Consider the following 54,539-nt stretch of genomic DNA (forward strand, 5'->3'; position numbering starts at 1 on the left):
GCGTTCGTCCTGAGCCAGGATCAAACTCTCCGTGAATGCTTACCGGATATCCGGTGACACTCGCGTTGAGCGGCACAGCCAGGCGGAATAAGCCCAGCCGTGCACAGCGTCCTCGCTGTGTTGTTGCCTACCCGCCCCGAAGGACCGGCAGGACTTTCAAAGGAACCGCGTCCCGACCAGAAGGCCAGGGACGGGGTATTTTATAGTCTGGCGTTGACTTTTGGCACGCTGTTGAGTTCTCAAGGAACGGACGCTTCCTTTGTACTCACCCTCTCGGGCTTTCCTCCGGGCGCTTCCCTTCGGTATTTCGTGTTCCGACTCTATCAGATCCTTTTTCGTGCCGTTCCCGGCTGGAATTTTGTTTCCGATCCCCGTCGGCGGGGTGTTCACTACTTTAGCGGCTTTCCCGTGCGGCTCCTAATCGAGCCGATCGATGCCATATTTCGGCACAGCGAAATATGACCCCGATCCGGGGTGGTCCTCGTCAGTAGTGGTTGTGCCGCCCACCGGTCCGCGCACAAGGCGCCGTCCGTCTCAAGCGGCTCGGGCTACGTTAGGTCTTCCGCGGCCCGGAGTCAAGCACCGTTCCTACGCGCCCCTCTTGCCCCGGTGGCGCGGCACATGTGCGCGGTAGGGACTGACCGTCGGGTCGCCGTCCGCCCAGAAGCGCCATGGGTGTGTCGCGCCCTCGCCGCCCACGCCCGTGCGGGGGCCGCTGCGCAGTCGGCCGGGGTGGATCGGATGGCCCGTGAGGAGGGACAGCGGTGCGTCGGGGCCCGCGCAGAGGTCGACGCCGTTGAGGCCGCGGTCGACGTCGAGCGCCGTGGCCAGGCGCGCCGGGCCCTGGGCGAGCTCGCGGTCCTTCCCTGCCTTCGGGCGCCGCTCGCGGGCGAGCTCCGCACCTTTGATCACCTCGCCGGCCCGCAGCAGGACACCGCTCGCCGTGCCCTCCGGGCCGCAGACGAGGTTGAGGCTGAACCACATGCCGTAGATGAAATAGACGTACGCATGACCCGGGGGTCCGAACATCGCGGCATTCCGCTCGGTACGGCCGCGGTAGGCGTGCGATCCGGGGTCCGCCTGGCCCGCGTATGCCTCGACCTCCGTGATGCGGAGCTCGATCGGTCCGGCCGGGCTGGTCCGGACGAGGGTGCGGCCGAGCAGGTCGGGGGCGACCTCCAGCACGGGACGGTCGAAGAAGTGCCGGGCGATTGGCATACGGTCAGGCGCGGCGATCATGCTGATCGAGCGTACTGGAAGGGCCCGTGGCACGGGCGGGTCCGGGGAGGAAGAAGAGGGGCATGGGGTTCAAGAAGCTGCTGGCGAGTCTGGGGGCCGGGGGCGCTTCGGTCGAGACGGTGCTGTTCGAGGAGAACGTCCTCCCCGGCGGGGTCGTCCAGGGCGAGGTGCGGATCGAGGGCGGCTCGGTCGCGCAGCGGATCCAGGGGCTGTCGGTGGGACTCCAGGCCCGGGTGGAGGTCGAGGGCGGGGAGGAGGAGTACAAGAAGGACGTCGAATTCACCCGCGTGCAGCTGGGCGGCGCCTTCGAGGTGCAGGCCGGGGCGGTGCACGTGGTGCCGTTCGGGCTGGAGGTGCCCTGGGAGACGCCGGTGACGAACTTCCTGGGGCGGCACCTGACGGGGATGCGGGTCGGTGTCACCACTCATCTGGCGATCGCGCGGGCCGTGGACTCCAGTGACCTGGACCCGGTGCACGTGCATCCGCTCCCCGCTCAGCAGGCGATCCTCGACGCGTTCGGCCGGCTGGGCTTCGCGTTCAAGAGCGCGGATCTGGAGCAGGGCCATATCTCCGGGACGCGGCAGCGGCTGCCGTTCTATCAGGAGATCGAGTTCCGGGTGCCCTCGCAGTACCGCGGCCTGGAGGAGGTCGAGCTGTCGTTCGTCGCGGACGACCGCGCGATGGACGTGGTGCTGGAGATGGACAAGAAGCCGGGGCTGTTCAGCTCGGGCAGTGACACGTACCGCTCGTTCACCGTCGACCTGTCGTCGTACGGGCAGACGGACTGGGCGGCCTACCTCCACCAGTGGCTCGCGGAGGTCGGCGGCCGGCGCAACTGGTTCTGACCGGGCCACTGCCCGCCGTACGGGCTCCGTACGGCGGGCGCGAGGTCAGCCGAGCAGGACAGCCAGGGGGGATTCGCGGTCGGCCCAGTAGTCGACGGCGTCGCCGAGGACCGCCTCCGCCGTGCGGGCGTCCTTGGGTGCTGCCTCGCGGAAGGCGTCCCAGCCCTCCGCGAAGAGGAGGTAGCCGCGGGCCTTGCTCTCGTCACGCCACCAGGAGAGGTCCGTCAGGCAGTCGGCGAGGGCGTCCCAGTTGCGGCCGAACCACTGGGGGAAGTCGAGGGCGGTCGCGCAGCGGTCGAGGAATCCGGCCTTGCCCGTCACTCCGCCCAGCGGCACGGTGGCCGTCCGCCAGTCGGCCTCGGCGGCGAGCGCGATGACGTGGGAAGCGGTCTCGGTGGGGGGCAGCCGGTAGAGGCCCGGGGGGACGGTGCCGATGAAGAGGCCGGTGAGGCCGGGTGCGGGCAGCGGGCCGGTCATGGTTTTACCACCGCTTCGAAGGTCTCGTAGTGGTCGCCGGTGTAGAAGCGCTCGGCGTGGTTCCCGGTGATGATGCGGCGCGCGCCGCGGGTGCGGGAGCCGGGGGTGGGGACGGTGTACTCGTGGTAGTAACCGCGGGCCTGCTTCGGGAGCCGGTTCTCGTAGTTGCCGAAGACGGTGCCGTCCTTGTCGTACGGGAAGGGGCCGCCCTTGTCGATGAGTTCGAGGGTCTTGCGGGCCTCGGCGGGCAGCCGGTCCGGGGTGATCGTCCGCATGCCCTTCGCCCAGGCGGGAGACCCGGCGGAGCCCGGCGTGCTGCGCGCCGGGCTCGCGGTGGAGGTCGTCTTCCCGCTCTTGTGGCCGCCGGACGAGCAGGCGGGCAGCAGGAGCAGGGGCAGGGCGGCGAGGAGGGCGGTCAGCGCGCGCAGGGCGCGCCCGGCCGGTCGTCGGCGGTGGTGGTGAAGAAGCTGTCGGAGCACACTCCGTATGGTCGCAGCCCGCGCGGGCGGTGGCTGGTTAGGCTGGCGGCTCATCGTCCGCGCGTACAAGGAGGCACCGAAGTGCCCGAGCAGAAGCGACCGCCGCTCCCCCATGAATTCCACCCGCCGGTGGCCTCGTTCACGGTGGTGAGCGATGATCTGACGCCTGGTGGGACGCTGGGCGACGCCCAGGTCCTCTCCGGCGGAAACCTCTCGCCGCAGCTGCGCTGGGAGGGGTTCCCGGAGGGCACGAAGAGCTTCGCCGTGACGTGCTTCGACCCCGACGCGCCGACCGGCAGCGGCTTCTGGCACTGGGTGCTGTTCGACATCCCGCTGTCGGTGACGGAGCTGCCCGCCGGGGTGGCGAGCGGTGAGCTGAAGGGCCTGCCCGAGGGCGCCGTCCATGTGCGCAACGACTACGGCACGCGGGACTTCGGCGGCGCCGCTCCGCCGCCCGGCGACGGTCCGCACCGCTATGTGTTCACGGTCTACGCGGTGGACAAGGAGAAGCTGGGCCCGGACGCCGACGCCTCGCCCGCGGTCGTGGGCTTCAACCTGCGCTTCCACACCCTGGGCCGGGCGCAGTTGATCGGTGAGTACGAGGAGCCGGCCGCCGGCTGAGGCCCGTACATGGCGGGGGCCGACCGGAAAATCCGTTGCGCCCCGCCGCCCCGGATCGCACAGTGGTGCATGGCTGACGGCTCCGCATGGCCGTCGGACAGTGGACACCGCAGTGGCGGGGGCGGCGGGGCGCGCGTGCGCGCCGGCCGTCTGCCGGAGTCCGGCATCGCGCCGGGCGGCCGCGTCCGCTGTCGTACGCTCCGGGCCCTGTGACACACGGGGGAAGGGTCCGGAGCGTTCCCCCCTCTTTCCCCGCTCTCCCTCCGCTCTTCAACTCCCTTTCACCGCACCGAAATTACGTTGTCCCCCGATCTGTCCAGGGGCACAGTTGAGCCATCTTTGCCGCTGGGGCGGGGACGGGCCGGGAGGTGTGCGATGCGGGAGACGTTGGTGCTCAATGCGAGCTTCGAGCCGTTGGCGACGGTGTCGCTGCGGCGTGCGGTGGTGCTCGTGCTCCAGGGCAAGGCCGTGGTCGAGCAGGCGAGGCCCGGGCGGCGGGTGCGGGCGTCGGCGGTCGAGGTGCCGGTGCCTCAGGTGATCAGGCTCTGCCGGTACGTAAGGGTGCCGTTCCGAAGACGGGCTCCGTGGTCGCGGCGCGGGGTGCTGGTGCGGGACAGGCACCGGTGCGCGTACTGCGGCCGGCGGGCGACGACGGTGGACCACGTGGTGCCGCGCTCGCGCGGGGGCGAGGACAGCTGGCTGAACACGGTCGCGGCGTGCGCTGAGGACAACCACCGCAAGGCGGACCGTACGCCGGAGCAAGCGGGGATGCGGTTGCTGGCGCCGCCGTTCGAGCCGACTCCGGCGGACGCGCTCGTGCTCGCGCTGGGGGCGCGGGAGGGGCTGCCCGAGTGGCTGGCGGGGCAGGTGGCGGTGTCCGCCTGAGCGGTGGTGGGGGCCGGGGCCTGTGCCCCGGCCCCCACCGCTTTCGTCAGTGCTTCAGCAGCATCTGCACGATGGCCACGACGCCGACCACGACGATGACGCCGCGCAGCGCGGTGGGCGGCAGGCTGCGCCCGATCCTGGCGCCCAGCTGGCCGCCGAGGGTGGAGCCGGCGGCGATGAGCAGCACGGCAGTCCAGTCGAAGTCGGCGACGCAGAGGAAGAAGAGCGCGGCGACGCCGTTGACGACGACGGCGAGGACGTTCTTGAGGGCGTTGACGCGCTGGAGGTCGTCGCGGAGCAGCAGGCCCATCAGGGAGAGGTAGAGGACGCCCTGGGCCGCGCCGAAGTAGCCGCCGTAGGCGCTGGCCAGCAGGAGGCCGAGGAGGAGGGCGATGCCGCCGTCGGTGGGGGCGTCGGTGGTGCCGTTGCGTTCGCGGCGGCGGGCGAGTGCCCTGGCGAGCCGGGGCTGGAGGACGACGAGGATCAGTGCGAGGCCGATGAGGGCGGGCACGATCGCGTCGAAGGCGCTGGAGGGGAGCGCGAGGAGCAGGATCGCGCCGGTGAGGCCGCCGGTCAGGGCCGTGACGCCGAAGCGGAGGACGCGGCGGCGCTGGCCGCGCAGTTCGCGGCGGTAGCCGATGGCGCCACTGATGTTGCCGCTGACGAGGCCGAGGGTGTTGGAGACGTTCGCGGTGATCGGGGGGAGTCCGACGGCGAGGAGCACCGGGAAGGTGAAGAGGGTGCCGGAGCCGACGATGGTGTTGATCGTGCCCGCGCCGATGCCTGCGGCAAGGATCGCGAGTGCTTCCCAGATGGACAAGGCCATCTCCTTCATGGTCAGTGTGTCGCCTCCCCGCCCTGAGGGGGTCGAGGGGCCTTACTGATCATGCAGGAAGGGTCCGGCGCCGGTCGAGGGCCGCACGGAACTCGCGCGGTGAACGGCGTCAGTCGATGGGCGGCTGCTCCCGGCGCGGGGTCTCCTTGGTGGTCTTGGGGCCCTGGCCGCCGCCGGAGCGCGAGGGGCCCATGGGACCGAAGTTCCCGACGGCACCGCTCAGGCCCTTGAGGGCGTCGCCGATCTCGCTGGGCACGATCCAGAGCTTGTTGGCGTCGCCCTCGGCGATCTTCGGGAGCATCTGGAGGTACTGGTAGGAGAGCAGCTTCTCGTCGGGGTCGCCGGCGTGGATGGACTCGAAGACCGTACGGATCGCCTGGGCCTCGCCCTCGGCGCGCAGGGCGGCGGCCTTGGCCTCGCCCTCGGCGCGGAGGATCGCGGACTGCTTCTCGCCCTCGGCGGTCAGGATCTGGGACTGCCGGATGCCCTCGGCGGTGAGGATGGCGGCGCGCTTGTCACGGTCGGCGCGCATCTGCTTCTCCATCGAGTCCTGGATGGAGGTGGGCGGCTCGATGGCCTTGAGCTCCACGCGGTTGACGCGGATGCCCCACTTGCCGGTGGCCTCGTCGAGCACGCCGCGCAGGGCCGCGTTGATCTCCTCGCGGGAGGTGAGGGTCCGCTCCAGGTCCATGCCACCGATGATGTTGCGCAGGGTGGTGACGGTGAGCTGCTCGATGGCCTGGATGAAGCTGGAGACCTCGTACGTCGCGGCGCGCGCGTCGGTCACCTGGTAGTAGATGACGGTGTCGATGTTGACGACGAGGTTGTCCTGGGTGATCACCGGCTGCGGCGGGAACGGCACGACCTGCTCGCGGAGGTCGATGCGGTTGCGGATGGAGTCGATGAAGGGGACGACGATGTTCAGGCCGGCGTTGAGGGTCCGGGTGTAGCGGCCGAAGCGCTCGACGATGGCGGCGCTGGCCTGTGGGATCACCTGGACCGTCTTCATGAGGGCGATGAAGACGAGCACCACCAAGATGATCAGGACGATGATGATCGGTTCCATCGTGGCTCCCCGTGCCTGTCGGTGTTGATCTCTTCGGAGAAGTCTTTCAGAACGCGGCGCCGCCGTGCAGGCGATGAGGGCATATCAAGCCGTGCGCGGCTCGTTTCCGGGCGTGCCCCGTCGTGGTGCGGGGGCGGTCGGCGGCGGTCACAGCACGAGGGCCGTCGCGCCGTCGATCTCGACGACGTCCACCTGCTGGCCCGTCTCGTAGCTGCGCTCGGCGTCGTAGGAGCGCGCGGACCAGATCTCGCCGGCGAGCTTGATGCGGCCGCCGTTGCCGTCGACCCGCTCCAGGACGATCGCCTGCCGGCCCTTCAGGGCGTCGACACCGGTCTCCAGGGCGGGGCGCTGGGAGCGGTGGCGGTTGGCGATCGGGCGGACGACGGCGATGAGGGCGACCGAGACGACGGCGAAGACGATGAACTGGCTGACGGCGCCGCCCCCGAGGCGGTCGGTGACGGCGGCGGCCACGGCTCCGACGGCGAGCATGCCGAACTCGGGCATCGCGGTGACGACGAGCGGAATGCCCAGTCCGACGGCGGCGACCAGCCACCACACCCATGTGTCCACGTGTTCATGGTAGGCGTGGCGGCGGCCGCCGGACAGTGCGCGGGGACGGGCGCGCGGTGCGGCGGGGGGTCAGGAGAGGGGCAGGCCCTGGGCCGTCCAGCGCTGTCCCTGGCGCTCGACGACCAGCGGGAGGCCGAAGCAGTGGGAGAGGTTGCGGGAGGTGAGCTCGAGCTCGACGGGGCCCGCGGCGAGCACCTTGCCCTGACGGATCATCAGGACGTGGGTAAAGCCCGGGGGGATCTCCTCGACGTGGTGGGTGACCATGAGCATCGAGGGCGCGAGGGGGTCGCGGGCGAGGCGGCCGAGGCGGCGCACGAGGTCCTCGCGGCCACCCAGGTCGAGGCCCGCGGCGGGCTCGTCGAGGAGCAGCAGCTCGGGGTCGGTCATCATCGCGCGGGCGATGAGGGTGCGCTTGCGCTCGCCCTCGGAGAGGGTGCCGAACTTCCGGTCCAGGAACTCGGTCATGCCGAGGACGTCGAGGAAGGCGCGGGCGCGCTGCTCGTCGACCTCCTCGTAGTCCTCCTGCCAGGTGGCCGTCATGCCGTACGCGGCGGTGAGGACCGTCTGCAGGACGGTCTGGCTGCGCGGCAGCTTGTCGGCGAGGGCGATGCCGGCCACGCCGATGCGGGGGCGGAGCTCGAAGACGTCGACCGCGCCGAGCTTCTCCCCCAGGACCTTGACGGTGCCCGTGGTGGGGAAGAGATAGCTGGAGGCGACATTGAGGAGGGTGGTCTTGCCGGCGCCGTTGGGGCCGAGGATGACCCAGCGCTCCCCTTCCTTGACCGACCAGGAGACCTGGTCCACCAGAGCCCGGCCCTCGCGGACCACGGATACGTCCACCAGTTCCAGCACTTCGCTCATGAGCGCGTTGTCTCCCATTGCAGTGTCGTCGTCGCTTGCGCCTGTAAGGCGAAGCCCCCAGGGACAGCCCCCAGGGAAGAACTTACGCCACCCGTTGTCGGTGCCGGTCCTTAGGCTGGGGCCATGCTCGACGAACACCGCTCAGGACGGCTCACTGCGTGGGGAAATGCCCTCATTGCCGGATTCACCTCTCCCGACGAAGCCGCGCACAGGATCACGGGTGACGACGCCGTGCACCGCGTCACAGGACTGCCCGGGGAGCCCGGCCCGGTCGGTCTGACCCTGGCCCTCGGCCGGCTCCGCGCGCTCGGGGCGACGGGGCTGCGCCTCGCGCTGCCGGTGCCCGGCCATCCGCTGGGGCTCAGCGGGCCGCCGGAGTTCAACGCGCGGGCCCTGGAGGCCGAGGAGGCCGTGCTCGCCTGCGGCACCGCCCTGGGCCTGGTGCCGGAGGTCCACGAGGCGGGCCCGGCCGGCGATGTGCACGTGGAGGTGGTGTGGCACTGCCTGCCCGTGCGTGAGGCGCCGCCCGCGGACGTGCCCTCGCTCGGCGAGGCCGAGCGGGAGCTGGCGGAGGCGCTGCGCGACGCGACCGAGTTGCTCACCCGGCTGGACGTGGCGGGCTCCGGCCCGGTGGCCCAGGCGGCGCTGGAGGCGTACCGCGCGCGGGCCGAGCGGGGCCGCGAGGTGCTCGCCCCGGGTTATCCGCCGCGTGCGGTGCGGGTGCTGGAGCTGGCGCAGCGGGTGGGTGCGCTGATCGCGATCGCGTACGAGCCGGGCGACGGCGGGGGCCGCGAGCACGGCGGCGCGGTCAGCGCCTCCGAGATGACGGCACGGGCGCAGGCGCTGCGGCCGGTGGAACGGGTCGCCCGCCGGGCCCAGGTGGCGGCGTACAACGCGATGGTCGAACAGCGGGCCTAGGCCCCGGGCACAGCGGAAAGGCCCCGCGGGGATCGCGGGGCCTTGTCCAAGCCCTGAGTCGGCGCGCCTCGGATCAGGAGTTGACGCAGGTGTTGCCGAACGTCGGGTTCAGGATCGCGAGCAGGATGTCGATGGAGTTGCCGCAGACGTTGAGCGGCACCTGCACCGGGATCTGGATGACGTTGCCGGAGACGATGCCGGGCGAACCCTTGGCGACGCCGTCGGCGAAGGAGCCGTCGAAGTCATGGGCGCCCGCGGCGCCGACGGAGGCGCCGAGCGCCATGCCTGCCGCGGCCAGGACGAGGGCGGCCTTCTTGGCACTGTTCATAGAGGGTCTTCCTTCTGCTGATGTCCTTGACGACCCCAGCCGCGGGGTCGCGTAGATATGAACGCCAGCGCACCGCCGACGGCACGGCCATCGGCGGCGTTTGCCCTCATTCGGACGAGTGATCACCCCCGTCTGCCCGGGCCCCGCTTACGCGGAGCCGGGCAGACGGCGCGTCCACTACTTGTTGACGCAGAGGTTCCCGGCCGCCGGGTTCATCACACCCACCACGTTGATGGTGTTGCCGCACAGGTTCGTGGCGACCTCGACCGGCACCTGGAGGACGTTGCCCGAGACGACACCGGGCGAGTTCTTGGCCTCACCCTCGGCCTGGTGGGCGGAGGCCGCACCCGCGCCCACGAGCGCGAGACCGCCGACGGCGATGGTGACAGCAGCGGCCTTCTTCATGTTCTTCACTCTTCTGATGACCTTCCTGGAGCGTTGCCACGGCCAGCCGCCGCGGTACGCCATGGAAAACGGGTCACGGACGGTCAGGTTGCGGGGCCAGGTCGACCACCACACGACCGTATGAATCTCTGATCTGAAGACGACGTTCCGGTTACCGCCGATCAGGCTCCGATGCCATGTCGGACCGCCCACAGGGCCGCCTGGGTGCGGTCGGCGAGGTCCAGCTTCATCAGGATGTTCGACACGTGGGTCTTGACAGTCTTCTCCGACAGGACGAGGGCGCGGGCGATCTCCCGGTTGGACCGGCCGTCGGCGATCAGGGCGAGCACCTCCCGCTCGCGCTCGGTGAGCGCGTTGCCCCTCCCCTGGCCGTTGCCCGCCTCCTCCTGGGACAGCAGGGCGCCCGCCACCTCGGGCTGGAGCAGGACGTGCCCGGCGTGCACGGACCTGATCGCGCCGGCGAGGGCGTCGGGGTCCACGTCCTTGTAGACGTAGCCCGCCGCACCGGCCCGCAGGGCGGGGATCACGGTGCGCTGCTCGGTGAAGCTGGTGACGATCAGCACCCGGGCGGGGTTGTCGAGCTCCCGGAGCCTGCGGAGCGCCTCGATGCCGTCGGTGCCGGGCATCTTCACGTCCATGAGGACGACGTCGGGGCGCAGCTCCTCGGCCCGCTCGACGCCCTCGGCACCGTCGGCGGCCTCCCCGACCACCTCGATGTCGTCCTGGACCTCCAGGAACGTCCGCAGGCCCCGGCGGACCACCTGGTGGTCGTCGACCAGCAGCACCCGGATCCGGAGCGGTTCCTCAGCCACCTGGCACCTCCATCTCGATCGCGGTGCCCTTCCCGGGCGCCGAGGTAACGGTCAGACTGCCGCCGACACCGGCCGCCCGGTCCCGCATGGAGACGAGTCCGAGGTGGCGGCCCGCCCGGCGGACGGTGCCGGGCTCGAAGCCGCAGCCGTCGTCGGTGACGCACAGCCCGGCGCCCTGGCCCACGCGCGTGAGGGTGACGTCCACGTGCTCGGCGCCGGAGTGCCGCAGGGCGTTGTGCAGGGCCTCCTGGGCGACGCGCAGCAGCGCCTCCTCCTGGGCGGCAGGCAGGGCCCGTACGCCGTGGGAGGCGAAGGTGACGCGGGCGGTGTGGGCCCGGTCCAGGACCTGGATCTGGGTGCGCAGGGTGGCGACGAGGCCGTCCTCGTCGAGGCCGGCGGGGCGCAGCTCCACCACGGCGGAGCGCAGCTCGTCGGCGGCCTCGGCGGCGAGCCGGGCCACCTCGTGGAGCTCGTCCTTGGCCCGTGCGGGGTCGCGGTCGACGAGCGCGGTGGCGGCCTGGGCGGTCAGGCGCAGGGAGAAGAGCTTCTGGGCCACGGCGTCGTGCAGCTCGTGGGCGAGGCGGGCGCGCTCCCCGGCGATGGTGAGCTCGCGGCTGCGTTCGTAGAGGCGGGCGTTGGTGAGGGCTATGGCGGCGTGCTGGGCGAGGACGCCGAGGAGCTCCTCGTCCTCACTGGTGAAGGCACAGCCGCCGGCCGGCTTGGGGCATCTCTTGTTGGCGAGGAAGAGGGCGCCGAGGATCTCCTCGCCGTCGGCGACGGGCATGCCGATGAAGTCGCTCATGTCGGGGTGGGCCTCGGGCCAGCCCTCGAAGCGGGGGTCCTCGCGGACGTCGCCGAGGCGCTGCGGGGTGGCGTCGTGGAGCATCGAGGCGAGGATGCCGTGCTGCCGGGGCAGCGGGCCGATGGCCTTCCACTGCTCCTCACTGACGCCGTCGACGACGAACTGCGCGAAGCCGCCGTGGTCGTCCGGTACGCCGAGCGCGGCGTATTCGGCGTCCAGGAGTTCGCGTGCGGAGACGACGATCGTCTTGAGGACGTCGTGCACCTGGAGGTGTCTGCTCATGGCGAGGAGCGCGGTGCTCACGGCGGTGAGGCCGGAGCGTGGGCCGGTGGTCATGTGGTCACGGTACCGAGGTGGGTGGGAGGGCGTATCGGGCCGTCGGAGGCCCGGGCCCCGGACCGGCGGCCTAGGTCGGAGGTCCTGAGCCGCCCCGCCCCGGCCCCCGGGCGGACGAGTTCCGCGATGTGCCCCTCACGGACGGCCGCCGCGGACCAGACTCGGAACATGTCTATACCAACGACACAGTGGACACCGACCCACGGCGATCCCTACCGGCCGGTGCCCTACCGCCCCGAGCGGATGCCCGCCGCCGAGTCCCTGGCCCGCGCCGCCGAGCTGCGCGAGCGGATGGACGGGCGCAGGACCGTACGGCAGTTCTCCCCGGACCCGGTGCCGGAGCAGGTGGTCAGGGACGCGATCGCGTGCGCGGCCACCGCGCCCTCCGGGGCGCACCAGCAGCCGTGGACGTTCGTCCTGGTGAAGGACCCCGAGGTGCGGCGGCGGATCCGCGCGGCCGCCGAGGAGGAGGAACGGATCTCCTACGACGGGCGGCTGGGCGAGGAGTGGCTGGCGGCGCTGCGGCCGCTGGGCACGGACGAGGTCAAGCCGCATCTGACGGACGCGCCCGCCCTGATCGTCGTCTTCCAGCAGCGGTACTGGCTGGGTGAGGGCGGCGACAAGCGCAAGCACTACTACGTGGACGAGTCGGTGGGCATCGCCGTCGGGATGCTGCTGTCGGCGCTGCACCTGTCGGGTCTCGCGGCCCTGGTGCACACGCCCAGCCCGATGCGGTTCCTGTCCGAGGTGCTTAGGCGGCCGGTGAACGAGAAGGCGTTTGCGGTGATCCCGGTCGGGTATCCGGCCACGGACTGCGAAGTGCCGGACCTGGTCCGCAAGAGCCTGGACCAGGTGCTGGTGGAGATCTGAGCAAACGATCACATACGCAAAGCACCAGGATGCTCACACCGGGTGAGGCGGAGCCGCCCCCGGTGTGAGCCCCGGCATAGGACACAGATCACCTACGACCTCGGCTAGTGGACGTGTAAGGCCGCCGTAAGCGGGTAGCCGGGGCTGTTCCGCCCTGTTCCGGCACCCCCGCGCGAGCCCCTCCGCAACGAAGCCGGGTAGTACGTCACACCTTTGCCACAGCATTTTGCGGCCGCTAACAATTGCCCAGTCGCAGGGCGCCGTCGATCGAGACGCGGCGCTCATTTCAACGCGCCGATCCGGGCCACTGCGACTCAAGCGATTGGAAGAGGTTCAGCTCAGCATGCGCTCCCCCATCTCCGGCTATAGCCGTCTGACGAAGGTCCACAAGCTCTCCGCCGCCGGCGTCGCCGCAGCGGGTGTCGCAGCCCTGGCGTTCGCCGCCGTCCCCGGTGGCTCGGCCGACGCCGGCACCCAGTCCATCGCGGTCAAGCCCGTCGCCTGGAGCGCCTCCGCCCTCGGCGTGCAGGACCAGCAGGAGCAGCTCGGCAAGCAGTCGGACACCGCCGCCAAGCTGGCGAAGAGCGAGGCGGAGGCCAAGCGGAAGGCCGAGGCCGACGCCAAGGCGAAGGCCGACAAGGAGCGCGCCGACAAGGAGGCCGCGAGCCGTTCCGAGGAGCGCAAGTCGATCGAGGCCGCCCCGGCCCCGGCTCCCGCGAAGAAGACCTACGCGAACAACCTCGACGGCTGGATCAACGAGGCGCTCGACATCATGCGCGCCAAGGGCATCCCCGGCAGCTACGACGGCATCAAGCGCAACATCATGCGCGAGTCGACGGGCAACCCCCAGGCCATCAACAACTGGGACTCCAACGCCGCCGCGGGCATCCCCTCCAAGGGCCTGCTCCAGGTGATCGACCCGACCTTCAAGGCGTACCACGTCGAGGGCACCTCCTGGGACATCTACGACCCGGTCGCCAACATCACCGCCGCCTGCAACTACGCGGCCAAGGTGTACGGCTCGATGGACAACGTCAACTCCGCCTACTGAGCGGCCTCGACGGACAGCAGATACGCCGAAGGGCGGCACCCGGTCCGGGTGCCGCCCTTCGGCGTATCTGCGCGTCACGTCACTTGCGCATGACCTCGGGCTCGTGGCGGCGCAGCAGCCGGAGGACCGCGAAGCCGCAGAGCACCCCGAGGGCGATCAGGACGACCACGTCGATGCCCCACTGGCTCGCGGTGTGCGCCCACAGCGGGTCGACGTTGCTGCGGTCGTTCTTGTCCATCGGCGCCATGATGTGTGACAGGTCCAGCGTGGCCGCGAGGCCGCCGATGGCCCAGCGGGCCGGCATCAGCCAGGCGAACTGCTCGATGCCCGGCGAGTCGTAGATCTTGAACATGATGCCGGTGAAGACGACCTGGACGATCGCGAACATCACCAGCAGCGGCATGGTCTTCTCGCTGGTCTTCACCAGGGAGGAGATCACGAGGCCGATCATCATGCAGGTGAAGCCGAGCGCGATGATCACGAGGCAGAGCTCGACGGCGGGCAGGGACTTGAGGATCAGGCCCTGCTCGGGCAGCTTGCGGACCGAGAAGCCGATGGCGCAGATGAGGACGGCCTGCACCGCGGTGATCGCGCCGAGCACGACGACCTTGGACATCAGATACGCGGAGCGGGACAGGCCGACGGCGCGTTCCCGTTCGTAGATGACCCGTTCCTTGATCAGCTCTCGGACGGAGTTGGCGGCGCCGGAGAAGCACATGCCGACCGCGAGGATCAGGATGATCGTGCCGGCGTCCTGGTTGAAGTGGCCCTTCTCCGGGGACGCGAGGCCGTAGTCGGAGGGGATCACACAGCTCACCCCGCCGAGCACCGCGGGCAGCACCAGCATCAGGCCCAGGAAGCCGCGGTCCGAGGCGATGACCGAGACATAGCGGCGCATCAGGGTCCACAGCTGCGAGCCCCAGCTCTGCGGCTTGGGCGGGCGGACCATCTGCGGCTGGACGTGTACGGACTGCGGGGCGACGGCGTCGATGTCCGCGGCGTACATCTGGTAGTGCTGCGAGCCGCGCCAGCGGCCCGACCAGTCGTAGTCGCGGTAGTTCTCGAAGGCGGAGAAGACGTCCGCCCATGTGTCGTAGCCGAAGAAGTTGAGCGCCTCCTCGGGCGGCCCGAAGTAGGCGACGGAGCCGCCGGGGGCCATGACCAGCAGCTTGTCGCAGATCGCGAGCTCGGCGACGGAGTGGGTGACCACCAGGACGGTGCGGCCGTCGTCGGCGAGGCCGCGGAGCAGCTGCATCACATCGCGGTCCATGCCCGGGTCGAGGCCGGAGGTCGGCTCGTCCAGGAAGATCAGCGACGGCTTGGTGAGCAGCTCCAGGGCGACGGAGACGCGCTTGCGCTGACCGCCGGAGAGGGAGGTGACCTTCTTCTCCGCGTGGATGTCGAGCTTGAGCTCGGTCAGCACCTCGCCTATCCGGGCCTCGCGCTCGGAGGCCGCGGTGTCGCCGGGGAAGCGGAGCTTGGCGGCGTAGCGCAGCGCCTTACGGACGGTGAGTTCCTTGTGCAGGATGTCGTCCTGCGGGACCAGACCGATGCGCTGGCGCAGCTCGGCGAACTGCTTGTAGAGGTTGCGGTTGTCGTAGAGGACGTCGCCCTCGTTGGCCGGGCGGTAGCCGGTGAGCGCCTTGAGCAGGGTGGACTTGCCGGAGCCGGACGGGCCGATGACGGCGATCAGGGACTTCTCGGGCACGCCGAAGGAGACGTCCTTGAGGATCTGCTTGCCGCCGTCGACCGTGACCGTGAGGTGGCGGGCCGAGAAGGAGACGTCGCCCGTGTCGACGAACTCCTCCAGCCGGTCGCCGACCAGGCGGAAGGTGGAGTGACCGACACCGACGATGTCGTGGGGGCCGATGAGCTGCCGGCTGACCGGCTGACCGTTGACATAGGTGCCGTTGTGGCTGCCGAGGTCGACGATCTCGAAGCGGCCGTCGCCGGTGGCCCGGAACTCGGCGTGGTGCCGGGAGACCTGGAGGTCGGAGACGACCAGCTCGTTCTCCAGGGCACGGCCGATGCGCATCACGCCGCGGCCGACGGCCATCTGGTGGAAGCTGGTCGGGCTGCGGTCGCCGTAGACCGGCGGGGTGCCGCCGCCCTGCGGCGGGGTGCCCCCGTGCGCCGGAGGCTGCTGCGCGGGCTCCGGCGCCTGCTGCGGGACGTACGCCTGCGGCTGCTGCTGGTGCTGCGCCTGCTGGTGCTGCTGCCAGGCGTCCTGCCCCTGCTGCTGATAGGGAGGCTGAGGCTGCTGCCAGCCGGCCCCGGGCTGCTGGTGCTGCGGCGGCTGGTGGTGCGCCGGAGCCTGCGGGGCGGCCATCGCGGTCTGCGCGCTGTAGAGATCCGCGGCGGGAGCTCCGACCCCGGCACCGGCACCGGCGGCGGCGAGATTCAGCCGTGGGCCGTCCGTCGCGTTGCCCAGGTGCACGGTCGAACCGGGGCCGATTTCCATCTGGTGGATCCGCTGCCCCTGCACATATGTGCCGTTGGTGCTGCCGTGGTCCTCGATGACCCAGCCACGCCCACCCCACCGCACGGTGGCGTGCCGCCATGAGACGCGAGCGTCCTGCAACACCATGTCACCCTGCGGATCACGCCCCAAGGTGTACGACCTGGACGGATCGAGCGTCCAGGTCTGTCCATTCAATTCCAGTACGAGTTCCGGCACTCCATGCCCCACTACTTGTCCCCCGATGAGCCCCCTGCACAGGGAGTCTAGGGATGGCGAACATCGGGAGGAACTATTTCAGGCACAGTCCCCGAACCAAAAGTCGGGGACGGGCGCAACCCTGTAACGAGCGCCGTTGACGGACCCGAAACACACCCTGAGAGTGGTTACCGCCACGGATACGTACGGATCATGCGTATACGGGCAGCACGGTGGGATCGGGGGGGTCCGTGATGATCGGCAAAAGGCGTGGGCACAGGCTCGGCCCCATCTCGGCGGCGGAGTTGATTCTTACCTCAATAGCCGCCGTGAGCTGGGCTTTTCTCGCTATGGCGGGAATTGCGGCACTGGGCCTGCATTTACTCGGAGCGGATACCGCGGGCGCGCTGGGCCCGATGACCGCGGCCGCCGTCGTGCTCGCGGTGGGCGGCTCCCTCACCCCTTCGGGTGATCTCGAAGCCTTCGGTCTGAAGGGCGCGGCGGCGCACAGCGCCATCGAAATCGCGCCACTGGGCGTGAGCCTGACGGGCGCGCTCCTGCTGGGCCTGGTCTTCGCGCGGTCGCTGCGCACCGCCGGTGCCATCATGCCGCCGCGTGAACTCGCCCTGCGGGCGGGCACGGTGACGGTGCTCTTCCTGCTGCTGCTCGGCGGGCTGACCTGGGTGGGCTCGGACACGGTCACGATCGACGGGAGCTCTCTCGGCCTCGGCGGCACGAACGGCGGCGGTGGCCTGGTGATCCCGGGGCTCGGGGACATCGGGAACATCGGCGGCGGCCTGCCGGACCGGCTCGCCGGGCTGGCGCGGGCCAAGGCATCGGTGGGCTTCTCCGTGCGGACCGGCCCCTCGCTGCTCGGCGGGGCGGTCTGGGTGCTCGCCGTCCTGCTGATCACCGTGCTGGCCGCCCGGCGCGCACCCCTGCCGCGCGGCTGGGAGGTGCTGCACCGGGGGGTGCGCCCGGCGGTCTCGGCGCTGTGCTCGGTGCTGGTCCTCGCGGTCGGCGCGGGGCTGGCGGCCGCGCTGTACGCGGCGGCGGTCGACGCCCACGCCCAGCGGGTGCTGGGCGCGGCACTGCTCGGGACGCCGAACGGGGTGTGGCTCGGGGTGCCGCTGGGGCTCCTGGTCTCCTGGCGGGGTACGGCCACCGGTGCGCTGGTCCAGGTGCTGCCCTCGCCGCTGGACGACCTGCTCAGCGCCAGGACCGACGAGCCGGTGACCCTGGGGCGGCTCGCGGAGCTCGACAGCCGGGTGTGGCTGCTGGGATTCGGCTGCGCGCTGCTGATCCTCGCGGCGGGGGTGCTCACCGCGGTCCGTACGCCCCGGGGCGAGCTGGGGCTCCTGGCCTTCGCGGGGCGTTGCGCGGTGTCACTGGGGGTGGCGACCGCGCTCGCGCTGCCGCTGCTGGTGCTGGCGACCCGCGTCAAGGCGGACGCCGGCCTGTCGGTCCTGGGCTTCGACGCCGTGGGGGCGGGCCTGGAGCTGACGGGCGACGTCCCGATGGCCCTGGGCCTGGGCGCGCTGTGGGGCACGGTCGCGGGGGCGGCCGGGGGGCTGCTGGCCTGCGCGGTGGGGGCGGCGGGCCGGCGCGCGGTGCGGCCCGGCGGCGGGCGCGCGGGCGCTCGTACATACCCTGACCTGGCCTATCTGCCGGGTCCTTACAACCCCTCGCCGGCCCACCGGCCCGCGCGGGACGAGACGAATCCGTACAAGCGCGACGTGGGACACCCCCACCCCGGGCCGTCCGCCGACAACCCCTACACGGCGCCGACGCAGCCGGCGATGCCCAAGCCACCGCCTCGGCCACGCCCCCGCCGGGGGTACGGCTACGGTGCGCCCGGCCCCGAGGAGGGTCCGCCGCCTCCGGGGCGGCCGCCCGGCGCTCCTCCGGGGCCGCCGGACAAACAGCGTTAACGCGCCGTAGCCCCGTTCTTCGCCGTCCGGTCGGCGGGACAGGTGTACGGATCTTCTTCGGGGCCGGATACGGTGGGAACACCATGAGCGCATCGCAGACCTCGCCTGCCACCGCCGTCACCGGCGACGACGATCCCACCCTCCTTGTCAAGATCTTCGGGAAGGACCGGCCGGGCATCACCGCCGGACTCTTCGACACGCTCGCCGCGTTCGCCGTCGACGTCGTCGACATCGAGCAGGTCGTCACCCGGGGCCGCATCACCCTCTGCGCGCTGGTCACCGCCCCCTCGGGCGGGGGGCCGATGGAGGGCGAACTGCGGGCGACGGTGCACAGTTGGGCGGATTCGCTGCACCTCCAGGCGGAGATCATCTCCGGCCGCGGCGACAACAGGCCGCGTGGCACGGGGCGTTCCCACGTCACGGTGCTCGGCCACCCGCTGACCGCCGAGTCGACGGCCGCGATCGCGGCCCGTATCACCGGCACCGGCGGCAACATCGACCGCATCTTCCGGCTCGCCAAGTACCCCGTCACAGCGGTGGAGTTCGCCGTCTCCGGCGCGGAGACCGAGTCGCTGCGGACCGCGCTGGCCATGGAGGCCGCGGCACGTGGGGTGGACGTGGCGGTCGTGGCGGCCGGGCTCCAGCGGCGGGCGCAGCGCCTGATCGTGATGGACGTGGACTCGACGCTGATCCAGGACGAGGTCATCGAGCTGTTCGCGGCGCACGCCGGGTGCGAGGCGGAGGTCGCGGAGGTGACCGCGCAGGCGATGCGCGGCGAGCTGGACTTCGAGCAGTCGCTGCACGCCCGGGTGGCACTGCTGGCCGGACTCGACGAGTCCGTGGTGGACAAGGTACGGGCCGAGGTCCGCCTCACTCCCGGCGCCCGCACCCTGATCCGTACGCTCAAGCGGCTCGGCTATCAGGTGGGCGTGGTCTCCGGCGGGTTCACCCAGGTCACGGACGACCTGCGGGAGCGGCTCGGCCTGGACTTCGCCTCGGCGAACACCCTCGAGGTCGTCGACGGCCGCCTGACCGGCCGGGTCACCGGCGAGATCGTGGACCGCGCCGGCAAGGCGCGCCTCCTGCGCCGCTTCGCCGCGGAGGCGGGGGTGCCGCTCGCGCAGACGGTGGCGATCGGGGACGGCGCGAACGATCTGGACATGCTGAACGCGGCGGGGCTGGGGGTTGCGTTCAATGCGAAGCCGGTGGTGCGGGAGGCCGCACATACGGCGGTGAATGTGCCGTTCTTGGACACGGTTCTTTATCTGCTGGGTGTGACTCGGGAAGAGGTTGAGGCGGCGAATACGCACGAGTGATGGGGGCGGGTGCGTTGCGCCTGCGGCGGGCTTTGTTCCCCACCCCGCCCCTTCCCGAACCGGGGCTGTGCCCCAGGCCCCCCAGGTGCAGGTGCGTCAGCTGACGCGCAGCGCCTGCGGCGCTGGTCCTCAAACGCCGGACGGGCTGAAATGTGCGGACCGTGGCTCGTGATTGCGCAGCCCGCAGATGACGAGGCCCGCAGGCAACTGACCCACGTTCCGTGCAATCCAGCCCGTCCGGCGCTTGAGGACACCGCGCGGAGCGCGGTTCGGGGGTCTGGGGGCTTGCCCCCAGTTTCGGGAAGGGGCGGGGCTGGGGAACACTCCCCGCCCACTACCTACACATGCGGCGGCCAGAACGCCGTCAGGCGGCAGGCGTTGTGTTCGACCGACTTCCAGGAGCCTGTGAGCGTGAGGACCGCGATCGACGCCGTCGGGAACGCCGTCCGGTTCAGGCGCGCGAGCGCGTCACCCTCCGCGCCCCCCGCGAGCGCGTCGGCCAGGCCGTGCATGCCGGGGTTGTGGCCCACCAGCAGCAGGTCCGCCACATCGTCCGGCGTCTCGTTGATCACGGCGATGAGCTCGCCGACCGACGCCTCGTACAGCCGGTCCTCGTAGACCGTGCGCGGGCGCTTCGGCAGCTCGTGGACCGCGAGCTTCCAGGTCTCGCGGGTGCGGGCGGCGGTGGAGCAGAGGGCCAGGTCGGGGATGATGCCGGCGGAGGCGAGCCGGCGGCCGGCCATCGGGGCGTCCTGGCGGCCGCGGTCCGCGAGCGGGCGGTCGTGGTCGGCGACGTCGGGCCAGTCGGCCTTGGCGTGGCGGAGAAGGACGATCCTGCGGGTCGGTTCGGCGCTCATGTTTTCCAGCTTCGCATGAAAAGAGCGGCGAGGCGCGGGGTGTTGGGAGGCCGTTCCCTCCTCGGTGGCACGTGCCGACTACCCGCCGAGGGTGTGCTGGACGAAGTCGACGACGCGGGCGACCGAGCCCGCCGCGCCGGTCGTCCCGCGGGGCTCCGAGGACGACGCGGGCGAGGCCAGCAGGAGGAAGAGGGCCACGAAGGCCGCCGCGGGGAGCACGAGACCCCACCACGGCAGTTTGGTCTGCACGGTGCCGTGCGTCCGGTGCTTCGTGCCGGCGGACATGGGGTCTCCTCCGCGTAGGTCCGTGGGACACCGCGCCTCGCGGTGTACTACGAACCTACGGAGAACGGCCTCCCGCTCCCATCCGGTGAACCACCCACTTGCCCCTGACCTCTCCCCCCTAGGGGACGGGGGCCAGCCCCACCCTCCCCCTGCGGGAAACCTCGGGGTCAGGGTGAGGCGAGGGTCGCGATCACCGCGATGACGACGGTGATCGCGAGCATCGCGCCGAGGATGGCGAGAAGCGTCTTCTGGCCGTTCTTGGGATTCGGGTCGAGCACGGGCTGCTGCATGGCACCAGTGTCGCACCCCCGCCCGGAGGCTTTCGGCCGGGTCAGATCTCGTCCTCCACCGTGCGGTTCCGGCCCGCCAGCAGGCCCGCCACGATCTGAGGCACCATCAGCGAAGCCATCAGCGCGATCGGCCAGTTCCAGCCACCGGTGGCCCCGTTGAGCCAGCCCACGAGCAGCGGGCCGGGGATGGAGATGAGATAGCCGATGCTCTGGGCGAAGGCGGAGAGCCGCACCATGCCCGCGCCGGTCCGGGCGCGCATGCCGATCATGGTGAGGGCGAGCGGGAAGGCGCTGTTGGAGACGCCGAGGAGCACCACCCAGGCCCAGGCCCCTTCCTTGGGGGCCAGCCACAGACCCGCGTAACCCGCGAGACCGAAGACGGCGAGGGTGACGGCCAGGACGCCCTGGTGGGGCAGGCGGGCGGCGAGGCGCGGCAGCAGGAAGGCGATCGGCACGCCCACCACCATCGTCGTCGCGGCCAGCACACCGGCGGTGGAGGCGGAGACCCCGGCGTCCCGGAAGATCACGGGCAGCCAGCCCATGACGATGTACGCGCCGGTGGCCTGGAGGCCGAAGAAGACGGCCAGCGCCCAGGCCGTGGGGCTGCGGGTGATGCTCTTGCCGGCGTCCTCCCGCACGGCACCGGCGGCAGGCGCGGCATCGCGCTCCGCCCGGCCGCGGGCGCTGATCGCCAGCCAGGCCAGGGCCGCCGCGGCGGCGAGGACGGCCCAGACGGCGAGGCCGTACTTCCAGCCGCCGCCCATGGCGTGGGTCAGCGGGACGGTGACGGCGCCCGCGACGCCGGCGCCGCCGGAGAGCGCCATGGAGTAGAGGCCGGTCATGGGCCCGACACGGTCGGGGAACCAGCGCTTGACGACGACCGGCATCAGGACGTTGCTCACGGCGATGCCCGCGAGCGCGAGGGCGCTCAAGGCCAGGAAGGCGGGGATCCCGCCGCCGAAGGGGCGCAGCGCGAGCCCGGCGGCTATCGCCGCCATCCCGGCGCAGACCACCGGGGCGGGCCCCCAGCGGCGGGCCAGCCGGGGCGCGGCGAGGCCGAAGACGGCGAAGCACAGGGTGGGCACGGAGGTGAGCAGCCCGGCGAGGGCGCCGCTCATCCCGAAGCCGGCCTTCACCTCCTTCATCAGCGCGCCCAGGCTGGTGATCGCGGGACGGAGGTTGAGGGCGGCGAGTACGAGCCCCACGGCGAGGAGCAGGGTCCGCGGGCGGGCGGGTCCGCGGCCCGGGGCGGGGGCGGGCGTGTCGGTTGCCGGTGCCGGTGCGGCCGGGTCGGCCGTCGTGAGATCTTCGTCTGCCGTATGTGCCATACCGGCATCATAGAATCATGGGATGAATGGAGCACGACAATGGCGCCTCTGACATCTCCTCGCCGGTCCCCGCTCGTCGACCAGGTGATCGCGCAGCTGCGCAACCAGATCACGTCCGGCGAATGGCCCGTCGGCTCGCGCATCCCCACCGAGCCCGCGCTCGTGGAGCAGCTCGGCGTGGCCCGCAACACCGTGCGTGAGGCCGTGCGCGCCCTCGCGCACAACGGCCTGCTGGACATCCGCCAGGGCTCGGGCACCTATGTCGTCGCCACCAGCGAGCTCGCCGGGGTGATGAACCGCCGCTTCGCGCAGGCGGACCCGCTGCACGTGGCGGAGCTGCGCAGCGCGCTGGAGACCCAGGCGGCCCGGCTGGCGGCCCGGCGGCGCACCGAGCAGGACCTCGCGCAGCTGACGGCGCTGCTGGAGCGGCGCGAGGAAGCCTGGTACTCGGGAGACGCGGAGCGGTTCGTGGAGGCCGACGCCACGCTGCACACGGCGGTGGTCGCGGCGGCGCACAACGAGGTGCTGGCCGAGGTGTACGCGGATCTCGGCGGGGTGCTCCGCCAGTTCCTGCGCGCGGACGTGGGCACGGACCTGAAGCCCGAGGGGCTGGCCGATCACGGCAGGCTGGTGGCCGCGATCAGGGACGGCGACGAGCGGACGGCGGAGGAGGAGGCGGGCCGCTATCCGTACGGCTGCCGCGGCGTCCGCTGAGGGTCAGCCGGGTGTGTGCGTCACCCAGGCGTGGCGTATGCCCAGCCAGCAGCGCTGGGTGAGGGAGACGTGGCGGGCCGGGGTGACCGCGACGGGCGCGGTGTCCATGTCCGGGTCCCACCAGCGGACGCACTCGATGTGCAGCTGTACGCGATCGATGGTGGAGTTGCCGTTGAAGCAGTCGGCCGTGGCGTGCGAGCCGCGGATCCGGGTGCTGCACTCGGCCTCCTGCGTCACGGCGGGCGCGGGTGCCGCGAGGGCGGGCGGGGACGCGGCACCGGCCAGGGCGGCGCCGGCGAACAGCAGGGCCGCCGTCCGGCGGAGCGGGGAGTTCATGTTCCGTACCTCCTCCCGTCCCCAACAGTGTGAGGGCGACGGGCGAGGTTCTCGACTCGGGGCGGTCGCAGTGCCGTCCGCGCATACGCGAAGGCCGCGCGGCTGTCCACCGGACGGCCGCGCGGCCTTCGTACGCCTCGGGAGCCCTTGGCTCAGGCGCCCATCATGTGCACGCCGCCGTCGACGTGGACGATCTCACCCGTGGTGCGCGGGAAGAAGTCCGACAGCAGGCCGACGATGCCACGGCCCGCCGGCTCCGGGTCGGCGAGGTCCCAGCCGATGGGGGCGCGGTGGTTCCACACGTCCGCGAGCTCCTCGAAGCCCGGGATGGACTTGGCGGCCATCGACTTCAGCGGACCGGCCGAGACCAGGTTGCAGCGGATGCCCTGGGGGCCGAGGTCGCGGGCGAGGTAGCGGTTGGTGGACTCCAGGGCGGCCTTGGCCACGCCCATCCAGTCGTACTTCGGCCAGGCGATCTGCGCGTCGAAGGTCAGGCCCACGATCGAGGAGCCCTCGCGCATCAGCGGGAGCAGGGCCATGGTCAGCGACTTGTAGGAGTACGCCGAGATCTGGACGGCCGTGGAGACGTCCTCCCAGGTGCCCTCGAGGAAGTTGAAGGCGCCCTGCGGGCCGAAGGCGATGGAGTGCACGATGCCGTCGAGGGCCACGCCCTCGCCGAGGTGCTCGCGCACCTTGTCGGCCAGGCCGTCGAGGTGCTCCTGGTTGCTGACGTCGAGCTCGATCACCGGAGCGGGCTTCGGCAGCCGCTTCGCGATGCGCTCGACCAGGGAGAGCCGGCCGAAGCCGGTGAGGATGACCTCGGCGCCCTCGTTCTGGGCGACCTTCGCGGCCTGGAAGGCGATCGACGCCTCGGTGAGGACGCCGGTGATCAGGATGCGCTTGCCTGCGAGGATTCCACTCATGACGTTCAGTGACCCATGCCCAATCCGCCGTCGACAGGAATGACGGCTCCAGTGATGTATGCGGCCTCGTCGGAGGCGAGGAAGCGGACCGAGGCGGCGATCTCCTCGGGCTGCGCGTAGCGCGCGAGCGGCACCTGCTTCACGATGTTGGCCCGCTGCTCGTCGGTGAGCACCCGGGTCATGTCGGTGTCGACGAAGCCGGGGGCGACGACGTTGACCGTGATGTTGCGCGAGCCCAGCTCACGGCCGAGCGAGCGGGCGAAGCCGACCAGACCGGCCTTGGAGGCGGCGTAGTTGGCCTGCCCCGCCGAGCCCATCAGGCCGACGACGGAGGAGATCAGCACCACACGGCCCTTGCGGGCACGCAGCATGCCCTTCGAGGCGCGCTTGACGACCCGGAAGGTGCCGGTGAGGTTGGTGTCCACCACCGACGTGAAGTCCTCCTCGGACATCCGCAGCAGCAGCTGGTCGCGGGTGATGCCGGCGTTGGCCACCAGCACCTCGACCGCGCCCTGCTTCTCCTCGATCTCCTTGTAGGCCTGCTCGACCTGCTCCGGATCCGTGATGTCGCACTTCACGGCGAGGCAGCCCAGCTCCACGAGCGCCTCCGGCGGCTCACCGGAGCGGTAGGTGATGGCGACCTTGTCCCCCGCTTCCGCGAACGCGCGGGCGATGGCGAGGCCGATGCCCCGGTTTCCTCCGGTGACGAGAACCGAGCGGCTCAAGGGATCACCCTTCCGTTTCTTCCATGGGTGCTGCTGACTACACCGAAACGTATCGGTAGTGGTCATCGAAGAGAGAATCGACCTGCGACAGGGGCACGCGGCGCACACTGTTGGATCTCTACAGAAGCGGCCCGTCCCCCACCCCGCCCGAGGAGCGGAAACGCGGTGCGTGGGTCACCCGTGAGGCGGCATGATTCACAGGACGACCTCCGGGAGGACCCTGTGCCCCGTTCCACGCCCCATTCCATCGACGAGACATTCCTCGCGCTGCCGCTGCGGCCGCTCGCCGACGCCGCGCTGGCCCGCGCCCGCGCGCTCGGTGCCGAGCACGCCGACTTCCGCCTCGAGCGGGTGCGCAGCGCCTCCTGGCGGCTGCGCGACGCCCGCCCCGCGGGCTCGTCGGACGCCACCGACCTGGGCTACGCGGTGCGCGTGGTGCACGGCGGGAGCTGGGGGTTCGCCGCGGGCGTGGAGCTGACGATGGACGCGGCCGCGCGGGTGGCCGGGCAGGCCGTGGCGATGGCGAAGCTGTCGGCCAAGGTGATCGCGGCGGCCGGGTCCGACGAGAGGGTGGAGCTGGCGGACGAGCCGGTGCACGCGGACCGCACCTGGGTCTCCGCGTACGAGCTCAATCCTTTCGAGGTGCCCGACGCCGAGAAGACCGCGCTGCTCGCCCAGTGGAGCGACCGGCTGCTGGCCGCGGACGGGGTGGCCCACACCGACGCCACGCTGACGACCGTGCAGGAGAACAAGTTCTACGCCGACTCGGCGGGCACCACGACCACCCAGCAGCGCGTCCGCGTGCACCCGCAGCTGACGGCGACCGCGGTGGACCCGGCGACCGGTGACTTCGACACCATGCGCACCATCGCGCCACCGGCCGGCCGCGGCTGGGAGTACCTGACGGGCACCGGCTGGGACTGGGACGCGGAGCTGGCGGAGATGCCGGAGCTGCTGGCGGAGAAGATGCGCGCGCCGAGCGTCCGGGCCGGCGCGTACGACCTGGTGGTCGACCCCTCCAACCTGTGGCTGACGATCCACGAGTCGATCGGCCACGCCACCGAGCTGGACCGGGCGCTGGGCTACGAGGCGGCGTACGCGGGCACGTCGTTCGCGACCTTCGACAAGCTGGGCAGCCTCCGCTACGGCTCGAAGATCATGAACGTGACGGGCGACCGGACCGCCGAGCACGGCCTCGCGACCGTCGGCTACGACGACGAGGGCGTGGCGGCCCAGTCCTGGGACCTCGTCAAGGACGGCATCCTGACCGGCTATCAGCTCGACCGCCGCACCGCGAGGCTCACGGGCTTCGCCCGCTCCAACGGCTGCGCGTTCGCCGACTCCCCCTCGCACGTGCCCGTGCAGCGGATGGCGAACGTCTCCCTCCGGCCGGCGCCCGACGGGCCGTCGACGGAGGAGCTGATCTCGGGTGTGGAGGACGGCATCTACATCGTCGGCGACCGGTCGTGGTCGATCGACATGCAGCGCTACAACTTCCAGTTCACGGGGCAGCGGGCGTACGCGATCCGGAACGGCCGGCTCGACGGGCAGGTCAGGGACTTCGCCTACCAGGCGACGACGACGGACTTCTGGGGCTCGATGGCGGCGGTCGGCGGACCGGGGACGTACGTCCTGGGCGGCGCGTTCAACTGCGGCAAGGCCCAGCCGGGCCAGATCGCCGCGGTCTCCCACGGCTGCCCGTCCGCACTCTTCAAGAACGTCAACATCTTGAACACCACGCAGGAGGCGGGTCAGTGAGCCCTCGTAGCAGGAACAAGCCGCACGAGATCGTCGAGCGCGCCCTGGAGCTGTCGCGTGCCGACGGCCTCGTCGTGATCGCGAGCGAGGACTCCACCGCCAATCTGCGCTGGGCGGGCAACGCGCTCACCACCAACGGCGTCACCCGTGGCCGCACCGTCACCGTGATCGCGACCGTCGACGGCGCCGAGGGCACGGCCTCCGGGGTCGTCACCCGGTCGGCGGTCACCGCGGACGAGCTGGAGCCGCTGGTGCGGGCCGCCGAGGCCGCCGCCCGGGAGTCGGGCCCCGCCGAGGACGCGCAGCCGCTGGTGACGGGCGTCCCGCACTCCCCCGACTTCACCGAGGCGCCCGCCGAGACCTCCCCGGCGGTCTTCGACGCCTTCGCGCCCGCGCTCGGCGAGTCCTTCGCCCGTGCCCGCGCCGAGGGCCGCGAGCTCTACGGCTTCGCCCTCCACCAGGTGAACTCCCACTACGTGGGCTCCTCCGCCGGGCTGCGGCTCCGGCACGACCAGCCCACCGGCACCCTGGAGCTCAACGCGAAGTCCCCGGACCGCACGCGCTCCGCGTGGGTGGGCCGCGCCACGCGTGACTTCACGGACGTGGACCCGGCGGCGCTGGACGCCGAGCTGGCCCGGCGGCTGGCCTGGGCCCGTACGAAGATCGAGCTGCCGGCCGGGCGGTACGAGACACTGCTCCCGCCGACCGCCGTCGCGGACCTCATGGTCTACCAGGCGTGGTCGGCCACGGCCCGGGAGGCGGCGGAGGGCCGTACGGTCTTCTCCAGGCCCGGCGGTGGCACCCGGATCGGGGAGAAGCTCTCCGCGCTGCCGCTGTCGCTGCGCAGCGACCCGGCCTACCCGGGGCTTCAGTGCGCGCCGTTCGTGCTCACGAGCAGCTCGGGCGAGGACTCCTCGGTCTTCGACAACGGGCTGCCGCTCCCCGCCACGGACTGGATCCGCGAGGGCGTGCTGGAGCGGCTGATCACGACCCGCCACACCGCCGGCCTGACGGGCCTACCCGTGGCCCCGGGCATCGACAACCTCATCCTGGACGGGGGCGGCGGCCGCTCTCTGGACGAGATGGCCGCCGACACCGAGCGCGGTCTGCTGCTGACCTCCCTGTGGTACATCCGCGAGGTCGACCCGGCGTCGCTGCTGCTCACCGGGCTCACCCGGGACGGCGTCTATCTCGTGGAGAAGGGCGAGGTCGTCGGCGAGGTGAACAACTTCCGCTTCAACGAGTCCCCGGTCTCCGTGCTCTCCCGGGCCACGGAGGCGGGCCGCACCGAGCCGACGCTGCCGCGCGAGTGGGGCGACTACTTCAGCCGGGCGGCGATGCCCGCGCTGCGCGTGCCCGACTTCAACATGAGCTCGGTCAGCCAGGGGGTGTGAGCGCGGGCGGGGGTGGGACAGCCGGGGCGCGCCACCGGGCCGAATAGACTGGGCGCGTCCGTCCACCCCCTCCCTCCCGTCTCCCGGGCTTTTCTCCTTCTTTCCTTCATCCGTCCTCTCGATCCCCAGGAACGTCATGACACGCCTCGGCGAATCCGTCGCCCGCGCCAGCGAGCTCCTCGCACAGGACCTCTCCTCCGACCAGACCGTCCAGCGGCTGCTCACGGAGACGGGCTCGCGGCGCTATCTCGACCTGACGGATCTGTCGGCGAAGGAGCAGGCCGAGCTGATCGCGGCCCGCACGGTCGAGGTGCTGCCGGGCGTGGACAAGCTCGCCGCCCGCATCGAGGAGCGCCGGGCCGCGGGCCAGGGGCTGAGCATCAAGCTGGGCATCGACCCGACCGGCACCGATGTGCACCTCGGCCACGCCGTGCCGATGATCATCCTCAACCGCTTCCAGCGCATGGGCCACGACGTCACCCTGCTGATCGGTGACTTCACCGCCAAGATCGGCGACCCGACGGGCCGTACGGCCGAGCGCCCGCCGCTCACCGACGAGGACATCGCGCGGAACCTGGCCGGCTACCGCGAGCAGGTCCGGCCGTTCTTCGACTTCGAGAAGGTCCGGTTCCGCCAGAACAGCGAGTGGCTGGCGCCGTACACCTTCCCCGAGCTGCTCGGCCTGCTCTCGCAGGTGCCGGTCTCGCAGCTGCTCCAGCGCGAGGACTTCCGTACGCGCCTGGCGGCCGGTTCCGGGCTGACCATGTCGGAGCTGCTCTACCCGATCGCGCAGGGCCTGGACTCCGTGGCGCTGGACTGCGACGTGGAGCTGGGCGGCGCCGACCAGCTGCTCAACCTCCAGATGGGCCGCAAGCTCATGGAGCTGCGCGGCCAGCGGCCGCAGCTCGTGGTGACCATGCCGCTGATCGAGGGCACGGACGGCACCGGCGCGAAGATGTCCAAGTCCAAGGGCAACTACGTGGGTCTGACCGCGCCCGCCGACGATGTCTTCGGCAAGATCATGTCGGTGCCGGACCGGCTGATGGAGCCGTACCTCAAGGCGTGGACGGAGTGGACGGACGAGGAGGTCGCGCTCGTCCTGGCCCGCGTGGCGGAGCGGTCCCTGCACCCGATGGACCTCAAGAAGGTCCTGGCGGGCGAGGTCGTGACCGCGCTGTACGGCGTCGAGGCGGCGATGGCGGCGCGGGCCGGCTTCATCGCGCAGTTCTCGAAGAAGAGCTTCACCGACGTCGAGAGCCTGCCGGTGGTGGAGCTCGGCGAGCACGGCTCCGAGGCGGCTACGGCCGTGCTCAGCCAGGTGCTGGGCTTCCAGCCGAGCGCTTCCGCGGCGCGGCGGGTGGCCAAGCAGAATGGTCTGCGGCTGATCGTGGAGCACGACGGGGGGCAGGAGGCCGTCGTGCTGGCGGAGGCGGAGGCGATCCGTCCGCTGGGTGAGGTGGTGCGCGAGACGCTGGCGAAGGTGGCGGCGGCCGGGGTCACCGCTCCCTCGGGGGTCTACCTCAAGGCCGGCCGGAAGATCGCTGAGGTCCGCGGGGCCTGATTTGGGGGCGCTGCCCCTTTCCGGGTGCATCTGATGTGCGGCTCCGCCGCGCGGGGGTGCGCCTGCGGCGCTTTGTTCCCCTACCCCGCCCCTTCCCGAAACTGGGGCTGCGCCCCAGACCCCGGACCGCGCTGACGCGCGGTGTCCTCAAACTCCCCCAGCTACCTCCCCCGGACTCCGTCCGGGGGTGCCCCCAGAGGTGCCCCCAACGGGCTGGATTGCGCGGACCGTAGTCCGCACCATCCAGCCCGTCCCCGCTCAGGCCCGAGCCTTGCGGTTGCCCCGTAGCGCCACCCACAAGCGGTCGCCCACGCCGACCACCAGCACCGCTCCGGCCAGTTGGAGCAGGTGGCGGCCCCAGTCGATGCCCTTGGTGTCGTTGATGCCGAGGCCCGTGGCCGCCCAGTTGCCGAGCAGGCTGCCGATCATGCCGAGGATGATCGTCAGCCAGAGGGGGATCTGCTGCTTGCCCGGCAGGATCGCCTTGGCGATCAGGCCCAGCACCAGTCCGACGATGATGGCCCACAACCAGCTCATGTCGCCTCCTCAAGCGGCGCGATATGGCGTGCCCCGCCATTCTGGGGCCGCTCGCGGTACGGCGCATTTCGGACCGGCCCCTACGCCGGGTGCATGAGAGATATGCAGGTCGGGACGGGGGTCCGGCGGGGTGCCCCGGTCTCGTACGCGGACCGGTGGCGGCGTAACGTTGAATACGTCCTGGACGAATGGCGCGTCCCGGCGGCGAGCAGGTGGTGGAACGTGATGCGGAAGCTGGGCGGGCCGGAGGTCATCAGGATCACCGGCGCCCGACGGGGTCTGGCCGAGGACGTGCGCGGCCGTCAGCGGCGGTACGTCTTCTCGATGCTCGTCCGCACCCTCTCGGTGGTGCTGACCGTGGTGCTGTGGAACGTCGAGCGCTATGTGGCCATCGGCACGCTGATCCTGGGGGCGCTGCTCCCCTATGTCGCCGTCGTGATCGCCAACGCGGGCCGGGAGAACGCCCCTTCGCTGCCGGGCACGTTCGTGCCCGCGCCGACCCGGCCGGTGCTGATGCCCCCTCCCGTGGCCGGCCCCGCGGAACCCCCGGCGGAAGCGGACCCCGGCGACGGTCGGCCGTTGTCCGGCGATCACGGGCGTGACCACAACTGATGTGCGGGCGTGGGCGCGCGGGCCGGTGCCCGCGCCGCCAAGCTCAAGAAAACCTCAGATCAATCATGTGGTTTCAGTGCCGCGCGCCGGTCACCCCGTGACATACTTCCTAAGCGCTCCGCATCCCCCGTCGGAGCGACAGACCGACGCCGGGCGGCTCCCCCCGTGGCTGCCCGGCGTCGCCGTGTCCACGTGGCCCTGGGCCGGGCGGTGGGACGTAGAGTCTGGGGTGTGAACTCCCCCGATACCGCTGTGATCTGTTCCGCCAAGGGCTGCCGCGCCGACGCCGTGTGGGTGCTCGCCTGGAACAACCCCAAGCTGCACACGCCCGACCGGCGCAAGACGTGGCTCGCGTGCGACGAGCACCGTGAGCACCTGTCCAACTTCCTTGATCTGCGCGGCTTCCTCAAGGACGTGGTGGCCCTGCGGGAGTGGGAGTCAGCCGCCGATCGCTGACATCGGGCGCCGGGGCTGGAGGAAGGACGGGTCGTCGAGCCCCGAGCCCGCCTTCTTGCCCCACATGGCGTGCCGCCAGAACCGCGCTATCTCCTCGTCCGGGGCGCCGGAGCGCAGCACGCCCCGCAGGTCCGACTCCTCGCGCGCGAACAGGCACGTACGGATCTGCCCGTCGGCGGTGAGCCGGGTGCGGTCGCAGGCCGCGCAGAAGGGGCGGGTGACGGAGGCGATCACTCCGACGCGGGCGGGCCCGCCGTCGACGACCCAGCGCTCGGCGGGTGCGGAGCCGCGCTCGCCGTCGGCCTCCCCGGTGAGGCGGAAGCGCGTGCGGAGGCTCGCGAGGATGTCCTCCGCGGTGATCATCCCCTCGCGTTTCCAGCCGTGTTGGGCGTCAAGGGGCATCTGCTCGATGAAGCGGAGCTCATAGTCGTTCTCGACGGCCCACGCGAGGAGCTCGGGGGCCTCGTCGTCGTTGAGGCCGGGCATCAGGACGGCGTTGACCTTCACCGGCGTGAGGCCGGCCGCGCGGGCGGCGGCGAGTCCGTCGAGGACGTCCTGGTGGCGCTTGCGCCGGGTCAGGGTGCGGAAGACCTCGGGGCGCAGGGTGTCGAGGGAGACGTTGACGCGGTCGAGCCCGGCGGCCTTCAGGGCGTCGGCCGTGCGGGCGAGGCCGATGCCGTTGGTGGTGAGGGAGAGCCGGGGGCGCGGCAGGAGGGCCGCGCAGCGCTCGACGATGGAGACGAGGCCGGGCCGCAGCAGGGGCTCCCCGCCGGTGAAGCGGACCTCGGTGACACCGAGTGCCGTGACGGCTATGTGGACGAGGCGGACGATCTCGTCGTCGGTGAGGAGGTCGGGCTTGGCGAGCCACTGGAGGCCCTCTTCGGGCATGCAGTAGGTGCACCGGAGGTTGCAGCGGTCGGTGAGGGAGACGCGCAGGTCGGTGGCGGCGCGACCGTAGGTGTCGATGAGCACGGTGACGGCCCCTCCCGCGAGTTGGAACGATATTCGTTCGATGCTCCGCAGCGTACGCGATGCCACTGACGTTCAACACTTCGTTGAAGGCCGGGAGGAGGCGTACGGTCCCTGCCGGGACGAGGGGCCGCCGGGTGGGCCGGGGTCAGTGCGCGCCGTGGCCGGTGAGGGCGCGGACCTCCAGCTCCGCGTACTTCCGCGGGTCCGGCTGCTCCTTGGAGAGCAGCGAGCCCAGCCAGCCGAGCAGGAAGCCCAGCGGGATGGAGACCAGGCCGGGGTTGCCGAGCGGGAAGTAGTCGAAGCTCATGCCGGGGAAGAGCGCCTTGGGGTTGCCGGAGACCACCGGGGAGATGATCACCAGGGTGACCGAGGAGATCAGCCCGCCGTAGATCGACCACAGGGCGCCCTGGGTGGTGAAGCGCTTCCAGAAGAGGCTGTAGAGGATCGTGGGGAGGTTGGCGGACGCGGCGACGGCGAAGGCCAGGGCCACGAGCGCGGCCGCGTTCAGGCGGTGGGCGAAGATGCCGAGGACGATGGAGATCGCGCCGATGACGACGGCCGCGCACTTGGCGGTGAGGATCTCCTCCTTCTCGCTGGTGCGGCCCTTGCGGATGACGTTGGCCCACAGGTCGTGGGCGAAGGAGGCCGAGGAGGCGAGGGTGAGGCCCGCGACCACGGCGAGGATGGTCGCGAAGGCGACGGCGGAGATGACGGCGAGGAGCACCGCGCCACCGGTGGTGCCGGCGCCACCGCCGATCTCCTGGGCGAGCAGCGGGGCCGCGGTGTTGCCGGACTCGTTGGACGCGGTGATCGCCTTGGGGCCGACCAGGGCCGCGGCACCGAAGCCCAGCGCGATGGTCATCAGATAGAAAGCGCCGATGATGCCGATGGCCCAGTTCACGGACTTCCGCGCGGCCTTGGCGGTGGGCACGGTGTAGAAGCGGATGAGGATGTGCGGGAGCCCTGCGGTGCCGAGGACGAGGGCGAGGCCGAGCGAGATGAAGTTGAGCTTGGAGGTGCTGTCCTTGCCGTACTGCAATCCCGGTTCCAGGAAGGCTCTGCCCTTGCCGCTCTCCTTGGCCGCCTCGCCGAGGAGGGTGGAGACGTTCCAGTCGAACTTGTTGAGCACGAGAATCGTGATGAGCAGGGTGCCCGCGATGAGCATGACCGCCTTGACGATCTGCACCCACGTGGTGCCCTTCATGCCGCCGATGGTCACGTACAGCACCATGACGAGGCCGACCAGGCCGATGATCCAGCGGCGCGAGCCCTCGCCGGTGGCGCCGAGGAGCAGGGCGACCAGCGCGCCCGCCCCGACCATCTGGGCCAGCAGGTAGAAGATCGAGACGACGATGGTGGAGGTGCCCGCGGCGGTGCGCACGGGCCGCTGCCTGAGCCGGTGGGCGAGCACGTCGGCCATGGTGAAGCGGCCGGAGTTGCGCAGCGGTTCGGCGACCAGGAGCAGGGCGACGAGCCAGGCGACGAGGAAGCCGATGGAGTAGAGGAAGCCGTCGTAGCCGAAGAGCGCGATGGCGCCGGCGATGCCGAGGAAGGACGCGGCGGACATGTAGTCACCGGAGATGGCCAGGCCGTTCTGGAAGCCGGTGAAGGAGCGGCCACCCGCGTAGAAGTCGGTGGCGTCCTTGGTCTGCCGGCCGGCCCAGACGGTGATGCCGAGGGTCGCGGCGACGAAGACGGAGAAGAGCGTGATGATCAGCGTGCGGTGGTCGCTGGCCGCGCCCGCGGCGAGGTCGGTGATCATTCCCCTGCCTCCAGGCGGGTGCGCAGGGCCTCGGAGCGGGGGTCGAGCTTCGCGGCGGCGTGCCGGGAGTACCACCAGGCGATCAGGAAGGTGGTGAGGAACTGGGCGAGGCCGAGGACGAAGGCGACGTTGATGTTGCCGACGACCTTGGTGCCCATGAAGCCGCCCGCGTAGTTGGAGAGCAGGACGTAGAGCAGGTACCAGGCGATGAAGGCGATGGTGAGAGGGAAGGCGAACGAGCGCTGGGCGCCGCGCAGTTCGGCGAATTCCGGGGTCGCCTGCATCGCGAGATAGGGGTCGGGCTCGGCGGAGGAGACGGCGAGGTCGGGGCTGCCCGGCTCGTCCGGTTCCTGGGCGGTGGTGGGTGCGGTATCCACGGTCTCTCCTGATGGGGTGGCACGAAGGCGCGAACCGTTGACCTGTGATCTGGATCACGCATCGTAGAGGCAGGTCGCAGTATGCGACAGGGGGAGCGCCGGTGAATTCGGGGCGGGCGGGCGCGCGGTGCGACACCGGCTGCCCGCACCCTCGTTGACCCTGGTGTGAGCGATGCGCCACTTCCTCCCCCGCCGCCCCCGGGTCGACGGCCGTTCGGGATCGTCAGGTTGACGGCCCCCATAGCGGCGGTGCCGGCCGGGCGGTCGGCCACGATCCCGCGCTCGGGCCGCTGGTACGGGCCACGGGTACCGCTGCCCCCGCTGAGCTACGACGGGTTGCGCGACCCGAGCCTGCCGCCACCGCCCTGACGAAGCGTCATATGGCGTCGGAGAGCGGCGTCATCGGGGCGTTGTGCGGGCGGATCATTGCCCGGCGCCGGGGTCGGCGCTAGCTTCACTCGTCATGTACCCGTCCGTGCGCGGCAGGCGCACGGCGGTTTTCGGATGATGTGGAGAACCCATGGCTCACCCGCGTTCCAGACGTCGCCGCCTGCTGACCCTCCCCGCGGGGCTCGCCCTCACCGCCTCGCTCGGCTTCCTCCCCGGTACGGCCTCGGCCGCCCCGCAGGGCACGCCGCCGGCGAAGACCCCCGTCACCACGGACGGGCCCGTGCTGTCGTACGTCGTCAACACCACCGCGGACCGGGCCACCGTCGCCCGGGTGCACAAGGCGGTCGCCGCGGCCGGGGGCAGCGTGCTGACCTCCTACGAGCGCATAGGCGTGATCGTCGCCCACTCCGCGAACCCCGGCTTCGCCGCGGCGCTGCGGACCGTACCGGGCGTGCAGTCCGCGGGCGCCACCCGCACCGCGCCGATCGTCCCGGCCGCCACCACCGACGTCGGCCCGCCCGAGAAGGTGCGGCCTCCCCAAAGCAGCGCCCTGAGCGCCTCCCGCTCGCTCGCCTCCGGCAAGGAGCCCCTGGAGGGCCTCCAGTGGGACCTGCCCGCCATCAAGGCCGACGAGGCGGCGAAGGTCGACGGCGGCAGCCGGAAGGTCACCGTCGGGGTCATCGACACCGGCGTGGACGACACCCACCCCGACCTCGCCCCGAACTTCTCGAAGAGCCAGTCCGCGAGCTGCGTCAGCGGCAAGGCCGACACCAGTCCCGGCGCCTGGCGCCCCTTCGACCCGGCGAAGGACTACCACGGCACGCACGTGGCGGGCACGATAGCCGCCGCCCGCAACGGCATCGGCGTGGCCGGTGTCGCGCCGGGCGTGAAGGTCTCCGCCATCAAGGTCTCCCAGCCGAAGACCAGTTCCTTCTACGCGGAGAGCGTGGTCTGCGCGTTCGTCTTCGCCGCGGACCACGGCATCGCGGTGACGAACAACAGCTATTACGTCGACCCGTGGATGTTCAACTGCACGGACGACCCGGACCAGAAGGCCATAGCCGAGTCCATCGGCCGCGCCACGAAGTACGCCGAGAGCAAGGGCACGGTCAACGTCGCCTCCGCGGGCAACTCGAACTTCGACCTGGCCGCCAAGGAGCTCACCGACGCGTCCAGCCCCAACGACACCAAGCCGCCGCTGACCCGCAAGATCGACCCTTCGGTCTGCCTCGACGTCCCCGCGCAGCTCCCCGGGGTCATCACCGTCGCCGCGACGGGAGCGAAGTCGGCGAAGGCGTACTACTCCAACTACGGCCTGGGCCAGATCGACGTGGCGGCGCCCGGCGGTGACAAGTACCAGCTGCCCGAGCTGCCGGGCAAGGACGGCCGCATCCTCTCCACGCTGCCCGGCGGCGACTACGGCTTCCTCCAGGGCACCTCGATGGCCGGCCCGCACGTGGCCGGCGTGGCGGCGCTGCTGAAGAGCACGCACCCGCGGTCGACGCCGCAGGAGATCCAGTGGATCCTCAAGGCGCAGGCGCACAACCCCGGCTGCGCGGCGGCCGATACGGCCTGCGCCGGGACTCCGCAGGTGAACGGCTACTACGGCTACGGCATCGTCGACGCCCTGGCCGCGGTCCAGGACTGAGGCGCCCGTCCGCCGGACGGGCCCGCCTCGCCGGGCCCGTCCGGCCCGCACCTCACGTCAGGGCTTGATCAGCACCTTCAGGGCCGTACGGTCCTCCATCGCGCGGTAGCCGTCCGGCACACCGTCGAGGTCCACCGTCAGGTCGAAGACCGGCGACGGGTCGATCGTGCCGTCCAGGACGTCCGGGAGCAGCTCGGGGATGTAGCTGCGGACGGGCGCGACGCCGCCGCGGACGGCGATGTTGTTGTCGAACATCAGCCGGAGGTCGAGGCCGCTGCCGCTGCCGTGCGGGACGCCGACGTAACCGACGGCGCCGCCGGGCCGGGTGATGCCCAGCGCCGTCCGCATCGACTGCTCGGTGCCGACCGCCTCGATCACGGCGTGCGCGCCCTGGCCGCGCGTCAGCTCCCGCACCGCGGCCACCGCCGCCTCCCCGCGCTCCGCGACCACGTCGGTGGCGCCGAACTTCCGCGCGATGGCGGTCCGCGCCTCGTGCCGGCCGAGCGCGATGATCCGCTCGGCGCCGAGCCGCTTGGCCGCGAGCACGGCGCACAGGCCGACCGCGCCGTCACCGACCACGGCGACCGTGGCCCCGGGCCGCACGCCCGCGCCCAGCGCCGCGTGGTGGCCGGTGCCCATCACGTCGGAGAGCGTGAGCACCGCGTCCAGCAGCCGGCTGTCGCCGTACGGGGTGTCGGGGGCCAGCTCGGCGGGGATGCGGACCAGCGTGGCCTCGGCGAACGGCACGCGGACGGCCTCGCCCTGGCCGCCGTCGGAGCCCGGCTCGCCCCAGAAGCCGCCGTGCTCGCAGGAGGTCGTCAGCCCCTCGGCGCAGAAGTCGCACACGCCGTCCGACCACATGAAGGGCGCGACGACGAGCTCTCCCGGCTTGAGCGAGGTCACCTCGGACCCCGTCTCCATGACCATGCCGAGGAACTCGTGACCGATGCGCTGCCCGGGCTCCCGGGCCGCCTCACCGCGGTAGGCCCACAGGTCGCTGCCGCAGATGCAGGCCCGCATCACCCGCACGATCGCGTCCCCGGGCCGCTGGATCCGGGGGTCCGGGACGTCCTCGACCCGGATGTCGTGGGGGGCGTGGATGGTGGTCGCGCGCATGATGCTGTCCTTGCCGGCTCAAGTCGTCGTGCTCAGGAGGTCGTACGCATCTCACCGTACGCGGGGACCGCCGGCGCCGCAGCCGCGGGCACCGTCCTGAGGAGCCCCTCCACCAGCAGGAACTGCGCCGCGAGATAGGTCAGCATGACCCAGAACTGGGGCACCGGCGCCTGCGGCCAGTCGGCGAGGCCGGTGGCGAGGAGCGTGTCCGACAGCAGGAACAGCAGCCCGCCCGCCGCGGTCAGCGGCCGGGCGCGGGTCGCGCCGAGCGCCATCGCGGTCAGCAGCAGGCTGTAGAGCGCGACAGGGATCCGCAGCCGCGCCTCCAGGTCGGGCCACAGCAGCGCCACCGTGCCGAGCCAGGCCGCGCCGTACGCCCCGGCCAGCGCGTACGTCCGCCCGCCGCCCGGGCTGCCGTGCCGGGAGCAGAGCGTGAGGTAGCAGACGTGCCCGGCGGCGAAGGAGGCCATGCCGAGCAGGAAGACGGTGTCACCGCCGATGCCCAGCAGGGTGTCGCCGCCGCAGCCGAACAGCAGTGCCCCGGCGAGCAGCCGCGGCCCGCCGCGCGCGAGCACGCTCGCCGCGAGGAGCGGCATGAGCGCGGGCTTGGTGACGGGCGCGAGGCCCGAGCCCGCGAGCAGCGCGCAGAGGTGGGCGGCGGCGACGGCGAGGAAGGCGGCCTGGAGCGCGCGGGCCCGACGGCCGCCGCTCACGCGGCCCGCTCGTGGGCGCGGGCCGGTGGGGCCCCGGCCTGCCGCTCGGGCGCCCGCGGGGGCGCCTCCGGCTGCCAGCCGGGCCCCCCGAACACCCGCCCGGCCCGCTCCCGCCAGCTCCGCGCGGCCCGCAGGTCGCGGAGGATGGCCGCGTATTCGTGGGTGGCCACGCGCAGCGGGTTGTAGGTGTCGATGTTCTTGGTCAGCCCGTAGACGGGCGGCTCCACCTCCGGCACGAAGGAGCCGAAGAGCCGGTCCCAGACGATGAGGATGCCGCCGAAGTTGCGGTCGAGATAGCCGCCTTGAGAGGCGTGGTGCACCCGGTGGTGGGACGCCGTGTTGAGGACGTACTCGAAGGGCCGCGGCAGCTTCCGTACGCGCTCGGTGTGCACCCAGAACTGATAGACGAGGTTGACCGACGAGCAGAACGCCAGCGCCGCCGGGTGCACCCCCAGCGCGATCATCGGCAGGTAGAACGGCCACACGGTGAGCGTGGTCCACGGCTGGCGCAGCGCTGTGGTGAGGTTGAACTTCCGGCTGGAGTGGTGCACCACGTGGCACGCCCACAGGATCCGCACGACGTGGTGCCCGCGGTGGGACCAGTAGTAGAAGAAGTCCTGGGCGAGCAGCATCAGCGGCAGCGTCCACCAGAGCACGGGCACGCGCAGCGGGGTGAGTTCGTAGACCGCGGTGTAGACGGCGACGATCGGGATCTTCCACAGCGCGTCGAAGACGAGGCTGCCCAGCCCCATGCCGATGCTGGTGGCCGCGTCCTTGGCCTCGTACCCCGCGGCCCCGCTCTCCTCGGCGGGATGCAGGCGGTAGCTCACCAACTCCAGGGCGGTGAGCAGGAGGAAGGCGGGTATGGACCACAGCACGACATCGGGAAGGTGCGGCATGGCGGCACGATAAACGCGCCGCCGGGTGGGGCGCTAGGGGTTGTTACCCACGGGTTACTCACGACCGTTACCGAGGGTTCCGCCGACCGGGGGCGGACCGGGGGCGAATACTGGTCCACGCGGCTTCACGCGGCCTCGGGGAGGGGTGCGTCAGGATGCACGGACTGGAACCGCTGCTCGTGCGGCTCGCCGCCACGGTCGCGAGCACGCTCGCCAAGTCGCCGCTCGCGAAGAGCCCCGTCGGCACACGGCCGGAGCGGATGAGCGAGCGGCAAACCACGTGGCTCGTCGAGGAGTTGGCCGCCTCCCCCACCCCACGCCGCGCGGCCAGGCCGCGGCGACGCCCGTCGGATCTCCGGACCGAGACGCTTGTACGTCACCAGAGACCGCAAGAGCTCTGGCTGGGGAGCTCCAGGGGGCGCCGCCGACCTCACCCCACTCGCCCACCTGGGCCAGCTCAAGATCACCATCCGTGACATCCCCGTCGAAGGCACCCACCTCTTCCCCCGGACCGCCTCCACATCCGACGCCCTTACGGGTGACCCAAATCACCCTCGCAACTCCCAACCCACCCCATTCCCGCCCCACTCCACCCACGCTGTCAGTGCGGCCCCGTATTCTCTGTGACCATGCTCGTAGACCGTGCCGCCGACGAATCGCCGACCCCGTGGCCGGCCGCGTATCCCGAGGGGTATGCGGTCGTCGACGTGGAGACCACCGGGCTCGCCCGTGACGACCGGATAGTGTCGGCCGCCGTCTATCAGCTGGACGCGCGGGGGCAGGTGGAGGACCAGTGGTACACGCTGGTCAACCCGCAGCGTGACCCCGGGCCGGTGTGGATCCACGGGCTCACGACCGAAGTCCTCGCGGACGCGCCGCTCTTCCCCGAGATCGCCGACGAGCTGGCGAAGCGGCTGGACGGGCGGGTGCTCGTCGCGCACAACGCGGCGTTCGACTGGTCGATGCTCGCCCGGGAGTACGCGCGGGCGAACGTCACCGCCCCCGTGCGGCAGCGGCTGTGCACCATCGCGCTCTCCAAGGAGCTGGGGCTGCCGCTGCCCAACCACAAGCTGGAGTCGCTCGCCGCGCACTACGGCGTCGTGCAGCAGCGCGCCCACCACGCCCTCGACGACGCGCGCGTGCTCGCCGAGACCTTCCGCCCCAGCCTGCGGCTCGCCGCCGAGACCGGGCTGCGGCTGCCGCTGCTGGCCTGCCAGCCGCTGACCGAGTGGTCCGACGCGCCCGCCCCGACGCGCTCCGCGAGCATCGGCTACCAGCCGTCGTACCGCTCGGGGACCTGGCGGCAGAGCCGCAAGCGCCCGGCGTGCCCGTACCCCAACCCCGGCAGGTACAAAGAGGGCGAACAGCTCATTCAGGGCATGCGGGTGGCGATCTCGGGTGACACCTCGGTCGACCGCGAGCTGCTGGAGGACCGGGCCATCGAGGCGGGGCTGCACATCGCCACCAGCGTGTCCCGGCTCACCAGCCTGCTGGTGACCAATGACCCGGGCTCCCTCACCTCCAAGACCGCGAAGGCGCGTTCCTTCGGCACCCCGGTGATCGACGAGGCGGCGTTCATGCAGCTCCTGCTGCATGTGGTCCCGGCGCGCGAGGGCAAATAAGCACCCGATGCCCGGGGGGCGAACCCCGCCAGGTACCGTCAAATGCGTGTACCGCTTCCTGCTGTCCCGGCAGTGGGTGATCCTCACGCTCGTGGGGCTCGTCCTCATCCCGGTGATGATCAAACTGGGCTTCTGGCAGTTCCACCGCCATGAGAACCGGGTCGCGCACAACGACCTGGTGGCCCGCAGCCTGACCGCCGAGCCGGTTCCCGTCACCCAGCTGACGAAGCCCGGCCGGCCGGTGCCGGGCGAGGACGTGTGGCGGCGGGTCACGGCCCACGGGACGTACGACACCAAGGACGAGGTCGTGGTCCGGCAGCGGACCGACAAGGACGGCCAGCGGCAGGGCTATTACGTCCTCACCCCGCTGGTCACGGACGACGGGCAGACCCTCATCGTCAACCGCGGCTGGATCCCGCCGGGTGACGACCTGACGAAGTTCCCCGCGGTCCCCGCGCCGCCCTCCGGCAAGGTCTCCGTCACGGGCCGCCTCAAGGCGGACGAGACGGACTCCAGCGGCATCAAGAACACCAAGGGTCTGCCGCCCCGCCAGGTCATGCGCATCAACAGCCAGACCCAGGCGCGGGCCCTCGGCCGGCCGGTGCTCGGCGGCTATGTCGAGCTCACCGCGCCCGACCCGGGCGACAAGGGCCCCGAGCTCGTGCCCGAGCCCGACCACGACAGCATCGGCCCGCACATGGCCTATGCGGTGCAGTGGTGGCTGTTCGCCGCGTTCGTGCCCGTCGGCTGGGTGATCCTGGTCCGTCGCGAGCGCAAGGACCGGGACGCGGAGGCCGCCAAGGCGGCGAAGGCCGCGCAGTCCGCGGGCGGCCCCGACCCCGAGGCGGTCGGGACGGCCCCCGCCGCCGAGTAGTCCGGCCCCTCGCCCTCCCGGACCGGGCACGGCAGACTGAGCGCATGGATCTTGGACTGCACGACCGGGTGTACGTACTCACCGGCGCGAGCCGCGGCCTGGGCAACGCCACGGCCCGGCAACTCGTCGCCGACGGTGCGAAGGTGGTGATCACCGGGCGGGACGAGAAGTCCGTGGCGGCCGCCGCGGAGGAGCTGGGTCCCGGCGCGTTCGGCGTCGCCGCGGACAACGCGGACCCCGGGGCCGCCGCCCGCCTCGTCGCCACCGCGCGCGAGCGGTTCGGCGGCTTCGACGGCATCCTCATCAGCGTGGGCGGCCCGCCGCCCGGTTCCGCGGCGGACAACACCGACGAGCAGTGGCGGGCCGCCTTCGAATCCGTCTTCCTCGGCGCCGTCCGCACGGCCCGCACGGCCGCGGCCGAACTCTCCGACGGCGGCGTGATCGGCTTCGTCCTCTCCGGCTCGGTCCGTCAGCCCATCCCGGGCCTGACCATCTCCAACGGCCTCCGCCCGGGCCTCGCCGGCTTCGCGAAGTCCCTCTCCCAGGAGGTGGGCCCGCGCGGCATCCGCGTGATCGGCCTGCTCCCCGGACGCATCGACACGGACCGCGTGCGCGAGCTGGACGCTCTCTCGGGGGACGCGGCGGGGGTACGTGCGGAGAGTGAGGCGACGATTCCGCTGCGGCGGTACGGCGCTCCGGAGGAGTTCGGGCGGGCGGCGGCGTTCCTGCTTTCGCCTGCGGCGTCGTATTTGACGGGGGTGATGCTGCCGGTGGATGGCGGCGTGCTTCCTTAGCAGGCTGCTGCCCCTTCCGTTTCGGGTGCGGGCCCGTTGCCGGGTGCGGCGCTTTGTTCCCGGCTGCGTCTGATGTGCGGCTCCGCCGCGTGGGGGGAGACCCCGGACCCCAGCGCCCTACGGGCGCGTCCTCAAACGCCGGACGGGCTGAATGTGCGGACCGTAGTCCCCATTCCTGCGGCCCGCAGGCTTACGAGCCACGGTCCGTGAATTCCAGCCCGTCCGGCGTTTGAGGACACCGCGCCAAGCGCGGTCCGGGGTCTGGGGCGAAGCCCCAGTTTCGGGAAGGGGCGGGGTAGGGGAACAACGCGCCGCAGGCGCCAACCGACCCACGCCCGGGGGCCTGGGGCACGCCCCCCACGCGGCGGAGCCGCACATCAGACGCAGCCGGGAAGGGGCGGGGCAGGGGAACAAAGCCCGCCGCAGGCGCGACCGGCCCGCACCCGGGGCTGGGGAACAACCCCCCGGTCACTCCACCCGCTCCGCCCGATGCCGCACCCCACCCAAGCGGACCCGCGCCGGCAGCCGTTCGAGACCGGTGGACGCCCGCGCATGCGCCAGCACCTCACCGTCCAGAGCCGTCAGCGCCGCCGACGGTGACGCGTGAGGCGCGAGGGTCAGGGAGACCGTCGCCTCGGGTGACGAGCGGCGGCCTGAGAGGAGGACCAGGGCGCGGTCGACTCCGGGCAGGGACTCCGCCTCCGCGGAGAGCACCTCTTCCAGTGCGCGGCCGCGGACGACCGCCGCCTCACCCCCGCCGCTGTCCACCAGCACCTCGTGCAGCCGGCGCCGGCGCAGCTGTGCCAGCAGCCACCACAGGGCGAGCAGCACGACGACGGCCAGCCCGGCGATCACCGCGGGCCACCACCAGCCCTCCGCCCGCCACTTCCGCCGCGCGGACTCGCCGAGCAGCACGTCGTGCGGGCTGTCGAAGGGCCAGGCGGACGGCAGGGAGAAGTGCCAGCGGCGTTGCAGGTCCAGCGAGCCGACGAGCACGGCGGCGCCGAGCGCGACGAGCACGGCCCCGGCCAGACCCATCAGCACCCGGTTGACGGTCCTCAACACCGCGCGTTCACCTCTTCACCGGTCGTCGCACGTGCACGGAGAGCCCGGGGCTCCGGGCGAGGCCCAACTGCCGTACCCCGTCGGCCAGTACGGTGCCCAGGTCGTCGCGTACGTCGTCCAGGTCGCGGAAGTGGGAGACGGCGCGGGCCCGGATCCGGCGGCGGCCGACGTCGACGCGCACGGACTGCACGCCGGAGATCTCCATCGCGCGGTCCCGGAGGACGAGCGCCGCCGCCCGGCGGTCGAGCCCGGCCCGTACGTCGGGAGCGCCGCGGCGCATGGGCAGCACGCGGCGCAGCCCCGGGGTGGCGGCGAGCACGATCAGCCACAGCCCGGCGAGCACGGCGACGGCCGCGCCGGTGACGACCCAGGCGTCGGCGAGCTGCCGGGTGGCCAGTTCGTGGGCGAGGTGCCGGCGCCAGCCCATGGCGGGCCGGTGGGCGCGGACGGCGGCCACGTCGTAGAGGAAGAGCCCGGCGGCGGCAAGCACCGCCGCGGCGACCAGGGCGGCGGGCAGCCGCCGCCTGGACCAGAACCGTCCGGCGCGGCCCGCGTCGCCCGGTGTCGCGGCGGCTTCCACCGCCGGTGGTGCGGTGTCCTCGGTGTACTCGGTGTCGAGTCCGTCCCCGCTCACAGCACCCTCTCCCGCCCCGCGCGCCGTGTGTGCGCCGAGTGCAGCCGCTCGACGGTGACGGCCACCTCGGGCACGTCCATGCCCGCCAACTCCCCTACGCGCTCGGTGATCCGGCGGCGTACCGCACCGCACTGCGCGCGGATGTCCGAGGGATAGCCGAGCTCCACCGAGACCCGTACGCGCGCGGAGTCGTCGCGCACGGCCACGGTGGCGTACGGGGGCCTGCGGTCCTCCCCCTCGGGGTCGCCCGCCCCCGGCTCCGTGCCGCGCAGTGCCTCGCGCGCCGCCTGCGAAGCGATCTTCGCGACGACGCGGTCGGCGATATGGGTCGCACCGCGCTCAGCAGCTTCCACCACGTGTCCTCACCGCACCCCTCACCCGGTCCACGGGCCCCTCACCGCCGCCGGTCGTCCCGCTCCCGCGAACGGAAGAGGTCGCCGGGGTCCAGATCGCCGTCCAGGAAGCGGCCCACCACGAAGCCGATCGCGCCCAGGGCCGCCACCAGCAGGAATGCCCCGAACCCGCCGAAGTACCCGGCGAATGCGAGCGCCATGCCGGCGATCATGCCCACCATGGCCATGCTCATCGTGCGCTCCTTACTGGAGCCTCGGCTCCGCCTCGTCGTCTTCCTCATCGGGCAGCTTGACGTCGCTCACGGCGATGTTGACCTCGACGACCTCCAGGCCGGTCATGCGTTCCACCGCCGTGATGACGTTTTCCCGCACGGCGCGGGCGACATCCGCGATGGCGACGCCGTAATCCACGACGATCTCCAGGTCGAGCGCGGTCTGGACCTCACCGACCTCCGCCTTCACCCCGCGGGCCACGGACTTGGCGCCGCCCGGCACCCGGTCCCGCACGGCGCCGAAGGTGCGCGCGAGGCCGCTGCCCATCGTGTGGACGCCGACCACGTCACGGGCCGCGAGCCCGGCGATCTTCTCCACGACGCCGTCGGCGATGGTCGTACGGCCCCGGTCGGCCGGGGCGGCCGACGTCTCCTTCGAGGTGGTGTCGGTCATCGTCGATCGCCTCTCTCCCAGGGGAGGAATTAACGTCTACGGCTCCTTTTGCCACCTTAGGCGGGGTTCACCCGCCGCGCTCGGGAGATCCGCGGAAGCGGTGGCCCGGGCCGCCGCCCGAGTGAGTCGTCCGCGCGGGCGCCGCGGCGTACGGCAGGCTGGAGCCGATGGCCCACCCGACGGCTGGGAGGTGACGGTGGTCGCGGACCGATGGACACAGGCGGTACGGCGGCAGCTCGTTTCCGGCAGGCTGCTGCCGCTCGGTGGCGTCGCGGACGGCGCCTGGATCGTGGAGTCCGCGGCGGCGGGCGCGCTGCGCCGGGCGGCGGCCACGGCCGTGCCGGACGCCCGTCTCGACATGCTCCGGCTCTCGCTCGCCGACCCGGCGAGCGCGGCCAGGCCCGCCGTACCGCCCCCGCCGAGCGCCCTCCCGGTGGGGCCGCTGTGCGTGACGGCGGACTTCGCGGCCGCGCTCGACCGGCCGCTGCCCGTGGTCGCCGACGAATTGCGCAGGGCGGTGCGGGCCGTGGCCGCGGGGACGCTCGGGGCGGTGATCGAGTCGGTCGACCTGCGGGCGACGGCGTTGCTGGAGGTGCTGACGGCCGGAGCGGCCGCTGTGGAGGAAGAGCCTCCCGATCCCGAGGGGGATCCGGAGGTCGTCCGGGTCGTGCTCTCCGTGCCGGGCGTGGTGGGCCTGGTGCCGCTCTTCGGGCGGGCGGTGCGGGTGGACGACGGCGAGGGGAGGCTCCACGCGCAGGTGCAGCTCGCCGTGAGCGACGGGCACCGCGTCCTGGAGACAGTGAGCGAGGTGCGGGCGGCCGTGGCCGGAGTGCTGGCGGGGCGTACGTCCGGGCCGGTGACGGTGGCCGCGGTGGTCACGGGGGTGCTCCCGGCCCGGCCGCCGCGGCCTTCCGGGGCCGGACGCGGGGGTTCTTCCCGCCGGTAAACTTCCCGGGTTGTTGATCAAGGGGGGTTACCGATGGTGAGAAGACAGCCGCATCCGCACCAGCCGCAGTGGGGGCCGCGGGTGCCACCGCCTGCGCCCCGCGTGCCGGCCCGCCGGAGCGGATGCCTCGGCGCCTTTCTCCGGTCCGCCCGGGTCAAGGCCGATTCGATCTTCACCGCCTCCGGCCCCGGACGTGTCATGGACCCGACGATCGACCGGGTGCAGAAGGGGCGCGCCATCGTCGGCGCGATGGCCTCGTTCCTGCTGATCTGGACGTACGGCATAGACGGCGGCTGGAGCGGGGTCTTCAAGGACGGCGTCAGCAAGCTCTTCATGGCCCCGGCGATCCTCATCCTGGTGGGGCCGCTCGTGATCCTCGGCTTCATCTGGTACGCCCCGGCGGAACACCGCCCGCTGCTGCGCTCCCGGCTGCGCCATCCGCTGAAGGCCGTCGGCTGGTACGTGGGCGCGGTGGCCGCCTCGGTGGCCTGTCTCTACACCGCGAGTCAGGGCGGCCATTACGTGGCGCTGCTGGGCGGGATCGTCGGCATGATGGGCGCGGCGGTGGTGCCGCTCGTACTGCTGCCGGTGCTGCTGTGGATGGTGGCGTTCCTGTACTTCTCGTCCGGTGCGGCCGCGCGGTACGCCTTCAACACCGCCGATGTGCACGCGGCCCTCCCGGCCGTGCTGACCGTGGTGCTGGTCTGGGTGCTCAATCTCGTCTCGCTCGGTGACGGGCTGCCGAACGGGCCGCTGCTGGTGAAGATCGCCGCGTTCCTCGGCGGACCGTTGTCGGTCACGGCCGTCTCCTGCTGGGAGCTGCACTATCTGCGGACGCGCTACGGGGTGCGCGTCCGCAGCTGAGCGCGCGGGAGCGAGGGCCCCCGCGCGCCCGGCCTCACTCCCCCAGCCCGGCGAGGTCCCGCAGCCGGCGGGCCTGGGCCTGGCGCTCGGCGGCGCGCTGCGCCTCGTACGTACGTCCGGCGGCGTCCCGCAGCAGGGCCTTGGTCTCGACGACGGCGTCGCGGGGCGCGGCGAGGAGGGCTGCGGCGAGGTCCTGGACGGCGGCGTCGAGCTCGGCGGCCGGGACGACGAGGTTGGCGAGCCCCGTGCGCTCGGCCTCCTCCGCGTGGACGAAGCGGCCGGTGGCGCAGATCTCCAGGGCGCGGGCATAGCCGACCAGTGAGAGCAGCGGATGGGTGCCGGTGAGGTCGGGCACCAGGCCCAGGCTGGTCTCGCGCATGGCGAACTGGACGTCGTCCGCGCAGACCCGCAGGTCACAGGCGAGCGCCAGCTGGAAGCCCGCGCCGATGGCATGGCCCTGCACGGCGGCGATGGAGACGATGTCGTTCCGCCGCCACCAGGTGAACGCCTCCTGGTAGGTGGCGATCTCGGCGTCGAGCGCCTCGTCGGAGCCGCGCGCGAGATCGAGGAAGGACGGCTCGCCGTCGAAGCCCTCGGGGGTGAACGCCTGCCGGTCGAGGCCGGCGGAGAAGGACTTGCCTTCCGCGCGCAGCAGCACGACCCGCACGCTGCCCGGCAACAGCCGTCCGGCCTCGGCCAGCCCCCGCCACAGCGCGGGCGACTGAGCGTTGCGCTTGGCGGGGTTGGTGAGAGTGACGGTGGCCACCGCGTCATCCACGGTGAGCTGTATGCCGTCCTGGTCGAGCAGGGTCTTGGGGGCGGTCATCGGGGCCTCCGAATCGGCAGCAGTCGCGCAGCTGTTCGCGCTATGTTGACTGCACAGTAACCACCCGGTCGACTGCTCGACCGACCGGGTGGCACTGCCCACACCGACGGTGCCCTTGGGGTGCGTGGCGTCAGGCCGAGGCGGCCTTCTTGCCGCGCGTCGCTCCGCCGCGACCGCGAAGGATCACGCCGGATTCGCTGAGCATCCGGTGGACGAAGCCGTAGGAGCGGCCGGTCTCTTCGGCCAGCGCCCTGATGCTCGCACCGGAGTCGTACTTCTTCTTCAGGTCTGCCGCGAGCTTTTCGCGCGCGGCGCCGGTTACCCGGCTGCCCTTCTTCAGAGTCTCGGCCACCCGTGCCTCCTCATGGGAGATGCGCCTCTTGACTCTCATGATCACCCCTACGCGGCCTCCTGGCCACCCATTCGACAAGGTCCATGAGATGAGGTTTCCCCGATTTCGGGCCGCGGCAGGGCTTGGAACAGGCGATTCCGAAGAGTCCCGGTCGTACGGCCGTACGGGTGGCGGAACGAAGCGGCAGGTCAGGCGGGGCACTCGCGTTCCGCGGTGCGAACACCCCGGCGCACGGCACTGGGCGTGCGCCGGAGCGCTCGACGGCTCCGCGGTACGAGCCCTACTCACTCAGATGATGGATCACCTGTCGGCCGAATGATCGGGACAGCACCGAGCGGACGCCGATCAAGCGCCGGGCGGGCCCCGCCGGGGCGGGGCCCGCCCGGGTCAGGCGAGGGCGACGAGGTCCGCGTAGTCCGGGCCCCAGAGGTCCTCGACGCCGTCCGGGAGCAGGATGATCCGCTCCGGCTCCAGCGCGTCGACGGCGCCCTCGTCGTGGGTCACCAGGACCACGGCGCCCTTGTAGGTGCGCAGCGCGCCCAGGATCTCCTCGCGGCTGGCCGGGTCGAGGTTGTTGGTGGGCTCGTCCAGCAGGAGGACGTTGGCGGAGGAGACGACCAGGGTGGCCAGGGCCAGGCGGGTCTTCTCGCCACCGGAGAGCACGCCGGCGGGCTTGTCGACGTCGTCGCCGGAGAAGAGGAAGGAGCCCAGCGTCTTGCGGACCTCGACGAGGTCGAGGTCGGGGGCGGAGGAGCGCATGTTCTCCAGGACCGTGCGGTCCGGGTCGAGCGTCTCGTGCTCCTGGGCGTAGTAGCCGAGCTTGAGGCCGTGGCCGGGCGTGACCTGGCCGGTGTCGGCCTTCTCGGCACCGGCGAGCAGCCGCAGCAGCGTGGTCTTGCCCGCGCCGTTGAGGCCCAGGATGACCACGCGCGAGCCCTTGTCGATGGCCAGGTCGACGTCGGTGAAGATCTCCAGCGAGCCGTAGGACTTCGACAGGCCCTCGGCGGTGAGCGGGGTCTTGCCGCAGGGCGCGGGCTCCGGGAAGCGGAGCTTGGCGACCTTGTCGGAGGCGCGCACGGCCTCCAGGCCCGAGAGGAGCTTCTCGGCGCGCTTGGCCATGTTCTGCGCGGCGACCGTCTTGGTGGCCTTGGCGCGCATCTTGTCGGCCTGCGAGTTGAGGGCCGCGGCCTTCTTCTCGGCGTTCTGCCGCTCGCGCTTGCGGCGCTTCTCGTCGGCCTCGCGCTGCTGCTGGTAGAGCTTCCAACCCATGTTGTAGACGTCGATCTGGGAGCGGTTCGCGTCGAGGTAGAAGACCTTGTTGACGACCGTCTCGACCAGGTCGACGTCGTGGGAGATCACGATGAAGCCGCCGCGGTAGGTCTTGAGGTAGTCCCGCAGCCAGGCGATCGAGTCGGCGTCGAGGTGGTTGGTGGGCTCGTCGAGGAGCAGGATGTCGGCGTCGGAGAAGAGGATCCGGGCCAGCTCCACGCGGCGGCGCTGACCACCGGAGAGCGTGTGCAGCGGCTGGCCGAGGATCCGGTCGGGCAGGCCGAGGCTGGCGGCGATGGTCGCGGCCTCCGCCTCGGCGGCGTAACCGCCCTTGGTGAGGAACTCGGTCTCCAGGCGCTCGTACTTCTTCATCGCCTTCTCGCGCGTGGCCCCCTTGCCGTTGGCCATGCGCTCCTCGTTCTCCCGCATCTTGCGCAGGACGGAGTCGAGGCCGCGGGCGGAGAGGATCCGGTCGCGGGCCAGGACGTCGAGGTCGCCCGTGCGGGGGTCCTGCGGGAGATATCCGACCTCACCCGAGCGGGTGATGGTGCCACCGGCGGGCATGCCCTCGCCGGCCAGGCACTTGGTGAGGGTCGTCTTGCCCGCGCCGTTGCGGCCGACGAGACCGATGCGGTCGCCGCGGGCGATGCGGAAGGAAGCGGACTCGATAAGGACGCGGGCGCCGGCGCGCAGCTCGATGCCGGAGGCGGTGATCACGGAATTACTCCTGGGCGGAAGGGACGGCGGTGGGGACGGGGGTGAACACACCCGCGCGCGGGCTCACCCGCGCGGTCACGCGCGGGGGGCGGGCGACGGGGTGGGGACCGGCGCCGTCTAATGCACGAGGAGGAATGCCATACGGACCAGTCTAACGGGGGCGCGCAACCCGAATTCCCGGTGCGCCCGTGGCGGTCCGGCGGCCCGCGGGGGTAGGCATGGGCGCGACCGGCCGCCGGTGCCCCCGACGCCACCCCGGAAGGGCACACAACGGACAGCGCACGGATACTCGGGGTGGAGAGGCGGTAACCGCATGCAGTTCGACGACGACGCGGACCTGGACACGTCGCAGGTGCAGGACTCCCGGGGCGGCGGCATCCCGGGCGGCGGCCTGACCATCGGCGGCGGGATCGTGGGGCTGATCGCCCTGGTGCTGGGGCTCTTCTTCGGCATCGGCCCGCAGGAGCTCGGCCTCAGCTCCGGGCCGGCGCCGTCGGAGAGTTCGAGCACCGGGGAGCAGGTCTCCCAGCACTGCCGCACCGGGCGCGACGCCAACACCAAGGAGGACTGCCGGATCGTCGCCGTGGTCAACAGCGCCCAGTCCTTCTGGAGCCAGGAATTCGCCCGCCGCTCGCGCACCTACACCCCGGCGTCGACCGTCTTCTTCACCGGCCGCACCAACACCGCCTGCGGGGCCGCGACCTCGGCCGTCGGCCCCTTCTACTGCCCCGGTGACCGCAAGGTCTATCTCGACCTGGGGTTCTTCAGCGAGCTGCACAGCAAGTTCGGGGCCAGTGGCGGGCCCTTCGCCCAGGCGTACGTCGTCGCGCACGAATACGGGCACCACATCCAGAACCTGATGGGCACGCTCGGCCGCGCCCAGGACCGGCGGACCGGCGCCGGGAGCAACTCCGTCAAGGTCGAGCTCCAGGCCGACTGCTACGCCGGGGTCTGGGCCAAGCACGCCACCACGACGCCCGAGAAGTCCACCGGCCGCCCGCTGCTCACCCAGCTGACGAAGGCGGACATCGACGACGGGCTCTCCGCGGCGGCCGCCGTCGGTGACGACCGGATCCAGGAGAAGTTCCAGGGGCGGGTCACGCCGGAGAGCTGGACGCACGGGTCTGCGGCGCAGCGGCAGCAGTGGTTCACGACGGGGTACGGGTCGGGGGACCTGGGGAAGTGCGACACGTTCCGCTAGCCGCTCGGGCTGACCGGGTTTCGGGGTTCGCTTCGTTTCCGGGTGCATTGCCGCCTGCGGCGCTTTGTTTCCCTACCCCGCCCCTTCCCGGCTGCGTCTGATGTGCGGCTCCGCCGCGTGGGGGGCTGCGCCTGCGGCGGGCTTTTTCCCCTACCCGCCCCTTCCCGAAACTGGGGCTGCGCCCCAGATCCCTGACCGCGCTTCGCGCGGTGTCCTCAAACGCCGGACGGGCTGGATTTCACGGACCGTGGGTTCGTTGCCTGTGGGCCGCAGGGATTGCGGACTGCGGTCCGCGCATCCAGCTCGTCCAGCGTCGCAGGCTACGGACTACGGTCCGCAATCTCAGCCCGGCCGGCGTTTGTTGAGGCCGCCCGCCGCTGGGGGCACCTCTGGGGGCACCCCCGGACGGAGTCTGGGGGAGGTAGCCGGGGGAGCAGCGGACCGCACCATTCAGCCCGTCCGGCGATTGAGGACGCGGCCGCAGGCCGCTCCCGCCGCAGGCGGCAACGGACCCGCACCCAGGGCAGTCACGCGCCCCCTACGTGGACCTGGAAAGCCGCTCTGCGCATCGCCTTTGCCAGGGCCGGGTCCGGGTGGGCCGCGGCGAGGGCCACCAGGACCTGGACCGTGCGGGGGTGGCCCACCGCTCGTACCTCCTCCAGGAGGCCCGGGACCGTGCCCTGGACCGCCGAGTCCAGGTGGCGGACCAGGAGGCGGCTCTCGCCGTGGTCGGCGACGGCCGCGGCCGTGTCCACCCACAGCCAGGTCGCCTCCTCGCGGGTGAGGACCTCCGCCGCCTGCTCCGCGTCCCGGCCCTCGTGCTCGGCGAGCCACAGCAGGGCGTACGGGCGCAGGCACGGCTCCTCGGCGGCGGCCCGTACGGCGGGCTCGGCGGGGGCGCCCACCGCGCGCAGGGCCTCGAAGGCCAGGCCCCGGACGAGGGCGTCGTCACCGCGCGCGGCGTCGAGGAGCTCGCTGAGGGCGCTGCGCGTGGGCCGGGCGGCCAGCCAGGCGCGGTACTCGGTGCGGGCCGGGCCCGGCGTGAGGTCGGCGCAGCCGCGCAGCATCGCCTCGGCGGACAGCTCGATGTGTCCGGCCGGGCTCTGCGCGGCCACACAGATCTGTTCGAGCTTGACCCAGACCGCCCAGTTGCCGAGCGGGGTCAGGAGCGCTTCCCGGCTGTCGCCGGCGCCGTCGCGCATGACGAGCGCGCCGACGGCGGCGAGCCCTTCGAGCGCCCAGTCGAGCAGCCCGGCGAGCGGGTCGCCCGCCCCCGGGGCGGGGGGCGCGGCGGGCTCGGCCGTCGGCTCGGGACCGTCGTAGGGGATCTCGCAGCGCTCGGCGCGGATCTCGGCGACCCGCTGCTGGAGGAGGTCGAGAAGCATCGCGACGGAGACGGGCCCGGCCGAGAGATGCATCACGGACAGCAGCTGCGGGGCGGCCTCGACGACCTCGGCGGCGATCGTCGCGTCCGCGCCCGCGGGCAGCGGGTGGGCGAGCGACCACGCGTCGAAGAGGGCGACCCAGCCGCGCAGCGCGGCGCCGTCGTCGCGGTCCCACGCCTGGAGGCGCCAGCCGGGGCGCGCGGTGTCGCCGTGCAGCTCGATGAGCCCGGCGAGGCGGGCGCGGTCCCAGTCGGTGCGCACCTGGTGGGCCGTCAGCCGCAGGGCGTCGGCGGCCCGCTCGGCCGCGGTCTCCGCGAGGCTCCCGGCGGTGGCCGGGCGCAGGGGCGTGCCGCGGCCGCGTTCGTCGGCCGCCCAGCGGGCCACGCGGACCGCGCCCGTGAGGCTGCCTCTCGCCTGCCGGGCCAGTTCCGCCGGTGCCGGAGTGCCCGCGGGCGGGCGGGGGGCGGGGCGGGAGCCTCGGTTCGCCACGGCCCGGCGGGCAGCGGCGATCGGCTGTCGGGGGACCAGTCTGAGCCGGGAGTCGCGCGGAGTACGGGACGTCACAGGAGCAGTCTTGCCGTTGACGCTCCGAAAACCCAATCGGAATCAACTGTCCACCTTCGGACCAGCGCCGCAAGACGTTCGGAAAGGGCCGGTAACGGCCGGTGGAACCGCTCACATCAGGGGCGTGAGGAAGCGGCGGAGAGCCTCTTCGTAAGCCGCCGGATTGGCGTTCCACATGGCGGCGTGCGGGGCGTGCCGGACGGCGCGCAGGTGTATCAGTTCCGGTCGCCGCGCGACGAGTTCACGGGAGTGCGCCCAGGGCGCGAGGGTGTCGTCGGGGCCGTGCAGGAGCAGTACGGGCACGGTCAGCCGGGCGGGGTCGGTGGCGGCGAAGAGGGTGTCGGCGCCCAGCCCGGTCCGCCCCTCCGCGGCCCGCACCGCAAGCGGAAGCAGCGCGGCCGGGGTGCGGCGGTAGGCGGCGCAGGCACGGACGAGGGCCTGCCAGTCGAGGACCGGGGAGTCCATCACGACGCCCGCGACGCGCTGCGACAGCGCCGAGTCGAGGGCGGCGAGGAGGGCCATGGTGGCGCCGGTGGACCAGCCGTGCAGGACGATCCGGCGGGCTCCGTAGCGCACGGCGTAGCGGATCGCGGCGTCGAGATCACGCCATTCCGCGGCGCCGAAATGGCTGATGCCCTCCGGTGGGCGGGGGGCGCCGGGGTCGCCGCGGTAGCCGAGGGCGAGGACGGGCAGCCGCAGCCGGCTGAGGAACGGCATGACGACCATGGGGTGCTCGCGGGTCGTGCCGAGGCCGTGCACCGCGATCACCCAGGTGGCGCGGTCGCCCGGCACGAACCAGGCGGGCAGCGGACCCAGTTCCCCCGGCACCTCGACGTCGGCGTGGTCGAGACCGAGGGCGTCGCGGGGGTTGCCCACGTGCACCTGCGGCGTGAGCCGCACCCGGGCCCCGGGCTCCAGCACGCCGTGCGTCACGCTCTCCAGGCGGCGTACGACGCAGTCGGCGGGGTGCGGTTCACCCGCGACGGGCCCGCCCACGACGGCGTGCAGGCCGGGCGCATTGAGGCCGTACGTGCCGGGCCGCTGCGCCTCGATGCTGCGGGTCAGGGTGACGGTGCCGTTGCCGACGGCGTGCACGACGAGCTCCGGGGCGTCCGGTGGCGGGCTGCCCGGGCGGGGCTTCAGCGCAGCGTCGGAGGCGAACCGTCCGGCCGCTATGGCGGCCGCTCCGGCACTTATCACGGTCGTGGCGGCCAGGGCTGCCGCTCTCGCCGGGTGCACGTCTCCAGTGTGAGCGCGGGGTGAGGCTCTGGCCAGTGGGGGGTGTGCGGTTCGCCTGCGGCGGGCTTTGTTCCCCAGCCCCGCCCCTTCCCGAAACCGGGGCTCGCGCCCCAGACCCCCGAGTGCGGGTCCGTTGCCTCCCCCAGCTACCTCCCCCAGACTCCGTCCGGGGGTGCCCCCAGAGGTGCCCCCAGCGGCGGAGAGCGCCCTGC

At 72.0% G+C, this 54,539-nt stretch carries 57 protein-coding genes; 21 read left to right on the forward strand and 36 right to left on the reverse strand.

Annotated elements, in window-relative coordinates; genetic code table 11:
* Positions 1–588: 588 nt before the first annotated feature.
* Positions 589–1,239, reverse strand: a complete 651-nt coding sequence (locus ACFY1P_RS22730) for a DNA-3-methyladenine glycosylase (protein ID WP_390751716.1) — start codon at positions 1,237–1,239, stop codon at positions 589–591.
* A 62-nt stretch (positions 1,240–1,301) separates the two neighbouring features.
* On the opposite strand from ACFY1P_RS22730, the gene ACFY1P_RS22735 reads away from it, so the two are divergent.
* The gene (locus ACFY1P_RS22735) at positions 1,302–2,084 is read left to right on the forward strand and encodes a sporulation protein (RefSeq protein ID WP_361531892.1); all 783 of its coding nucleotides are present in this window, start codon (positions 1,302–1,304) and stop codon (positions 2,082–2,084) included.
* Between the two features lie 45 nt (positions 2,085–2,129).
* Here ACFY1P_RS22735 and ACFY1P_RS22740 read toward each other — a convergent pair whose 3' ends face one another.
* Together ACFY1P_RS22740 and ACFY1P_RS22745 are read right to left on the reverse strand one after the other, a co-directional pair.
* Entirely contained in the window at positions 2,130–2,561 is a 432-nt protein-coding gene (locus ACFY1P_RS22740; RefSeq protein WP_390751717.1) for a barstar family protein, read from the reverse strand.
* Positions 2,558–3,040: a ribonuclease domain-containing protein gene (locus tag ACFY1P_RS22745; RefSeq protein WP_390751718.1), complete on the reverse strand. Its 483-nt coding sequence runs from the start codon at positions 3,038–3,040 to the stop codon at positions 2,558–2,560. The genes ACFY1P_RS22740 and ACFY1P_RS22745 overlap by 4 nt, the downstream gene beginning before the upstream one ends.
* Positions 3,041–3,121: 81 nt before the next feature.
* Between ACFY1P_RS22745 and ACFY1P_RS22750 the strand changes: the two genes are divergently transcribed.
* Positions 3,122–3,661 carry a YbhB/YbcL family Raf kinase inhibitor-like protein gene (locus tag ACFY1P_RS22750; protein ID WP_361531901.1) on the forward strand — a complete coding sequence of 180 codons (540 nt, stop codon included), beginning with the start codon at positions 3,122–3,124 and terminating at the stop codon, positions 3,659–3,661.
* Between the two features lie 375 nt (positions 3,662–4,036).
* The gene (locus ACFY1P_RS22755; RefSeq protein WP_361531904.1) at positions 4,037–4,546 is read left to right on the forward strand and encodes an HNH endonuclease; all 510 of its coding nucleotides are present in this window, start codon (positions 4,037–4,039) and stop codon (positions 4,544–4,546) included.
* Between the two features lie 46 nt (positions 4,547–4,592).
* On the opposite strand, the gene ACFY1P_RS22760 is transcribed toward ACFY1P_RS22755, so the two are convergent.
* The 4 genes from ACFY1P_RS22760 to ACFY1P_RS22775 form a co-directional block, all read right to left on the reverse strand.
* On the reverse strand, positions 4,593–5,366 hold the full coding sequence (locus ACFY1P_RS22760) for a sulfite exporter TauE/SafE family protein (protein WP_390751719.1): 774 nt from the start codon (positions 5,364–5,366) through the stop codon (positions 4,593–4,595).
* A 124-nt stretch (positions 5,367–5,490) separates the two neighbouring features.
* Positions 5,491–6,447 (reverse strand): SPFH domain-containing protein, encoded by a 957-nt coding sequence (locus ACFY1P_RS22765; RefSeq protein ID WP_361531910.1) that lies wholly within the window; start codon positions 6,445–6,447, stop codon positions 5,491–5,493.
* 147 nt (positions 6,448–6,594) lie between these two features.
* Positions 6,595–7,017, reverse strand: coding sequence for an NfeD family protein (locus ACFY1P_RS22770; protein ID WP_361531913.1), 423 nt, complete (start codon positions 7,015–7,017; stop codon positions 6,595–6,597).
* A gap of 69 nt (positions 7,018–7,086) precedes the next feature.
* Positions 7,087–7,878 carry an ABC transporter ATP-binding protein gene (locus ACFY1P_RS22775; protein ID WP_361531916.1) on the reverse strand — a complete coding sequence of 264 codons (792 nt, stop codon included), beginning with the start codon at positions 7,876–7,878 and terminating at the stop codon, positions 7,087–7,089.
* A 123-nt stretch (positions 7,879–8,001) separates the two neighbouring features.
* Here ACFY1P_RS22775 and ACFY1P_RS22780 point away from each other — a divergent pair, with 123 nt between their 5' ends.
* Positions 8,002–8,796, forward strand: a complete 795-nt coding sequence (locus tag ACFY1P_RS22780; protein WP_361531919.1) for a hypothetical protein — start codon at positions 8,002–8,004, stop codon at positions 8,794–8,796.
* A gap of 73 nt (positions 8,797–8,869) precedes the next feature.
* Here ACFY1P_RS22780 and ACFY1P_RS22785 read toward each other — a convergent pair whose 3' ends face one another.
* The 4 genes from ACFY1P_RS22785 to ACFY1P_RS22800 all read right to left on the reverse strand — a co-directional run bounded on the left by ACFY1P_RS22785 (position 8,870) and on the right by ACFY1P_RS22800 (position 11,479).
* Positions 8,870–9,124 carry a chaplin gene (locus tag ACFY1P_RS22785; protein ID WP_361531922.1) on the reverse strand — a complete coding sequence of 85 codons (255 nt, stop codon included), beginning with the start codon at positions 9,122–9,124 and terminating at the stop codon, positions 8,870–8,872.
* Positions 9,125–9,301: 177 nt separating this feature from the next.
* A complete protein-coding gene (locus ACFY1P_RS22790) occupies positions 9,302–9,538 on the reverse strand; it encodes a chaplin (protein ID WP_390751720.1) in 237 nt (78 codons plus the stop codon).
* Positions 9,539–9,690: 152 nt separating this feature from the next.
* On the reverse strand, positions 9,691–10,341 hold the full coding sequence (locus ACFY1P_RS22795; protein ID WP_361531928.1) for a response regulator transcription factor: 651 nt from the start codon (positions 10,339–10,341) through the stop codon (positions 9,691–9,693).
* Positions 10,334–11,479 (reverse strand): GAF domain-containing sensor histidine kinase, encoded by a 1,146-nt coding sequence (locus ACFY1P_RS22800; RefSeq protein WP_361531931.1) that lies wholly within the window; start codon positions 11,477–11,479, stop codon positions 10,334–10,336. Before ACFY1P_RS22800 ends, ACFY1P_RS22795 begins: the two co-directional genes overlap by 8 nt.
* Before the next feature lie 168 nt (positions 11,480–11,647).
* On the opposite strand from ACFY1P_RS22800, the gene ACFY1P_RS22805 reads away from it, so the two are divergent.
* On the forward strand, positions 11,648–12,349 hold the full coding sequence (locus tag ACFY1P_RS22805) for a nitroreductase family protein (RefSeq protein ID WP_361531934.1): 702 nt from the start codon (positions 11,648–11,650) through the stop codon (positions 12,347–12,349).
* 343 nt (positions 12,350–12,692) lie between these two features.
* On the forward strand, positions 12,693–13,400 hold the full coding sequence (locus ACFY1P_RS22810; RefSeq protein WP_361531937.1) for a transglycosylase SLT domain-containing protein: 708 nt from the start codon (positions 12,693–12,695) through the stop codon (positions 13,398–13,400).
* Positions 13,401–13,479: 79 nt separating this feature from the next.
* Here ACFY1P_RS22810 and ACFY1P_RS22815 read toward each other — a convergent pair whose 3' ends face one another.
* The gene (locus ACFY1P_RS22815) at positions 13,480–16,089 is read right to left on the reverse strand and encodes an FHA domain-containing protein (RefSeq protein WP_361528246.1); all 2,610 of its coding nucleotides are present in this window, start codon (positions 16,087–16,089) and stop codon (positions 13,480–13,482) included.
* Between the two features lie 221 nt (positions 16,090–16,310).
* On the opposite strand from ACFY1P_RS22815, the gene ACFY1P_RS22820 reads away from it, so the two are divergent.
* Positions 16,311–17,987, forward strand: coding sequence for a streptophobe family protein (locus ACFY1P_RS22820; RefSeq protein WP_361528252.1), 1,677 nt, complete (start codon positions 16,311–16,313; stop codon positions 17,985–17,987).
* A gap of 83 nt (positions 17,988–18,070) precedes the next feature.
* On the forward strand, positions 18,071–19,303 hold the full coding sequence (gene serB / locus ACFY1P_RS22825) for a phosphoserine phosphatase SerB (protein ID WP_361528244.1): 1,233 nt from the start codon (positions 18,071–18,073) through the stop codon (positions 19,301–19,303).
* Positions 19,304–19,641: 338 nt separating this feature from the next.
* On the opposite strand, the gene ACFY1P_RS22830 is transcribed toward serB, so the two are convergent.
* The 4 genes from ACFY1P_RS22830 to ACFY1P_RS22845 form a co-directional block, all read right to left on the reverse strand.
* Positions 19,642–20,160 carry a histidine phosphatase family protein gene (locus tag ACFY1P_RS22830; protein WP_361528242.1) on the reverse strand — a complete coding sequence of 173 codons (519 nt, stop codon included), beginning with the start codon at positions 20,158–20,160 and terminating at the stop codon, positions 19,642–19,644.
* Positions 20,161–20,238: 78 nt separating this feature from the next.
* Positions 20,239–20,445: a hypothetical protein gene (locus ACFY1P_RS22835; protein WP_361528240.1), complete on the reverse strand. Its 207-nt coding sequence runs from the start codon at positions 20,443–20,445 to the stop codon at positions 20,239–20,241.
* A 167-nt stretch (positions 20,446–20,612) separates the two neighbouring features.
* Positions 20,613–20,735, reverse strand: a complete 123-nt coding sequence (locus ACFY1P_RS22840; RefSeq protein ID WP_361528238.1) for an SGM_5486 family transporter-associated protein — start codon at positions 20,733–20,735, stop codon at positions 20,613–20,615.
* Positions 20,736–20,776: 41 nt separating this feature from the next.
* Complete coding sequence (locus ACFY1P_RS22845; protein WP_361528237.1) at positions 20,777–22,063, reverse strand: MFS transporter; 1,287 nt, start codon at positions 22,061–22,063, stop codon at positions 20,777–20,779.
* A gap of 39 nt (positions 22,064–22,102) precedes the next feature.
* Here ACFY1P_RS22845 and ACFY1P_RS22850 point away from each other — a divergent pair, with 39 nt between their 5' ends.
* A complete protein-coding gene (locus tag ACFY1P_RS22850; RefSeq protein WP_361528236.1) occupies positions 22,103–22,777 on the forward strand; it encodes a FadR/GntR family transcriptional regulator in 675 nt (224 codons plus the stop codon).
* 3 nt (positions 22,778–22,780) lie between these two features.
* Here the strand turns inward: ACFY1P_RS22850 and ACFY1P_RS22855 are convergent, their stop codons facing one another.
* From ACFY1P_RS22855 to fabG, 3 genes are all read right to left on the reverse strand, one after another.
* Complete coding sequence (locus tag ACFY1P_RS22855; protein ID WP_390751721.1) at positions 22,781–23,113, reverse strand: hypothetical protein; 333 nt, start codon at positions 23,111–23,113, stop codon at positions 22,781–22,783.
* A gap of 152 nt (positions 23,114–23,265) precedes the next feature.
* Positions 23,266–24,036 carry an enoyl-ACP reductase FabI gene (gene fabI, locus ACFY1P_RS22860; protein ID WP_361528232.1) on the reverse strand — a complete coding sequence of 257 codons (771 nt, stop codon included), beginning with the start codon at positions 24,034–24,036 and terminating at the stop codon, positions 23,266–23,268.
* A gap of 5 nt (positions 24,037–24,041) precedes the next feature.
* Positions 24,042–24,761 carry a 3-oxoacyl-[acyl-carrier-protein] reductase gene (gene fabG, locus ACFY1P_RS22865; protein ID WP_361528230.1) on the reverse strand — a complete coding sequence of 240 codons (720 nt, stop codon included), beginning with the start codon at positions 24,759–24,761 and terminating at the stop codon, positions 24,042–24,044.
* A gap of 222 nt (positions 24,762–24,983) precedes the next feature.
* Here fabG and ACFY1P_RS22870 point away from each other — a divergent pair, with 222 nt between their 5' ends.
* From ACFY1P_RS22870 to tyrS, 3 genes are all read left to right on the forward strand, one after another.
* A complete protein-coding gene (locus ACFY1P_RS22870) occupies positions 24,984–26,519 on the forward strand; it encodes a TldD/PmbA family protein (protein ID WP_361528228.1) in 1,536 nt (511 codons plus the stop codon).
* Positions 26,516–27,913 (forward strand): metallopeptidase TldD-related protein, encoded by a 1,398-nt coding sequence (locus tag ACFY1P_RS22875; protein WP_390751722.1) that lies wholly within the window; start codon positions 26,516–26,518, stop codon positions 27,911–27,913. Before ACFY1P_RS22870 ends, ACFY1P_RS22875 begins: the two co-directional genes overlap by 4 nt.
* Before the next feature lie 136 nt (positions 27,914–28,049).
* Entirely contained in the window at positions 28,050–29,474 is a 1,425-nt protein-coding gene (gene tyrS / locus ACFY1P_RS22880) for a tyrosine--tRNA ligase (protein WP_361528224.1), read from the forward strand.
* A 258-nt stretch (positions 29,475–29,732) separates the two neighbouring features.
* On the opposite strand, the gene ACFY1P_RS22885 is transcribed toward tyrS, so the two are convergent.
* On the reverse strand, positions 29,733–30,011 hold the full coding sequence (locus tag ACFY1P_RS22885; RefSeq protein WP_361528222.1) for a GlsB/YeaQ/YmgE family stress response membrane protein: 279 nt from the start codon (positions 30,009–30,011) through the stop codon (positions 29,733–29,735).
* 225 nt (positions 30,012–30,236) lie between these two features.
* Between ACFY1P_RS22885 and ACFY1P_RS22890 the strand changes: the two genes are divergently transcribed.
* Positions 30,237–30,623 carry a DUF3099 domain-containing protein gene (locus tag ACFY1P_RS22890; RefSeq protein ID WP_390751773.1) on the forward strand — a complete coding sequence of 129 codons (387 nt, stop codon included), beginning with the start codon at positions 30,237–30,239 and terminating at the stop codon, positions 30,621–30,623.
* A gap of 231 nt (positions 30,624–30,854) precedes the next feature.
* Positions 30,855–31,079, forward strand: a complete 225-nt coding sequence (locus tag ACFY1P_RS22895; protein WP_361528218.1) for a hypothetical protein — start codon at positions 30,855–30,857, stop codon at positions 31,077–31,079.
* Here the strand turns inward: ACFY1P_RS22895 and moaA are convergent.
* From moaA to ACFY1P_RS22910, 3 genes are all read right to left on the reverse strand, one after another.
* On the reverse strand, positions 31,062–32,051 hold the full coding sequence (moaA, locus tag ACFY1P_RS22900) for a GTP 3',8-cyclase MoaA (RefSeq protein WP_361528250.1): 990 nt from the start codon (positions 32,049–32,051) through the stop codon (positions 31,062–31,064). The genes ACFY1P_RS22895 and moaA overlap by 18 nt on opposite strands.
* 145 nt (positions 32,052–32,196) lie before the next feature.
* The gene (locus tag ACFY1P_RS22905; RefSeq protein WP_361528216.1) at positions 32,197–33,813 is read right to left on the reverse strand and encodes a cation acetate symporter; all 1,617 of its coding nucleotides are present in this window, start codon (positions 33,811–33,813) and stop codon (positions 32,197–32,199) included.
* Entirely contained in the window at positions 33,810–34,190 is a 381-nt protein-coding gene (locus ACFY1P_RS22910) for a DUF485 domain-containing protein (protein ID WP_390751723.1), read from the reverse strand. Before ACFY1P_RS22910 ends, ACFY1P_RS22905 begins: the two co-directional genes overlap by 4 nt.
* Before the next feature lie 520 nt (positions 34,191–34,710).
* On the opposite strand from ACFY1P_RS22910, the gene ACFY1P_RS22915 reads away from it, so the two are divergent.
* Positions 34,711–36,228, forward strand: a complete 1,518-nt coding sequence (locus ACFY1P_RS22915) for a S8 family serine peptidase (protein WP_390751724.1) — start codon at positions 34,711–34,713, stop codon at positions 36,226–36,228.
* A 57-nt stretch (positions 36,229–36,285) separates the two neighbouring features.
* Here ACFY1P_RS22915 and ACFY1P_RS22920 read toward each other — a convergent pair whose 3' ends face one another.
* From ACFY1P_RS22920 to ACFY1P_RS22930, 3 genes are read right to left on the reverse strand one after another with little or no spacing between them, the layout of a single operon-like run.
* The gene (locus ACFY1P_RS22920) at positions 36,286–37,344 is read right to left on the reverse strand and encodes a zinc-dependent alcohol dehydrogenase family protein (protein WP_361528212.1); all 1,059 of its coding nucleotides are present in this window, start codon (positions 37,342–37,344) and stop codon (positions 36,286–36,288) included.
* Between the two features lie 32 nt (positions 37,345–37,376).
* On the reverse strand, positions 37,377–38,057 hold the full coding sequence (locus ACFY1P_RS22925) for a lysoplasmalogenase family protein (protein ID WP_390751725.1): 681 nt from the start codon (positions 38,055–38,057) through the stop codon (positions 37,377–37,379).
* On the reverse strand, positions 38,054–38,956 hold the full coding sequence (locus ACFY1P_RS22930; RefSeq protein WP_390751726.1) for a sterol desaturase family protein: 903 nt from the start codon (positions 38,954–38,956) through the stop codon (positions 38,054–38,056). Before ACFY1P_RS22930 ends, ACFY1P_RS22925 begins: the two co-directional genes overlap by 4 nt.
* A 629-nt stretch (positions 38,957–39,585) precedes the next feature.
* Between ACFY1P_RS22930 and ACFY1P_RS22935 the strand changes: the two genes are divergently transcribed.
* Genes ACFY1P_RS22935 through ACFY1P_RS22945 form a run of 3 tightly spaced genes read left to right on the forward strand, consistent with a single transcriptional unit; the run spans position 39,586 to position 42,246 of the window.
* The gene (locus ACFY1P_RS22935; RefSeq protein ID WP_390751727.1) at positions 39,586–40,578 is read left to right on the forward strand and encodes a DEDDh family exonuclease; all 993 of its coding nucleotides are present in this window, start codon (positions 39,586–39,588) and stop codon (positions 40,576–40,578) included.
* A gap of 46 nt (positions 40,579–40,624) precedes the next feature.
* On the forward strand, positions 40,625–41,452 hold the full coding sequence (locus tag ACFY1P_RS22940) for an SURF1 family protein (protein ID WP_361535102.1): 828 nt from the start codon (positions 40,625–40,627) through the stop codon (positions 41,450–41,452).
* 44 nt (positions 41,453–41,496) lie between these two features.
* A complete protein-coding gene (locus ACFY1P_RS22945) occupies positions 41,497–42,246 on the forward strand; it encodes an SDR family oxidoreductase (protein ID WP_361535099.1) in 750 nt (249 codons plus the stop codon).
* Positions 42,247–42,714: 468 nt separating this feature from the next.
* Here ACFY1P_RS22945 and amaP read toward each other — a convergent pair whose 3' ends face one another.
* The 5 genes from amaP to ACFY1P_RS22970 are packed head-to-tail and all read right to left on the reverse strand — an operon-like array spanning position 42,715 to position 44,964.
* Positions 42,715–43,311, reverse strand: a complete 597-nt coding sequence (gene amaP / locus ACFY1P_RS22950) for an alkaline shock response membrane anchor protein AmaP (protein WP_390751728.1) — start codon at positions 43,309–43,311, stop codon at positions 42,715–42,717.
* Between the two features lie 7 nt (positions 43,312–43,318).
* A complete protein-coding gene (locus ACFY1P_RS22955) occupies positions 43,319–43,891 on the reverse strand; it encodes a DUF6286 domain-containing protein (protein WP_390751774.1) in 573 nt (190 codons plus the stop codon).
* 50 nt (positions 43,892–43,941) lie between these two features.
* The gene (locus tag ACFY1P_RS22960; RefSeq protein ID WP_361532499.1) at positions 43,942–44,298 is read right to left on the reverse strand and encodes an Asp23/Gls24 family envelope stress response protein; all 357 of its coding nucleotides are present in this window, start codon (positions 44,296–44,298) and stop codon (positions 43,942–43,944) included.
* Positions 44,299–44,339: 41 nt separating this feature from the next.
* Complete coding sequence (locus ACFY1P_RS22965; RefSeq protein WP_116211088.1) at positions 44,340–44,531, reverse strand: hypothetical protein; 192 nt, start codon at positions 44,529–44,531, stop codon at positions 44,340–44,342.
* Positions 44,532–44,541: 10 nt separating this feature from the next.
* A complete protein-coding gene (locus ACFY1P_RS22970; protein WP_361532496.1) occupies positions 44,542–44,964 on the reverse strand; it encodes an Asp23/Gls24 family envelope stress response protein in 423 nt (140 codons plus the stop codon).
* Positions 44,965–45,160: 196 nt separating this feature from the next.
* Here ACFY1P_RS22970 and ACFY1P_RS22975 point away from each other — a divergent pair, with 196 nt between their 5' ends.
* The gene (locus ACFY1P_RS22975; protein WP_390751729.1) at positions 45,161–45,910 is read left to right on the forward strand and encodes a hypothetical protein; all 750 of its coding nucleotides are present in this window, start codon (positions 45,161–45,163) and stop codon (positions 45,908–45,910) included.
* Positions 45,911–46,108: 198 nt separating this feature from the next.
* Complete coding sequence (locus ACFY1P_RS22980) at positions 46,109–46,774, forward strand: hypothetical protein (RefSeq protein ID WP_361532490.1); 666 nt, start codon at positions 46,109–46,111, stop codon at positions 46,772–46,774.
* A gap of 34 nt (positions 46,775–46,808) precedes the next feature.
* Here ACFY1P_RS22980 and ACFY1P_RS22985 read toward each other — a convergent pair whose 3' ends face one another.
* The 3 genes from ACFY1P_RS22985 to ACFY1P_RS22995 form a co-directional block, all read right to left on the reverse strand.
* Positions 46,809–47,600, reverse strand: a complete 792-nt coding sequence (locus ACFY1P_RS22985) for an enoyl-CoA hydratase/isomerase family protein (RefSeq protein WP_361532487.1) — start codon at positions 47,598–47,600, stop codon at positions 46,809–46,811.
* A gap of 130 nt (positions 47,601–47,730) precedes the next feature.
* The gene (locus ACFY1P_RS22990) at positions 47,731–47,952 is read right to left on the reverse strand and encodes a helix-turn-helix domain-containing protein (protein ID WP_030366669.1); all 222 of its coding nucleotides are present in this window, start codon (positions 47,950–47,952) and stop codon (positions 47,731–47,733) included.
* 387 nt (positions 47,953–48,339) lie between these two features.
* Positions 48,340–49,938 (reverse strand): ABC-F family ATP-binding cassette domain-containing protein, encoded by a 1,599-nt coding sequence (locus ACFY1P_RS22995; protein ID WP_361532484.1) that lies wholly within the window; start codon positions 49,936–49,938, stop codon positions 48,340–48,342.
* A 313-nt stretch (positions 49,939–50,251) separates the two neighbouring features.
* Here ACFY1P_RS22995 and ACFY1P_RS23000 point away from each other — a divergent pair, with 313 nt between their 5' ends.
* Entirely contained in the window at positions 50,252–51,139 is an 888-nt protein-coding gene (locus ACFY1P_RS23000) for a neutral zinc metallopeptidase (RefSeq protein ID WP_361532481.1), read from the forward strand.
* Between the two features lie 527 nt (positions 51,140–51,666).
* Here the strand turns inward: ACFY1P_RS23000 and ACFY1P_RS23005 are convergent.
* A complete protein-coding gene (locus ACFY1P_RS23005) occupies positions 51,667–53,088 on the reverse strand; it encodes a hypothetical protein (protein ID WP_390751730.1) in 1,422 nt (473 codons plus the stop codon).
* 111 nt (positions 53,089–53,199) lie between these two features.
* Positions 53,200–54,327 (reverse strand): alpha/beta hydrolase, encoded by a 1,128-nt coding sequence (locus ACFY1P_RS23010; RefSeq protein WP_390751731.1) that lies wholly within the window; start codon positions 54,325–54,327, stop codon positions 53,200–53,202.
* Positions 54,328–54,539: the final 212 nt, after the last annotated feature.

The sequence above is a fragment of the Streptomyces sp. NPDC001407 genome, from assembly GCF_042895325.1.
In the GTDB taxonomy this organism is placed as follows: domain Bacteria; phylum Actinomycetota; class Actinomycetes; order Streptomycetales; family Streptomycetaceae; genus Streptomyces.

Excerpts from the sequence above, each read along its gene's own strand:
- ACFY1P_RS22850 (WP_361528236.1), top strand. The coding sequence starts at position 22,103 with ATGGCGCCTCTGACATCTCCTCGCCGGTCCCCGCTCGTCGACCAGGTG.
- ACFY1P_RS22800 (WP_361531931.1), bottom strand. The coding sequence starts at position 11,479 with ATGACCACCGGCCCACGCTCCGGCCTCACCGCCGTGAGCACCGCGCTC.
- ACFY1P_RS22830 (WP_361528242.1), bottom strand. The coding sequence starts at position 20,160 with ATGAGCGCCGAACCGACCCGCAGGATCGTCCTTCTCCGCCACGCCAAG.
- serB (WP_361528244.1), top strand. The coding sequence starts at position 18,071 with ATGAGCGCATCGCAGACCTCGCCTGCCACCGCCGTCACCGGCGACGAC.
- tyrS (WP_361528224.1), top strand. The coding sequence starts at position 28,050 with ATGACACGCCTCGGCGAATCCGTCGCCCGCGCCAGCGAGCTCCTCGCA.
- ACFY1P_RS22740 (WP_390751717.1), bottom strand. The coding sequence starts at position 2,561 with ATGACCGGCCCGCTGCCCGCACCCGGCCTCACCGGCCTCTTCATCGGC.
- ACFY1P_RS22970 (WP_361532496.1), bottom strand. The coding sequence starts at position 44,964 with ATGACCGACACCACCTCGAAGGAGACGTCGGCCGCCCCGGCCGACCGG.
- ACFY1P_RS22845 (WP_361528237.1), bottom strand. The coding sequence starts at position 22,063 with ATGGCACATACGGCAGACGAAGATCTCACGACGGCCGACCCGGCCGCA.
- ACFY1P_RS22765 (WP_361531910.1), bottom strand. The coding sequence starts at position 6,447 with ATGGAACCGATCATCATCGTCCTGATCATCTTGGTGGTGCTCGTCTTC.
- ACFY1P_RS22915 (WP_390751724.1), top strand. The coding sequence starts at position 34,711 with ATGGCTCACCCGCGTTCCAGACGTCGCCGCCTGCTGACCCTCCCCGCG.
- ACFY1P_RS22775 (WP_361531916.1), bottom strand. The coding sequence starts at position 7,878 with ATGAGCGAAGTGCTGGAACTGGTGGACGTATCCGTGGTCCGCGAGGGC.
- ACFY1P_RS22965 (WP_116211088.1), bottom strand. The coding sequence starts at position 44,531 with ATGAGCATGGCCATGGTGGGCATGATCGCCGGCATGGCGCTCGCATTC.
- ACFY1P_RS22920 (WP_361528212.1), bottom strand. The coding sequence starts at position 37,344 with ATGCGCGCGACCACCATCCACGCCCCCCACGACATCCGGGTCGAGGAC.
- ACFY1P_RS22810 (WP_361531937.1), top strand. The coding sequence starts at position 12,693 with ATGCGCTCCCCCATCTCCGGCTATAGCCGTCTGACGAAGGTCCACAAG.
- ACFY1P_RS22735 (WP_361531892.1), top strand. The coding sequence starts at position 1,302 with ATGGGGTTCAAGAAGCTGCTGGCGAGTCTGGGGGCCGGGGGCGCTTCG.
- ACFY1P_RS22855 (WP_390751721.1), bottom strand. The coding sequence starts at position 23,113 with ATGAACTCCCCGCTCCGCCGGACGGCGGCCCTGCTGTTCGCCGGCGCC.
- ACFY1P_RS22785 (WP_361531922.1), bottom strand. The coding sequence starts at position 9,124 with ATGAACAGTGCCAAGAAGGCCGCCCTCGTCCTGGCCGCGGCAGGCATG.
- ACFY1P_RS22985 (WP_361532487.1), bottom strand. The coding sequence starts at position 47,600 with ATGACCGCCCCCAAGACCCTGCTCGACCAGGACGGCATACAGCTCACC.
- fabI (WP_361528232.1), bottom strand. The coding sequence starts at position 24,036 with ATGAGTGGAATCCTCGCAGGCAAGCGCATCCTGATCACCGGCGTCCTC.
- ACFY1P_RS22890 (WP_390751773.1), top strand. The coding sequence starts at position 30,237 with ATGCGGAAGCTGGGCGGGCCGGAGGTCATCAGGATCACCGGCGCCCGA.
- ACFY1P_RS22820 (WP_361528252.1), top strand. The coding sequence starts at position 16,311 with ATGATCGGCAAAAGGCGTGGGCACAGGCTCGGCCCCATCTCGGCGGCG.
- ACFY1P_RS22980 (WP_361532490.1), top strand. The coding sequence starts at position 46,109 with ATGGACCCGACGATCGACCGGGTGCAGAAGGGGCGCGCCATCGTCGGC.
- ACFY1P_RS22780 (WP_361531919.1), top strand. The coding sequence starts at position 8,002 with ATGCTCGACGAACACCGCTCAGGACGGCTCACTGCGTGGGGAAATGCC.
- ACFY1P_RS22835 (WP_361528240.1), bottom strand. The coding sequence starts at position 20,445 with ATGTCCGCCGGCACGAAGCACCGGACGCACGGCACCGTGCAGACCAAA.
- ACFY1P_RS22885 (WP_361528222.1), bottom strand. The coding sequence starts at position 30,011 with ATGAGCTGGTTGTGGGCCATCATCGTCGGACTGGTGCTGGGCCTGATC.
- ACFY1P_RS22805 (WP_361531934.1), top strand. The coding sequence starts at position 11,648 with ATGTCTATACCAACGACACAGTGGACACCGACCCACGGCGATCCCTAC.
- ACFY1P_RS22730 (WP_390751716.1), bottom strand. The coding sequence starts at position 1,239 with ATGATCGCCGCGCCTGACCGTATGCCAATCGCCCGGCACTTCTTCGAC.
- ACFY1P_RS22840 (WP_361528238.1), bottom strand. The coding sequence starts at position 20,735 with ATGCAGCAGCCCGTGCTCGACCCGAATCCCAAGAACGGCCAGAAGACG.
- ACFY1P_RS22755 (WP_361531904.1), top strand. The coding sequence starts at position 4,037 with ATGCGGGAGACGTTGGTGCTCAATGCGAGCTTCGAGCCGTTGGCGACG.
- ACFY1P_RS22905 (WP_361528216.1), bottom strand. The coding sequence starts at position 33,813 with ATGATCACCGACCTCGCCGCGGGCGCGGCCAGCGACCACCGCACGCTG.
- ACFY1P_RS23000 (WP_361532481.1), top strand. The coding sequence starts at position 50,252 with ATGCAGTTCGACGACGACGCGGACCTGGACACGTCGCAGGTGCAGGAC.
- ACFY1P_RS22930 (WP_390751726.1), bottom strand. The coding sequence starts at position 38,956 with ATGCCGCACCTTCCCGATGTCGTGCTGTGGTCCATACCCGCCTTCCTC.
- ACFY1P_RS22935 (WP_390751727.1), top strand. The coding sequence starts at position 39,586 with ATGCTCGTAGACCGTGCCGCCGACGAATCGCCGACCCCGTGGCCGGCC.
- ACFY1P_RS22945 (WP_361535099.1), top strand. The coding sequence starts at position 41,497 with ATGGATCTTGGACTGCACGACCGGGTGTACGTACTCACCGGCGCGAGC.